The sequence below is a fragment of the Planctomycetota bacterium genome (genome assembly GCA_018242585.1).
Lineage (GTDB): Bacteria > Planctomycetota > Planctomycetia > Pirellulales > PNKZ01 > JAFEBQ01.
In genome coordinates this window covers 1-57,671 of sequence record JAFEBQ010000022.1, presented here as the reverse complement: position 1 = coordinate 57,671, position 57,671 = coordinate 1, and the positions used below count along the sequence as shown (strand labels likewise).

Annotated in this window: 49 protein-coding genes (1 of these 49 running past the window's edge); 18 read left to right on the top strand and 31 right to left on the bottom strand. The window is 62.8% G+C overall.

Annotated elements, in window-relative coordinates; translation table 11 throughout:
• Positions 1 to 419, bottom strand: the beginning of a protein-coding gene (locus JSS27_11470; protein MBS0209560.1) for a DUF1080 domain-containing protein. It extends 1,600 nt beyond the left edge of the window; the window shows 419 of its 2,019 coding nt (coding positions 1-419); it begins with the start codon at positions 417 to 419; its stop codon lies beyond the left edge, outside the window.
• 341 nt (positions 420 to 760) lie between these two features.
• Here JSS27_11470 and hflK point away from each other — a divergent pair, with 341 nt between their 5' ends.
• Positions 761 to 1,735 (top strand): FtsH protease activity modulator HflK, encoded by a 975-nt coding sequence (hflK, locus tag JSS27_11465; protein ID MBS0209559.1) that lies wholly within the window; start codon positions 761 to 763, stop codon positions 1,733 to 1,735.
• Between the two features lie 88 nt (positions 1,736 to 1,823).
• A complete protein-coding gene (hflC, locus tag JSS27_11460) occupies positions 1,824 to 2,894 on the top strand; it encodes a protease modulator HflC (protein MBS0209558.1) in 1,071 nt (356 codons plus the stop codon).
• A 234-nt stretch (positions 2,895 to 3,128) separates the two neighbouring features.
• Here hflC and JSS27_11455 read toward each other — a convergent pair whose 3' ends face one another.
• The 6 genes from JSS27_11455 to JSS27_11430 form a co-directional block, all read right to left on the bottom strand.
• Positions 3,129 to 4,628: a hypothetical protein gene (locus tag JSS27_11455; GenBank protein MBS0209557.1), complete on the bottom strand. Its 1,500-nt coding sequence runs from the start codon at positions 4,626 to 4,628 to the stop codon at positions 3,129 to 3,131.
• A gap of 20 nt (positions 4,629 to 4,648) precedes the next feature.
• Positions 4,649 to 5,428, bottom strand: a complete 780-nt coding sequence (locus JSS27_11450) for a host specificity protein (GenBank protein MBS0209556.1) — start codon at positions 5,426 to 5,428, stop codon at positions 4,649 to 4,651.
• Positions 5,429 to 5,574: 146 nt separating this feature from the next.
• Complete coding sequence (locus JSS27_11445) at positions 5,575 to 7,077, bottom strand: sulfatase (protein ID MBS0209555.1); 1,503 nt, start codon at positions 7,075 to 7,077, stop codon at positions 5,575 to 5,577.
• A 138-nt stretch (positions 7,078 to 7,215) separates the two neighbouring features.
• A complete protein-coding gene (locus tag JSS27_11440) occupies positions 7,216 to 7,962 on the bottom strand; it encodes a DUF1080 domain-containing protein (GenBank protein MBS0209554.1) in 747 nt (248 codons plus the stop codon).
• Positions 7,963 to 7,999: 37 nt separating this feature from the next.
• Complete coding sequence (locus JSS27_11435; GenBank protein MBS0209553.1) at positions 8,000 to 8,821, bottom strand: DUF4339 domain-containing protein; 822 nt, start codon at positions 8,819 to 8,821, stop codon at positions 8,000 to 8,002.
• 175 nt (positions 8,822 to 8,996) lie between these two features.
• Positions 8,997 to 10,001 (bottom strand): threonine/serine dehydratase, encoded by a 1,005-nt coding sequence (locus JSS27_11430; protein ID MBS0209552.1) that lies wholly within the window; start codon positions 9,999 to 10,001, stop codon positions 8,997 to 8,999.
• Positions 10,002 to 10,070: 69 nt separating this feature from the next.
• On the opposite strand from JSS27_11430, the gene JSS27_11425 reads away from it, so the two are divergent.
• The 5 genes from JSS27_11425 (at position 10,071) to JSS27_11405 (ending at position 18,645) form a co-directional block, all read left to right on the top strand.
• Positions 10,071 to 10,919 carry an IclR family transcriptional regulator gene (locus tag JSS27_11425; protein ID MBS0209551.1) on the top strand — a complete coding sequence of 283 codons (849 nt, stop codon included), beginning with the start codon at positions 10,071 to 10,073 and terminating at the stop codon, positions 10,917 to 10,919.
• Positions 10,920 to 10,987: 68 nt separating this feature from the next.
• Positions 10,988 to 13,807 carry a PSD1 domain-containing protein gene (locus JSS27_11420; GenBank protein ID MBS0209550.1) on the top strand — a complete coding sequence of 940 codons (2,820 nt, stop codon included), beginning with the start codon at positions 10,988 to 10,990 and terminating at the stop codon, positions 13,805 to 13,807.
• Between the two features lie 2 nt (positions 13,808 to 13,809).
• On the top strand, positions 13,810 to 15,255 hold the full coding sequence (locus JSS27_11415; GenBank protein ID MBS0209549.1) for a DUF1501 domain-containing protein: 1,446 nt from the start codon (positions 13,810 to 13,812) through the stop codon (positions 15,253 to 15,255).
• Between the two features lie 143 nt (positions 15,256 to 15,398).
• Entirely contained in the window at positions 15,399 to 18,146 is a 2,748-nt protein-coding gene (locus JSS27_11410) for a glucosidase (protein ID MBS0209548.1), read from the top strand.
• A 286-nt stretch (positions 18,147 to 18,432) separates the two neighbouring features.
• Positions 18,433 to 18,645: a hypothetical protein gene (locus JSS27_11405; protein MBS0209547.1), complete on the top strand. Its 213-nt coding sequence runs from the start codon at positions 18,433 to 18,435 to the stop codon at positions 18,643 to 18,645.
• A 37-nt stretch (positions 18,646 to 18,682) separates the two neighbouring features.
• Here the strand turns inward: JSS27_11405 and JSS27_11400 are convergent, their stop codons facing one another.
• The 12 genes from JSS27_11400 to JSS27_11345 form a co-directional block, all read right to left on the bottom strand.
• Positions 18,683 to 19,201, bottom strand: a complete 519-nt coding sequence (locus JSS27_11400) for a hypothetical protein (protein MBS0209546.1) — start codon at positions 19,199 to 19,201, stop codon at positions 18,683 to 18,685.
• Entirely contained in the window at positions 19,192 to 19,893 is a 702-nt protein-coding gene (locus JSS27_11395) for a sulfite exporter TauE/SafE family protein (GenBank protein MBS0209545.1), read from the bottom strand. Before JSS27_11395 ends, JSS27_11400 begins: the two co-directional genes overlap by 10 nt.
• On the bottom strand, positions 19,890 to 22,124 hold the full coding sequence (locus JSS27_11390) for a cation-translocating P-type ATPase (protein MBS0209544.1): 2,235 nt from the start codon (positions 22,122 to 22,124) through the stop codon (positions 19,890 to 19,892). Before JSS27_11390 ends, JSS27_11395 begins: the two co-directional genes overlap by 4 nt.
• Entirely contained in the window at positions 22,121 to 22,303 is a 183-nt protein-coding gene (locus tag JSS27_11385; protein ID MBS0209543.1) for a hypothetical protein, read from the bottom strand. Before JSS27_11385 ends, JSS27_11390 begins: the two co-directional genes overlap by 4 nt.
• Before the next feature lie 37 nt (positions 22,304 to 22,340).
• Complete coding sequence (locus JSS27_11380) at positions 22,341 to 22,664, bottom strand: hypothetical protein (GenBank protein MBS0209542.1); 324 nt, start codon at positions 22,662 to 22,664, stop codon at positions 22,341 to 22,343.
• Complete coding sequence (locus JSS27_11375; protein ID MBS0209541.1) at positions 22,664 to 23,368, bottom strand: cbb3-type cytochrome c oxidase subunit II; 705 nt, start codon at positions 23,366 to 23,368, stop codon at positions 22,664 to 22,666. The genes JSS27_11380 and JSS27_11375 overlap by 1 nt, the downstream gene beginning before the upstream one ends.
• 40 nt (positions 23,369 to 23,408) lie before the next feature.
• Positions 23,409 to 24,815, bottom strand: coding sequence for a cbb3-type cytochrome c oxidase subunit I (locus tag JSS27_11370; protein ID MBS0209540.1), 1,407 nt, complete (start codon positions 24,813 to 24,815; stop codon positions 23,409 to 23,411).
• Complete coding sequence (locus JSS27_11365; protein MBS0209539.1) at positions 24,812 to 25,468, bottom strand: hypothetical protein; 657 nt, start codon at positions 25,466 to 25,468, stop codon at positions 24,812 to 24,814. Before JSS27_11365 ends, JSS27_11370 begins: the two co-directional genes overlap by 4 nt.
• 73 nt (positions 25,469 to 25,541) lie before the next feature.
• Positions 25,542 to 26,591 carry a c-type cytochrome gene (locus tag JSS27_11360; GenBank protein ID MBS0209538.1) on the bottom strand — a complete coding sequence of 350 codons (1,050 nt, stop codon included), beginning with the start codon at positions 26,589 to 26,591 and terminating at the stop codon, positions 25,542 to 25,544.
• A gap of 102 nt (positions 26,592 to 26,693) precedes the next feature.
• Positions 26,694 to 27,083: a cytochrome c gene (locus JSS27_11355; protein ID MBS0209537.1), complete on the bottom strand. Its 390-nt coding sequence runs from the start codon at positions 27,081 to 27,083 to the stop codon at positions 26,694 to 26,696.
• 74 nt (positions 27,084 to 27,157) lie between these two features.
• Complete coding sequence (locus JSS27_11350) at positions 27,158 to 27,619, bottom strand: hemerythrin domain-containing protein (protein ID MBS0209536.1); 462 nt, start codon at positions 27,617 to 27,619, stop codon at positions 27,158 to 27,160.
• A gap of 52 nt (positions 27,620 to 27,671) precedes the next feature.
• On the bottom strand, positions 27,672 to 28,124 hold the full coding sequence (locus JSS27_11345; GenBank protein ID MBS0209535.1) for a universal stress protein: 453 nt from the start codon (positions 28,122 to 28,124) through the stop codon (positions 27,672 to 27,674).
• 394 nt (positions 28,125 to 28,518) lie between these two features.
• Here JSS27_11345 and JSS27_11340 point away from each other — a divergent pair, with 394 nt between their 5' ends.
• Entirely contained in the window at positions 28,519 to 29,916 is a 1,398-nt protein-coding gene (locus JSS27_11340; GenBank protein ID MBS0209534.1) for a sigma-54-dependent Fis family transcriptional regulator, read from the top strand.
• A 33-nt stretch (positions 29,917 to 29,949) separates the two neighbouring features.
• Here the strand turns inward: JSS27_11340 and JSS27_11335 are convergent, their stop codons facing one another.
• From JSS27_11335 to JSS27_11325, 3 genes are all read right to left on the bottom strand, one after another.
• A complete protein-coding gene (locus JSS27_11335) occupies positions 29,950 to 31,074 on the bottom strand; it encodes an ABC transporter permease (GenBank protein MBS0209533.1) in 1,125 nt (374 codons plus the stop codon).
• 2 nt (positions 31,075 to 31,076) lie between these two features.
• Positions 31,077 to 33,833, bottom strand: a complete 2,757-nt coding sequence (gene rbbA / locus JSS27_11330; protein MBS0209532.1) for a ribosome-associated ATPase/putative transporter RbbA — start codon at positions 33,831 to 33,833, stop codon at positions 31,077 to 31,079.
• Between the two features lie 94 nt (positions 33,834 to 33,927).
• Positions 33,928 to 34,902: an HlyD family efflux transporter periplasmic adaptor subunit gene (locus tag JSS27_11325; GenBank protein MBS0209531.1), complete on the bottom strand. Its 975-nt coding sequence runs from the start codon at positions 34,900 to 34,902 to the stop codon at positions 33,928 to 33,930.
• 262 nt (positions 34,903 to 35,164) lie between these two features.
• Between JSS27_11325 and JSS27_11320 the strand changes: the two genes are divergently transcribed.
• The 4 genes from JSS27_11320 to JSS27_11305 all read left to right on the top strand — a co-directional run bounded on the left by JSS27_11320 (position 35,165) and on the right by JSS27_11305 (position 38,974).
• On the top strand, positions 35,165 to 35,716 hold the full coding sequence (locus JSS27_11320; GenBank protein ID MBS0209530.1) for a hypothetical protein: 552 nt from the start codon (positions 35,165 to 35,167) through the stop codon (positions 35,714 to 35,716).
• Positions 35,717 to 35,781: 65 nt separating this feature from the next.
• Positions 35,782 to 37,173 carry a DUF2252 domain-containing protein gene (locus JSS27_11315; GenBank protein ID MBS0209529.1) on the top strand — a complete coding sequence of 464 codons (1,392 nt, stop codon included), beginning with the start codon at positions 35,782 to 35,784 and terminating at the stop codon, positions 37,171 to 37,173.
• A 48-nt stretch (positions 37,174 to 37,221) separates the two neighbouring features.
• Entirely contained in the window at positions 37,222 to 37,911 is a 690-nt protein-coding gene (locus JSS27_11310) for a hypothetical protein (GenBank protein ID MBS0209528.1), read from the top strand.
• 199 nt (positions 37,912 to 38,110) lie between these two features.
• Entirely contained in the window at positions 38,111 to 38,974 is an 864-nt protein-coding gene (locus JSS27_11305; protein MBS0209527.1) for a bile acid:sodium symporter, read from the top strand.
• A 213-nt stretch (positions 38,975 to 39,187) separates the two neighbouring features.
• Here the strand turns inward: JSS27_11305 and JSS27_11300 are convergent, their stop codons facing one another.
• The 4 genes from JSS27_11300 to JSS27_11285 are packed head-to-tail and all read right to left on the bottom strand — an operon-like array spanning position 39,188 to position 42,959.
• Positions 39,188 to 39,580, bottom strand: coding sequence for a response regulator (locus JSS27_11300; GenBank protein MBS0209526.1), 393 nt, complete (start codon positions 39,578 to 39,580; stop codon positions 39,188 to 39,190).
• Positions 39,577 to 41,013, bottom strand: coding sequence for a response regulator (locus tag JSS27_11295; GenBank protein ID MBS0209525.1), 1,437 nt, complete (start codon positions 41,011 to 41,013; stop codon positions 39,577 to 39,579). Before JSS27_11295 ends, JSS27_11300 begins: the two co-directional genes overlap by 4 nt.
• Positions 41,010 to 41,750 carry a response regulator gene (locus JSS27_11290; GenBank protein ID MBS0209524.1) on the bottom strand — a complete coding sequence of 247 codons (741 nt, stop codon included), beginning with the start codon at positions 41,748 to 41,750 and terminating at the stop codon, positions 41,010 to 41,012. The genes JSS27_11295 and JSS27_11290 overlap by 4 nt, the downstream gene beginning before the upstream one ends.
• Positions 41,751 to 41,792: 42 nt before the next feature.
• Positions 41,793 to 42,959 (bottom strand): PAS domain-containing sensor histidine kinase, encoded by a 1,167-nt coding sequence (locus JSS27_11285; protein MBS0209523.1) that lies wholly within the window; start codon positions 42,957 to 42,959, stop codon positions 41,793 to 41,795.
• A gap of 578 nt (positions 42,960 to 43,537) precedes the next feature.
• Here JSS27_11285 and JSS27_11280 point away from each other — a divergent pair.
• The 4 genes from JSS27_11280 (at position 43,538) to JSS27_11265 (ending at position 48,738) form a co-directional block, all read left to right on the top strand.
• A complete protein-coding gene (locus tag JSS27_11280; GenBank protein ID MBS0209522.1) occupies positions 43,538 to 44,722 on the top strand; it encodes a hypothetical protein in 1,185 nt (394 codons plus the stop codon).
• A gap of 27 nt (positions 44,723 to 44,749) precedes the next feature.
• On the top strand, positions 44,750 to 45,154 hold the full coding sequence (locus JSS27_11275; protein ID MBS0209521.1) for a hypothetical protein: 405 nt from the start codon (positions 44,750 to 44,752) through the stop codon (positions 45,152 to 45,154).
• Between the two features lie 145 nt (positions 45,155 to 45,299).
• Entirely contained in the window at positions 45,300 to 47,162 is a 1,863-nt protein-coding gene (locus tag JSS27_11270; protein MBS0209520.1) for a heavy metal translocating P-type ATPase, read from the top strand.
• Between the two features lie 25 nt (positions 47,163 to 47,187).
• On the top strand, positions 47,188 to 48,738 hold the full coding sequence (locus JSS27_11265) for an AAA family ATPase (GenBank protein ID MBS0209519.1): 1,551 nt from the start codon (positions 47,188 to 47,190) through the stop codon (positions 48,736 to 48,738).
• Positions 48,739 to 48,793: 55 nt separating this feature from the next.
• Here the strand turns inward: JSS27_11265 and JSS27_11260 are convergent, their stop codons facing one another.
• Positions 48,794 to 49,807, bottom strand: a complete 1,014-nt coding sequence (locus JSS27_11260) for a dihydroorotate dehydrogenase-like protein (protein MBS0209518.1) — start codon at positions 49,805 to 49,807, stop codon at positions 48,794 to 48,796.
• A gap of 61 nt (positions 49,808 to 49,868) precedes the next feature.
• On the bottom strand, positions 49,869 to 50,123 hold the full coding sequence (locus JSS27_11255) for a hypothetical protein (protein MBS0209517.1): 255 nt from the start codon (positions 50,121 to 50,123) through the stop codon (positions 49,869 to 49,871).
• Between the two features lie 268 nt (positions 50,124 to 50,391).
• Here JSS27_11255 and JSS27_11250 point away from each other — a divergent pair, with 268 nt between their 5' ends.
• On the top strand, positions 50,392 to 51,747 hold the full coding sequence (locus tag JSS27_11250) for a sigma-54-dependent Fis family transcriptional regulator (protein ID MBS0209516.1): 1,356 nt from the start codon (positions 50,392 to 50,394) through the stop codon (positions 51,745 to 51,747).
• Between the two features lie 30 nt (positions 51,748 to 51,777).
• Here JSS27_11250 and JSS27_11245 read toward each other — a convergent pair whose 3' ends face one another.
• The 3 genes from JSS27_11245 to JSS27_11235 all read right to left on the bottom strand — a co-directional run bounded on the left by JSS27_11245 (position 51,778) and on the right by JSS27_11235 (position 56,073).
• On the bottom strand, positions 51,778 to 52,485 hold the full coding sequence (locus tag JSS27_11245; GenBank protein ID MBS0209515.1) for a rhamnogalacturonan acetylesterase: 708 nt from the start codon (positions 52,483 to 52,485) through the stop codon (positions 51,778 to 51,780).
• A 71-nt stretch (positions 52,486 to 52,556) separates the two neighbouring features.
• Positions 52,557 to 53,831 carry a D-mannonate epimerase gene (locus JSS27_11240; protein ID MBS0209514.1) on the bottom strand — a complete coding sequence of 425 codons (1,275 nt, stop codon included), beginning with the start codon at positions 53,829 to 53,831 and terminating at the stop codon, positions 52,557 to 52,559.
• Between the two features lie 139 nt (positions 53,832 to 53,970).
• Positions 53,971 to 56,073, bottom strand: a complete 2,103-nt coding sequence (locus tag JSS27_11235) for an acetylxylan esterase (GenBank protein MBS0209513.1) — start codon at positions 56,071 to 56,073, stop codon at positions 53,971 to 53,973.
• A 163-nt stretch (positions 56,074 to 56,236) separates the two neighbouring features.
• Between JSS27_11235 and JSS27_11230 the strand changes: the two genes are divergently transcribed.
• Positions 56,237 to 57,628, top strand: a complete 1,392-nt coding sequence (locus tag JSS27_11230) for a hypothetical protein (GenBank protein MBS0209512.1) — start codon at positions 56,237 to 56,239, stop codon at positions 57,626 to 57,628.
• The last annotated feature ends 43 nt before the right edge of the window (positions 57,629 to 57,671 follow it).

Below are 57,671 nucleotides of genomic sequence, written 5' to 3'. Positions count from 1 at the left end.
TCGCCCGCCGCGGCAATCGCTTCGGCCCCACCGTCGGAGCTGCTCAGCGTCCAAGCCATGTTCGACTGCCCGCTGCAGATCCAAACTTCGCCCACGAGCACATCGGTGCGGGAGAGCGGCTTGGTTTCCCCCTCGGCCGTGGCGGTCAGCGTGCGTCCTTCGCTCGAAGCGGCGAGCGGATCGAGCCGCACTTCCCAGCGGCCGTTCTTGTCGGCGGTGGCGACCTTTTCCTGGTCAGCGAACTTGACCGTCACCTTGATTCCGGGCGCGGCCTGGCCCCAGACCGGCGCGGGCATGTCGCGCTGCAACACGGCATGGTTCGAGAACAGACTGCCCAGGATGAACGACTCGGCGGCGTGCAACCAACCGGCCGAGACCAGGACCAACAAGCACGACAAGGCGAACGATTTCGTTTTCATAAGCGCGATCACTTGAGCGGGAGGGTGGGATGATTCGCAACGGTAGGCGGGCACGACGATTAGAATCGGGCGACCGGCGACAATCAACCGCCGCCGCCACGAATCGCCTCGCTGGCCGCCACCCCCAGGGCGAACCCTTTGCCGCATGGTGCGTAGCTAAAACGCCAAGACATTGCCGCGATTTTGCGCAACCCGCTTAAGCGCGCCCGCGCGGCGAGTTATGATGACTCGCGCCGGCCGAGGGCAAAAGTCGCAATCGCGCGCAGGTATTGCACTCGTCCGGGACAGCTTCTTTACGACGGCGCAGCGATGCGCCGCCTATTTTGCGAGGGGAACCATCAATGGTCTTTCCGGAAAGCGCGAGCGGCCGCCGGCCGCCGCAGCAATCGTTGCCGATTGATCCGTTGTTGATGCTGGCCCCCTGGGCGATCCTGGGGCTGATGGCGTTGTACTTCTCGCTCGGCTGCTTCTACACGGTCGCGCCGTACGAGCAGGCCGTCGTGATGCGATTCGGCAAATACCAGTCGACGATGATGCCCGGCTTGCATTTCAAGCTGCCACTGGCCGACCAGGTGCTGAAGGTGAGCATCGAAGAGCGGAGCTTGCGGCTGCCGCTAACCACTGTCGACACTCGCAACAAGGCACACGAAGACGAAACGCTGATGCTGACCGGCGACCTGAACACGGCCAGCGTCGAGTGGACCGTGCAATGGAAAGTGACCGATCCGGCCCAGTACCTGTTCCGCTTTCCGGCAAACGATCCCGACGAGTTCGCGCAACAGTTGGTGACCACCGTGGCCCGCACGGTGATGAACCGGCTGGTGGGTGATTACTCGTTCGACGAGGTGATCGGGGCCGCGCGGAGCGAAATCTCGCACGAAGCGCGGAAGGCGACCCAGGAAATTCTCGACCACTATCAATGCGGCATCACGGTGCCGGCGCTGCAGATGCAGCGCGTCACGCCGCCAGAGCAAGTCAAACCAGCCTTCGATCGGGTGAACGCCGCGATTCAGGAAAAGCAGAAACTCGAAAACGAGGCCGAAGCCGAGCGGAATCGCTTGATCCCGCAGGCCTTGGCGGCCAAAGACAAGGCGATTCGCGAGGCGCAAGGCTACGCCGACCGGCGGCACGCCGAATCGCAAGGCGAGATCGACGCCCTGGTCACGAAGTATCGCGCCTATCAAAAGGCACCCGACATTACGCGCCAGCGGCTCTACCTGGAAGCGATGGAAGAAGTGCTCGAAGGAGTGCAGTCCAAAACGATCATGGACAGCGACCTGAAGCAAATCTACCCGCTGCTGCAACTCGACCGCTGACACGAATGCTCCCTGGGGGGTGAGACCCCTGGGCTTGGCGTACCGCATTTCACTAGCAACTCGCAACCAGCAACTAGCAACTTTTATCATGACCAACCAACGCCGCGTGCAACTGCTGCTGATCAGTATCGTCTTGCTGCTGTTGATTCCGCTGGGGAATTCGGTCCTCTATACCGTCGACGAGCGCGAGTTGGCGGTGATCCTACAGTTCGGCAACCCGGTGCAAAGCCGAACCGAGCCGGGCTTGTACTTCAAGCTGCCGGTCATACAGCAGGTGATGCGGTTGCCCAAGACGCTGCAAGTCTGGCACGGCTCGCGCCCCAACGATCAGTTGGTCGACGTGCCGACCAAGGACGGCAAGAAGATTGAAGTCACGGTCTGGGCCGCCTGGCGGATCAACGATCCGGTCTTGTTCGTCCAAACATTGCGCACCGAGTTGAACGCCGAATCGCGCGTGAAGGAGTTCGTCCGCAGTCACGCCCGCGACACGCTCACCAGCAACAATCTTTCGGAAGTGGTCCGCAGCAACAACCGCAAGCTGACCTACACGCTGGGCCTGCCCGAGCCGACCGGCGTCAAGAAAGGCCCGGCCGAGAAGGCGGCTGACAACGCGCTGATCGAGCAGATGGTGCCGCCCGAGGCCAAGGTGCCGGTGCTGTTGGGGCGGACCAAGATCGTGGAACAGATCATGAAAGACACGAAAGCCGCGCTCAACGAAGACGGCCAGAAGGACTCGAAAGGGCGCGGCATCGAGTTGGTTGACGTCGGCCTGACGCGCATCGAGTTCGTGCCCCAGGTGCGCGACGCCGCCTTCCGCCGCGCGACGGCCCTGATGGAATCGATTGCCATCAAGTCGATCAGCGAAGGGGAACAGCGCAAGCAGGAAATCATCAACCGCACCCAGGCCGAAGTGCAGAAGATCCAAGGCGAGGGAGCGCAGGAGTCGAGCAGCCTGCGCGGCAAGGTCGACGCCGAGGTGATCGAGGCTTATGCCAAGGCGATCCAGGAGACCGGCGACTTTTACAACTTCTTACGCGTGCTCGAGGCGTACAAGAAGTCGCTGGCCAAGAACACCCGGCTGATCCTGACCACCGACAATGAAATGTTCCGGATGCTCAAGCAAATGGACCCGGGCAAGCCGAAGCCGCCGGGGCGCTGATTTTTTGAACCACGGAGGCACGGAGGACACAGAGAGAAATGATGAGTGCGGAGTGATGATTGATGAGTGGGGAAGAAAGCGCGGGCCTATGCCCCTGCGGCTAAACCTCAAGCGTTGTTCCTTCCACATTTCTACTTTCTGTTCTCTCCTCTCTTTCCCTCTTACTCCCCCTCGCCCCTGTCCCCCTGCGGCTTTTCTCTGCGTCCTCTGCGTCTCTGCGGTGAACCTCCCGCGTTACTTCAACGGCAAGACCGCTTGCATCTGAGCCCGCATCTCGGGCGTATAGAAATCCCCTTCGTGCTTGCGCCGCGGCTGGCCTGACACCTGTTCCAGCAATTCCAGTACCGTGTCGACGATCTTGGGCTCGGCTTGCACTTCGAGCCCCGCCGTCCGCGCCGGCCAGGTCGTGTAGCCTCCCAAAGCGTGCTGCTCCGGTGGCGGAATATAGCCCGACGCGCCGTTCGCCAACTCGATGTTGAACGTCTTCAGCAGCGGGCTCTGGGCCTTGAGCTTCAGGCCGGTGATCGAGAAGACTTCGTTCGGGATCGCGGTGATGCCCACATCGCCGATCCGCGCCGCCTGCAACACCAGTGTCTCGGTCGGATGCTCGTGCAGATAGACCGCCTGCTCGGCATAGACCTCGGGCCGGTCCTTGGGCCGCCGCTCGCCACGGGCTTCGTTCAACGGACGCGCCCAGGCCAGGCGTTCGGGGCTCGGCAGCCTGCGCCCTAGCTCAATCGTCCGTTCGGCCATGGCCAGCGACACCTCGCGGCGATACTCTACGCGCTGGCGCGCTTCGAGCGTTAGTGCCGCCACCTGGCTGGCGTATTCGTCGATGGTGATCGCGCGCTTGGACTGGCTGTAATCCATCCAGTGCAAGTCGCCGCTCGTGCCCTGCGACATGATCGCCACGGGCGCTGGCGCGTTCTTGGCTCGCGCGGCAGCGTCCGCCCCATCGCGGGCTTCGACCAGATCGCAGAAGCGACCGAAGTAATCGGCCGAAAAGCCGCGACCGACGCCGAAGTAGTGCATCGAATAGTTCGCCAGCAAGGCGATCGGCGCGCCGTCGATCGAACGAATCGCCAGCAACGACAACTCGTCGTCGACCGGTCCCGACGGTCCAACATAGGCCGGGTTCTGATAGCCAGGGTGCATCATCGCCCGGACGGTGCGGTCACCGAACGGGTCGACATCGATTTTATCGGGCTGATGAATCCAGCGGCGGCAATGCGTGTGGTTCGGCGCGTGAAATGACGTGTGCCCCCACTCGGCAGGCACCAACCGACGGTCGGCTTCGACGATCGCCTCGGCAATCTTGCCGGGCAGGTATTCGGTGTAAGCTCGATCGGCACGAGCGCCCAGCGTAAAGTCCATCACGCTCGGCGCGCTGTGCGTGTGGGTGGCGGAAATCAATATCCGCTCGCGCCGCAGCTTGGTCCCCGCCGCGGCCAGCGCCTTGGCCTGGTCGCACAGCTCGCGCGGCATCATGCAACTGTCGACCACCACGATCGCCAGCCGCTCGCTGCCGTCGTCGAGCACCAAGGCCCGAGCGTGCAAGGGGTCGAGCACCTTGTCATCAACCACTTCGAGGAACCCGCCGTTGCGAATGGCCGGCAGCGTGCGCGGGCTGACGTCAGCCTTGGCCGCGCCGGCGCGTAGCACACCGGCCGTCGCGCTGCGCCCTGCGCCGAGCAAAATTAGCATCCCCAGGAAACAGATCGCCAATCGACGCACGGTTCGCTCCCCTGCGTGGACTACTTCTGGAACAACGACCCGTACGCCGTCTTGGCAGCGTCGATGCCCAGCCGCAGCGCGCGAACGTCGGGCGCGATGCTGACCATCCGGCAACCCAACTCGTAACATCGGTCGGCGAACTTGGGATCGGCCGGCACCGTGCCCCAGTGCTTGCCGTGGGCCTTGCACGCGCGTGCGATCCGCTCGATGCCTTCCCACAACTTGGGATGATCGAACTGGCCCAGCACGCCCAGGGCCTGCGACAAATCGCTCGGCCCGACGAACAGCAGGTCCACGTCGGCCAGCGCGGCAATCTGTTCCACCTCGTCGAGCGAGCCGAGCGTCTCGATCTGAATCGCCACGAAGTTCTCTCGATTGGCGTCGGCGGCGAACTGAATCGGCGGCTTGTGCGTGTAGTTGGCGTCGCGCCCCTGGGTGTTCAGTCCGCGCAAGCCGCGCGGCGCGAACTTGGCCCACTGCACGAATTGCTCGGCGTGCGCGGCCGACTGGATTTGCGCCGCCATCACGCCGCCAGCGCCGGCTTCCAGATTCTGGGTCACGGCCGCATAGTCGGTCGGGGCCATGCGGACGAAACAGTCGAGCCCGTTGGCCCGCGCCGCCACCGACAAGGTTTGCACTTCTTGCCAGGTGAGGCCGACGTGCTCCTGGTCGATCCAAAAGCCGGCAAACCCGCCGGCCAGCGCGAACAGATCGACCGTCACGGTCGTGGGCAAGCGTCCCACACAAAAGACGCGGGCCAGCTCCCCCGCGGCCAAAATCTCTTTGAAACGACGCGACATCAGATACCAATCCTTCGATCAGGAAAGGGGAATTCGGCGAGTAACGGGGCGGGAGCCTTCATCACAGCCGGGCCACCTGGAAGTTGGCCAGCGCGTGGCGATCGGCCGATCCGTTATAGCGTGGCCCAACCTCGTCGGCCAGAAACTTACTTCGTACCGCCGAAATCCGAGCCTGGGAAGGGATGATTCTCGTCGAGTTCAAGCGCCAGCCGAGCCGCCTCGTCGGCATACTTCGGGTTGTCAATCAGGTTCGTATTCTCGCCCGGGTCGGCGACCTCATCGTACAGCTCGCTGCCAAGAAGCTTCCCTTTCAGGTCGTGCCATTGGGTGTAGCGGAACTTATCGGAGCGAACCGAGACACCCCGCGCTTGTTTCGGGCGGGTGTACTCGCTGAGGGCGACCTTCTTGCCAGGCAACGAAGCGTCATTGAGCAGCGACGCGAAGCTCTTTCCTTCCAGTTGTGGCGGCGCTGGCAGCGCGCACAACTCGGCCAGCGTCGGGTACAGATCAAGCAACTCGACGATGCCGCGGGCGCGCTGACCCGCGGGCCGGCCCGGCACACGCACGATCAGGGGGACGCGCGTGGCCAACTCGAAGTTCGTCATCTTGGTCCAGATGTCGTGCTCGCCCAGGTGATAGCCATGATCTCCCCACAGGACGACGATCGTCGAATCGCGCAGCCCTTGTCGATCGAGTTCGTCGAGGACCAGCCCGATTTGCGCATCGACGAAACTCGTACAAGCGCGATACCCTTGGATCAACCGCCGGGCCATCTCGTCGCTGATCGGCCCACGGGGCGGCACCGAGGCATAAGTCCGCAACTCGTACCAATCGTGCCCCGCCACGGCTGGCACCCCGGCGGGAAGCGCCCGGTTCTGGGGCAACTCGATTGTGTCGAGCGGGTACAGGTCGAAGTATTTCTGGGGGCAGCAAAATGGCAGGTGCGGCTTTGAAAAACCAACGGCCAAAAAGAACGGCTTTCCCTTCACATGTTCAAGCGCTTGCACCGCCCGCTCGGCCAGGGCGTGATCGTTGTAAGCGCTGTCGGGCAGGTCGGCCGCCTCGAACGGCGGCCCGCGGCGCGCTGCCTTGTTGTCGGCGAGCTTGCTGGCCGTCTTCATCTCGGCGGGACGCTGGCGAATCAGGTCCAACGACTCGGGCGTGTACCAGGACTTGATGCCAGGCTTGTGCATGAACGACGGCTCGCTCCAGGCCTGCGCGTCGTCAGTCACCTTCTCTTCGATGTGAAATATCTTGCCGATCGAGACGGTGTGATACCCTTGGTCCTTGAACAATCGCGGTAGAGTCACCACGTTGGGCATGGCCGTCAACAGGTTGACGTTGTTGACCACGACTTTGGTGGTGGCCGGACGGCAACCCGACAGCAGACTGGCTCGCGACGGATTGCAGACCGACTGTTGGCAATAGGCCCGCTCGAACAAGGTGCCCGACGCGGCCAGCCGGTCCATCGCCGGCGTCTTGATATACGGCACGCCGTAGCAGCCCAGTTCTGGCCGCAGGTCGTCGATGGCAATGAACAGGACGTTCATCCGTGTTTCGGCGGCGGACTTGCTGGCCGGCTCTTGGGTCTCGGCGACTCCGAGACCAATTGCCCAACACGCGCACGCCACCACCAAGAAGCGCTTCATTGCCCGAGCCTCTGTCACGAAAAAAGAAAGAGGAACGGCGTCAATATAAACGGTCGGCAAGCGGCGTCAAAAAGCTGGGCCGATCGCGCTGGCAATTCAGCGCGATCCAGCCACGGGGGTAATTACCCCAGCGCGCCCCTACCCCTTGCTCTTGGCTTCGGCCTGGCGAATCAAATCGGCCGCTTCCTCCGCGCCGAGTTCGCGGACCATAATGTTCCGCCAGCGAATCTCGCCCCCGTGGGTTTGCAGCATGATCGGCCCACGTGCTGGAATCGGCTTGGTCCGGTCGTAATAGTTCTCCAATACCGCGCCGTCGACCACCAGCTTGTTATTCAGCCAAACCCACGTCCGTGAGCCGGCTTGCTTGATGCGAAACGCGTTCCACTCGCCGAACGGCTTGTCGGCCAGGACCAACGGGTCGCGCCCCGGCGTGCGCGGCGTGTTGTTGAACAAGCCCCCCGAGCCCAGGTTCGGATTCCGATCCGGCTTGTCGACCACGCTCGGTTGATGGGTGTCCCAGATTTGCACCTGGGGACAGCCGCGCAGATAGATGCCGCTGTCGGCCCCGGCAACCGTCCGGTATTCGATCAGTAGTTCGATGTCGCCGAACTCCTGGTCGGTCGTGGCGTACGGCCCGGTCCCATCATTCACCAGTTCGCCGTTCTCGACCCGCCAGTGGCTGGAAAACTCGTCGCGCATTTTTTTCAGCGCCGCGCCCAGCTTCTCGCCTTGCAACTTGGTGACCGAGTGAGGGTTCAAGCCGTGCCAACCCGCCAGATCGCGGCCATTGAAGATCGGTTGAAAGCCAGCAGGTGGTTCGGCGCCAAAGAGGATTCCTTGAGCGGCCAACAACACGAGCACTACGGAAGCAAAGCCACTTTGCATACGACGCCTATGATAAATCGCAACTGTCGCCGGAAAGTTATGCGTACTCGTTCCCCATGCCGGCGCCAATTATGCACAACAGATGAAGCACCAGTCCCGGGATGATTAAGAATGCGTAGCCGACCACCACAAAGAACATCCAGGCAAGTCCACCGAGAAGTTCGCCTTTATAAATTTGTCCCAAGCCTGGCCACAAGAAACTTAAGACCATCGCAGTGCCTTTGCTCCATCGCTTATAGTGGCGACCAACATTGGTCTGCACCGCGGTCGACATGTAATTGTCGTTACTCTGATTGACAACAACATTGATCGGCGCTGCCTGTTGCGGCGCCATCATCACGATTTGCGGCTGCTGAATAGCTTGGGGATACTGGGTCGCGGGATTGGGCCGCCCATCAAGGTATTCGTTACAATGTCGGCACTTGACGGCGGTGGCGGCAATCGACTCACCACAGATCGGGCACGGCACACGCTGGACATCAGGTACTTGTGCCGGGGCGATGGGTGCAGTCCGAACTGGCACCAATGCAGAAGGAAGGGTGCTCGGCAAATCCTGAATTGGGGGCGCGGAGGCATATTGCTCAGCTTGGGACACCTGACGAACTTGGGGCCGCTCGCTCCTCGGCATTACTTCCGGCACCAAAGGAGGCCGACTTGCAGCTACCAGCGGGACAGCAGCCGCGGGCACTCCATCGAAGAGCCCTTTTACTTTCTCCGCGGGAACCCATTGGCCCCCTTCACCTTTCCTGATCACATCCGACCGCTTTAGTCGCAGAGTCGTCGCCAACGCGCGCAGTTCCGAGGGCTCAAGCGGCCCGACTTGCGAACCATTGACTTTGGCATACCACTCTTTAGCCATCATGTGCCCTCTTGAATGCGGAATGAAACGCACATGTTCAGACTTTAACGACTACTTCTCTCGGGGGCAAACAAAATACCCCAACAGATGTGCCGTGCCGTCAATATGGCCACTTTTCAGAATACGTCTTCATTGCACGCCAACTCAGTAGGAGAGTCAGTAGGAGAGAGTGTTGCTACACCGCAATCCAATCTTGGAACGCTTGCTCGTCGGCGTTGCGGCCGCTGAGGACCAAAACCACGTCCCCTTCACCGCTCAGGTCGAACGTGCCGTTTAACGCCGCGGCCGTGGTGATCGCCCCCGAGGGTTCGCTGCGCAGGCCGTGACACTGGTAGAGCCAGCGCATCGCCCGGCGGGTCGACAGATCGTCCACGACCACGCTCTCGGCCACGCAGCGCGCCAGAATCGGCCAGTTCGTCTCACCCACGTCGTACGACAATAGCCCGTCACAGATGCTCTGCGGCCGCTCGACGCGCCGGCGTTCACGAGCCGCCAGCGATTGACGGAAATCGTCGGCCCCCTCGGGCTCGACGCCAATGATGCGTGCTCGAGGAAACCCGTCGGCAATCGCCAAGGCGTGGCCGGCCATCAGCCCGCCGCCGCTCACCTGGCAGACAAAGTGCGACACCTCGCGCCCCTGTCGTCGCAGCTCTTCGACAATCTCCCAGCCGCCGACGCCGTTGCCGGCGATTACGTGCGGGTCGTCGTAGGGGGACGCCTGGATCGCGCCGAGTTCGACGGCAATCTCGTGCGTCAGCCGGTCGCGCTCGCCGGTCTCGTGATCGCGGGCGATGTTGTACGTGCGAATGTCGGCGCCGAACGAGCGGGTTAACTCGGCCTTGGTCCGCGAGGCGGTGTCGGGCATGACCACGATCACGCGCTTGGCGTATTTCATTCCGGCGTACGAGATGCCCGCCGCGAAGTTGCCTGACGAGTGAGCCGCCACGGGTCGATCGCCGATCTCGGCCGCGTGCGCCGCCATCCAGTTGAGCGCCCCCAACAGCTTGAACGACCCAACCGGCGTCCAACCATAATCCTTCAGCCACACGCGGCGACCGCCCGACAGGCCGAGCGCTTGCTCCAGCGCGTACGAGCGAACCAGGGGCGCGGGCGAGAGATGCTGCTGGATGACGACTTGCGCTCGGCGGACGTCGTCGATCGTGGGAATATGTATTGGCATGGCTGCGGTTCCGCGTTTGGCCGTGAATTCGCTTGACGCACGCTAGTATCATATATAAAACTGTGTTTTATGAAAGCCGCCAGAAAGAAAAACCCCACCGCCAACGGTAACGTCGCCGAACGGGCTAACTCGGAGCGTAACGGCGCCGAACGCCCCGCGACCGGCGAGGCGAGCGCCTACCAGGTTCCCGCGGTCGACAAGGCCCTCGACATTCTCGAACTCTTGGCAGACGCCTCGCACGGCATGAGCCTGACCGGCATTGCCGACGCCCTGGGGCGCACCAAGCAAGAGTTGTTCCGCGTGCTGGTGCGATTGCAAGAGCGCGGCTACCTGGTCCGCGACGACGCCCAGTTCTATCGGTTGTCGACCAAGCTGTTCGAGATTGGCTCGCAGCACGCGAGCACCCAGTTTCTGATTGCGCACGCGACGCCCCACATGGAACACCTGGCGCGGCGGCTGCGCGAGTCGTGCCACCTGAACATCGTCACGCAAAATCGCATGCTCGTCGTCGCCCGGGCCGAAGGGGACGCCGACGTGTTGGTGGCGGTTCGCATCGGCGCGACGTTCGAGTTGCACCGTCGAATCAGCGGCCTGGCCGCGCTGGCCATGCTGCCCGATCATCGTCGTCAGGAGTATTGGAAGCACGCTGGCGAGCCGGCCGCCAAGGTCCGCGCGCTCGAAACCCAGTTCGAGACGATTCGTCAGCAAGGCTATGCCCACGACGACAGCCCGATCGTAATGGGCGTGAAGGACTGCGCGACCGCCATCCTGGGCAGCGGCAACAGCCTGCTCGGCGTGCTGTGTGTCTCGCACCTGTGCCGCAAGGACGATCCCGACGAGCAAGCCGAGGTCGTCCAGGCCGTGGTGGAGTGTGCCCAGCGGATTTCCGCCGAGTTCGGGCCGGCGCCAAAATCGTAATTGATCGATCGAACCGCACTGCGAGTTGACTCTCGATGCGAGCCAAACCACCGACATCACAATGCTGGATGAACGCCGGGTGCTGGTCCGCCTGGGCCGCGCTCGCGATCTGCTTTTACGGCACGTCACACGCCAGTGCCGCGGAGCCGACTGCCGCCGGCGTGGAGTTCTTCGAGAAGAGCGTTCGGCCGATCCTGGTTCAGCATTGCTATGAATGCCACGCGGGGCGCGAAGCCAACGGCGGTTTGCTGCTCGATTCGCGCGACGGCGTGATGAAGGGGGGCGACTCCGGGCCGGCGCTCGTGGCGGGTGATCCCGAGAAAAGCCGGCTGATCGAGGCCGTTCGGTACAAGAACCCCGACCTGCAAATGCCGCCCCAGAATCGTTTGTCCGCCGCCGAAGTGGCGACGCTCGAACGCTGGGTGAAAGAAGGCGCTCCGGACCCGCGGGTGGGGGCGGAGAGTTCTGGCCCCGCGCCGGTCGGTATGAGCATTGACGACGGCCGCAAGTTCTGGGCGTTTCAACCAGTTGGCAAGCCCGACCTGCCGGCGGTGCAAAACACCGCCTGGGTCCGCACACCGATTGACGCATTCGTGCTGGCCCGGCTGGAAGCGGCCAAGCTCTCCCCTGCCCCGCCGGCCGACAAACGGACGCTGATTCGCCGCGCGACGTTCGATCTGACCGGACTGCCCCCCACGCCGGCCGAAGTCGAGGCATTCTTGAACGATCAGGTTCCCGACGCGTTCGACCGCGTCGTCGAGCGGCTGCTTGCCTCGCCCGATTACGGCGTGCGTTGGGGACGCCACTGGCTCGACGTGGCCCGCTACGCCGATTCGAACGGGCTCGACGAGAACCTGGCGTTTGGCAATGCCTGGCGCTACCGCGACTGGGTCGTCGACGCCTTTAACCGGGACAAGCCGTACGATCGGTTCCTGGTCGAGCAATTGGCCGGCGACCTACTGGCCGACGCCAATCAAGAGTCGCGCACCGCGACGGGCTTTCTGGTGCTGGGGGCCAAGGTGCTGGCCGAGCCGGATCGCGACAAGCTCGACATGGACACGATCGACGAGCAGCTTGACACCATCGGCAAAGTGTTTTTGGGGATGACGCTCGGCTGTGTCCGCTGTCACGACCACAAGTTCGATCCGTTGAAGCAGACCGATTACTACTCGCTGGCGGCGATCCTCAAAAGCACCAAAACCTTTACCGACTCGAAGACCGGCGCGATCAAGCACTGGAACGAACACACCTTCGCCAGCGACGCCGAGACCGAGGAGAACAAAAAGGTCGAAGCCGCCATCACGGCCAAGAAAGCGGCGGCCGCGTCGTTCAAGTCGAAGGCGACCACCAAGCTGCGCGACGCCGCGCGTGCCAAGGCGACAGAGTATTTGATGGCGTCGGCCAAGTTCGCGCCCGACATGCCCCTGACCCAGGTGGCGGCCATTGCCGAGCCGCTGGGGCTGCACCCGCACATTTTGCATCACTGTCGGTTGCACCTGGAATATCATCGCGACGATCCGTTCTTTGGTCGCTGGCACGAGCTAGTAGCCGCCAAGGATTTCGACGGAATCGACTCGTACTACCGCCTCAAGTTCGCGGCGGCCGAAGCGGCGTGGGCCGAGGCCAAGAAGAAAGACGGCAAGGCGAAGAAGCTCGACGACGAAGCGCTCGAACTGGCTCGCGCGGCGCTGTACGACAACGCTGGTTTCTTGGCGGTGCCTCCGAAGCCTGAGTTCGCGTTCGATGATGAAACACTGGCCGAGTATCACCGGCTGAGCGAGGAAGCTCGCGTGTTGGAAAGCACCTCGCCCGACCTGCCAGCGGCAATGGGAGTGACCGACGGCAAGGTGGTGAACGAACTGCCGATTCACATCCGCGGCAGCCACCGCAACCTGGGCAAGGCCGTGCCCCGCGGTTTCCCACAAGTGATGCAGGTCTCGTTCGGTTCGTCGAGCGGGGCGGGCACTTCGGCCGCAGCGACGAACTCGTTCTCGGCCGAGCAGAGTGGTCGGCTGGAACTGGCCAACTGGATGGCCGACCTGGAACACCCGTTGACCGCGCGCGTGTACGTGAATCGGATCTGGCGGTGGCATTTTGGCGCTGGCATTGTCGGCTCGACCGACAACTTTGGCCAACTCGGCGACCGGCCGACCCATCCCGAGTTGCTCGATTGGCTGGCCCGGCACTTTGCCACCGCGGGCTGGTCGACCAAGGATTTGCACCGGCTGATCATGCGCTCGAATACGTATCAGATGGCCTCGCGTCATCCGCGCGAGGCCGAGTGCGCCGTGATCGATCCCGAGAACAAGCTGCTGTGGAAATGGCGGCAGCAACGGTTGGAAGCCGAGGAGATTCGCGACGCCATTCTGGCGGTCAGCGGCCGACTTGAACAACGGATCGGCGGCAAGACGGTGCCGCTGCGGAACCGGCAGTTCGTATTCGATCACACCTCGATCGATCGGACCAAGTACGACAGCTTGCGCCGAGCGGTTTACCTGCCCGTGATTCGCAACAACCTGTACACGTTGTTCGAGCAGTTCGACTTTCCTGACCCGACGGTCCCGACTGGCAACCGGAACTGCACGGTCGTCGCGCCGCAGGCGCTGTGGATGTTGAACGCCGAGCTGGTGATGGACTCGGCCGACGTCTGGGCCCGCCGACTGTTGGACACCGAGCACGATCCGGCCAGCCGCGTGCGCCGCGCCTATTACACGGCGTTTGGCCGGGCACCGACGCGCGGCGAGTTGGACCGGGCCTTGAAGTTTGTCGCCCAGTTGCGTGGTGCGTCGACCGACGACGCGCGGCGCGCCGCGGCCGCTGAACTGCACGCCTGGGCTTTGCTCTGCCACGGACTGTTGGCCAGCAACGAATTCATCTACGTGAGGTAGCAATGGCCCACGAACATTGTGGCTGCTCGCGCCGTACACTGCTGCGGACTTCGGCCGTCGGCTTTGGACACCTGGCCCTGGCCGCGATGCTGGGGGACGAAGCGTTCGCCGAGCAACAGGCCCGCGCGGCGGCCAAGCCGGCGGCACCGGGCGATCCGCTGGCCGCGAAGGCGCCCCACTTCCCCGCGCGAGCGAAGCGCGTCGTGTTTCTGTTCATGAAGGGGGGCCCGTCGCACGTCGATACGTTCGACCCCAAGCCGATGTTGGACCGCGATCATGGCAAGCCGCCCCCGTTCGAGCTGCCGCGGGTCACCTTCGCCAAGCAAGGCAATCTGCTCAAGTCGCCGTGGAAGTTTCACCAGTACGGCGAGAGCGGCCTGCCGGTGAGCGATTTGTTCCCGCACGTGGCCCAGCACGTGGACGACTTGTGCATCTTGCGCTCGGTCCACGGGACGAATCCCGCGCACGGCGGCGCGCTGTTGAAGCTGCACACCGGCAGCGACCAGTTCGTGCGCCCCAGCATGGGCTCGTGGATCACCTATGGCCTGGGGACCGAGAACAAGAACCTGCCGGCCTTCATCACCATTTGCCCCACCCTGGCCCACGGCGGCGTGAACAATTGGGGCGCGTCGTTCCTGCCGGCCTATTGTCAGGGGACGCCGATCGGCAACGCCTCGACGAGCGCGGCCCAGGCGATGGTCAAGCACATTCAAAACTCGCGACTCAGCGCCAAAGAGCAGCGCCAGCAACTCGACTTGATTGCCGCGATGAATCGCGAGCATCTGGCCACGAGTCCGACGGACCAGGCGCTCGAAGGGCGGATCAACTCCTTTGAGTTGGCCTATCGGATGCAGGGCGTGATGCCCGAGATTCAGAATCTGGCCAGCGAAAGCGACGCAACCCGATCGTTGTACGGCATCGACGACCCGATCACCGAGAACTTCGGCCGGCAATGCCTGATGGCGCGGCGGTTTCTGGAAAATGGCGTCCGCTTCGTGCAGGTCACGCATAGCGACAGCGAAGTCCAATGGGACCAACACGGCAACTTGTACCAGGGTCACACCAAGAACGCCTCGGAGGTCGACAAGCCAATCGCTGGTTTCTTGACCGACCTCAAGGCGCGCGGCTTGCTGAAAGACACGCTAGTCGTGTGGGGTGGCGAGTTCGGTCGCACCCCGACGGCCGAAGGCAACGACGGGCGCGATCACAACCCGTACGGGTTCACGATGTGGCTGGCGGGCGCCGGCGTGCGTGGCGGCATGGCCTACGGGGCGACGGACGACTATGGCTATTTCGCCGTCGAGAACAAGCTGCACATCCATGACTTGCACGCCACGATTCTGCACTTGCTGGGGCTCGACCACCTCAGGCTCACGTTCCGCTATGCCGGGCGTGACTTCCGGCTGACCGACGTGGCCGGCCACGTGGCGAAAGACATTTTGGCGTAGTTTTTCGCCGCGAGATGTCATTAACCCCCGGTCATTGACCGGGGGTTAATGTGAATCGCCCCTTGCCCACTCGCGGTTCGCGGCGCGGTACACTAGTGGTTGATTGCCATCGCGTCGATCCACGCTTTTCGCGCGTTCCGCCCATGACTCGACCGCTCGACTCGAAACTTGCCGAGCAAGCCCGACTGTTGCAATCCGATCAGGCTGACGCTCCCTGGCGCAAATGGGGGCCGTACCTGTCGGAGCGGCAATGGGGGACCGTGCGCGAGGACTACAGCGCCGACGGCAACGCCTGGGACTACCTGCCGCACGATCATGCCCGGAGTCGCGCGTACCGCTGGGGCGAGGACGGCCTGGCGGGTTTCTCGGACCTCGAGGCGCGGCTTTGCCTGGCGCTCGCCCTCTGGAACGGTCGCGATCCGATCTTGAAAGAGCGGCTGTTCGGGCTGACGAACGAAGAAGGGAATCATGGCGAGGACGTCAAGGAACTGTATTACTACCTCGACGCCACGCCGACTCATTCATACCTGAAGCTGTTGTACAAGTACCCGCAGGCCGCGTTTCCCTACGAGCGGCTGCTCGCCGAGAATCAGAAGCGCGATCGGACGGAACCCGAGTTCGAGTTGCTCGACACGGGTGTGTTTGACGAGGACCGGTACTTTGACGTGTTCGTCGAGTACGCCAAAACATCACCCGAAGACATCCTAATGCTCGTCACGGTCCACAATCGCGGGCCCGAGGCGGCGTCGATTCACGTGTTGCCCACGCTCTGGTTCCGCAACACGTGGAGTTGGTCGGGCAACACCGAGCAGAAGCCCAGCCTGGCCGCGGCCGACGACGCCGCCCCTGGCGAAAGCGCCATTGACGCGAGCCACCGCCGGTTGGGTGTGCGACGGTTGTGGTGCGAGGGCCAGCCGGAGTTGTTGTTTTGTGAGAACGAAACCAACGTGCGACGATTGTTCAATGCCGAAGCGCCGGGGCCGTTCAAGGACGCCTTTCACAACTACCTTATTGCTGGCCAGCGCGACGCGGTGAATCGCGAGCAAACCGGCACCAAGGCCGCCGCGCACTACACATTGAATCTCCCGGCGGGGGGTTCCGCGCAGGTGCGGGTGCGACTGGCCCCCGAGGACGTGGCGGGCGGGTTCGCCGACTTTGACGCCGTGATGACGGCGCGCCGCCGCGAAGCCGACGAGTTTTACGCCGACCTGCAGCGCGACGTGGCCGACGCCGACGCGCGTCTGGTCCAGCGGCAAGCCTTTGCCGGCATGATCTGGAACAAGCAGTTCTATTACTACGACGTGCCACAATGGCTGCGCGGCGATCCGGCCCAGCCGCCTCCACCGACCGGGCGACGCCAGGGACGCAATCACGATTGGCAACACCTGAACAACGCCGATGTGATTTCGATGCCCGACAAGTGGGAGTATCCCTGGTACGCGGCTTGGGATCTGGCGTTCCATTGCATTCCGTTGGCGCTGCTGGATCCCGAGTTCGCCAAGCACCAACTCGTGCTGCTGACGCGCGAGTGGTACATGCACCCCAACGGGCAATTGCCAGCCTACGAGTGGGCGTTTGGCGACGTGAACCCACCGGTCCACGCCTGGGCCGCGTGGCGCGTGTTTCAGATCGACCGCAAATGCCACGGCGGGCCGGGAGACTTGGCGTTCCTGGAACGCGTGTTCCACAAGCTGATGCTGAACTTCACCTGGTGGGTCAATCGCAAGGACTCCGGCGGGCGCAACATCTTCCAGGGTGGCTTCCTCGGGCTGGACAACATTGGCGTCTTCGATCGGAGCAAGCCGCTGCCGACGGGCGGCTACTTGAATCAGGCCGACGGCACCGCCTGGATGGGGATGTATTGCCTGAACCTGATGCGCATCGCGCTGGAACTGTCGCTGCACAATCCGGTGTACGAGGACATCGCGACCAAGTTCTTCGAGCACTTCCTGCACATCGCCGAGGCGCTGACCAACATTGGCGAGTGCGGTCGCGGGTTGTGGGACGAGGAGGACCAGTTCTTCTACGACGAATTGCAATTGCCCGACGGGCGGATGATCCCGCTGAAGGTTCACTCACTCGTCGGGCTGGTGCCGTTGTTCGCCGTCGAAACGCTCGAGCCCGAACTGCTGGACCGATTGCCCGAGTTCAATCGCCGGTTGAAATGGTACTTGAACTACCGGCCCGACCTGGCGGCGCTGGTTTCGCGCTGGCACGAGCCGGGGGTGGGCGAGCGCCGGCTGTTGTCGATGCTGCGCGGGCATCGGATGAAGGCCCTCTTGCGTCGGATGCTCGACGAGACGCGGTTTCTGTCCGATTACGGCGTGCGAGCTCTGTCGCGGCAGCACGCCGCCGAGCCCTACGAGTTCAACTGTGGTGGTCAGCAACTAAGCGTAACCTACGAGCCCGCCGAGTCAACGTCGTGGCTGTTCGGGGGGAACTCGAATTGGCGCGGGCCGATCTGGTTTCCGATGAACTACCTGATTGTCGAGTCGCTGCAAAAGTTTCACCATTACTATGGCGACGATTTCAAGATCGAGTGCCCGACCGGCTCGGGCCAGTACCTGACCATCAACGAAGTGGCCAGCGAGTTGTCACGCCGGCTGGATCGCATCTTCCTGCGCGACGAACAAGGACGGCGGGCCGTGTTTGGCCAGTGCGAGAAGCTGCAGCGCGATCCCCACTTCCGGGACTACTTGCTCTTCTACGAGTACTTCCACGGGGACAATGGGCGCGGCGTGGGAGCCGCGCACCAGTGCGGCTGGACGGGGCTGGTGGCCAAGCTGCTGCAGCCGCGGCAATGCGTGGTGCCCGAGCGGTCAGCAGCCACGACGAGCGACGGACAATCGGCGACGCCTGGCCCGGCGCTTTCACAGCCTCGGTCGCGGTGAACACCGCCGACGACGATCTGAACGAGGCTGGTGCGGGTATTGTGCCCGCTGGGCACAATCGATCGTGCTTGCCGGCGCGCTGGCACACCGGCCGTCCCGTGCGGGCGATGGGCCGCGCTTGATGATCGCCCCGCTTAAGTGCCGAGCGGTTAGCGACATCCGGCACTCGCACCGTCCGTTCCATTCGTTTGTTGTCTCGGCGGCATCGCGTTTGCGATTCCTTTCAGGGGAACGAGTGTGTCCCAGGCAAAGGCTCAACTTCATTCAACCGCGCCGAGGCAGGAAGATGGCCACCGTTACTCATCACGATTCGACGCCGCACGCCGATTACAACCCGTTTGGCAAGCATGGCTATTGGCGCGACCATTTCGATCGATCACAGCGCCACCGGATGATGACCGACGACCTGTTCGCCGGCCGCGTCGTGGTGGCGATTTTGACGGCGGTGCTGGCCGTCGGCTTCGTGCTGATGGCCTTCAGCGTGGCTGCTTGCATGTGAGTGGCCTTGCGGCACTGGTGATTGATTGAGTGACGTGTCAGGGTTGTGCCGACACGATCGTCAGCGCCGCCGCCGCGGTGATTAGGCCGACGATGTTGAACAACACGATCAGCAGCCCCACTCCCAACAGGGTCTGCGTACCTTCGTCGGCCTGGACGGAACGGCACCGCCATTTGGCCAGCCGGTGCGCCACCACCGAGCAGACCCAATTCCAGTGCAGCATCACGTGTACCAGGATGCCCAAGGCCAGCACGCACAACAGCAAGAACTCCGCGCGGTGCCAGTCGCTGAACGTGCCGCCCCACAATAGCCAGCCGGCGGCCTGAGGCCCTGGCGGAAAGATGAAGCGGACGATCACGGCCACGGTGGCCAGGGCGATAAATAAGATCAACAGCAGGGTGTCGAGCAGAAAGTTCACGCCGGTTCGCGTCCAGCGCGACGGCGAGCCGTTCTTGTCGTTAACCGCGGCGCTATCGGCCTTCGTTGCGGGGGTGCGCTTTGAGATCGACCGTTTGCGCGGCTCGTCGTCGATTGATTCAGCGGCGACTAGTGACATAGCGGGCACCCTGGCGCCGGCGCGCCGTTGAACAATGGCAGGTAACCCAGCCCGCGAGCAATCGAAACCACGCCGGTCAACAACACGCAACCGGCCGCCACGCGAAACATCAGCACGCGCCGGCTCATGGGAATCATCCCGGCCCCTGCTCCCAACATGACCATCGCCGGCGCGGTGCCTGCGCCGAACGCCGCCATGGTAAGCATTCCTTGCAGCAAGCCGCCTCGGCTACCGGCCAACGCCAGGAATCCATACACGAGGCCGCAAGGCAGAAACCCCGTGAAGACTCCGGCAATTAGCGCCGGGCGCAGGCCGCGACTTTTGAGCAGCGGTCGCAGCAAGCCCCCCGATGGGCAACCGCCTGACGCGACCGTGGCACGACGAAAGTTAAGTAAGCCAAACCCGTGCAGACCTTGCCACAGCAGAAGCGCGCCGGCCACCAAGGCCAACACCGCCTGGACATCGACCAGCGCCGAGAACTGCCGCATCAATCGCCAGCCGCTATAACCGGCCGCCGCGCCACCGACGGCGTAAACAAAGATTCGCCCCACGGTGTACGCCAACTGACGGCGGAAGTTCTCGCCGCGGCTTCGCGCTCCTGAGGCCAGCGCCAGCGCAAACGGCCCGCACATGCCCAAGCAGTGTGCCGAGCCCAACAAGCCGCCGATCCAGACCAACGCCAATTCGGTCATGTGCGCGCTCCCGCCGCGGCCGAGGCACTGTCACGCGGCCAGTCAGGGCGCGAAATGTCAGTGAGGCTGGCCGACGGATCGGTGAACTCGGGCGCTCGTCGCAAGCGGAGCGAGTTGCCGATGACCATTACGCTGCTGGCCACCATCGCGGCCGCGGCCCAGATCGGATTCAAATAACCAGCCGCCGCCAGCCCGATGCCAAGCACGTTGTAAAAAAATGCCCAGAACAGATTTTGGCGAATGACTCGCACTGTGCGACGGGACCATTGAATGGCCCACGTCACATGCCGCAAATCGTCACCCAGCAAGCAGACGTCAGCCGACTGCCTTGCGACGTCCGCGCCACAGGCCAGGGCGATTCCCACGTCGGCTGCGGCCAAGGCCGGCGCGTCATTGATGCCGTCCCCGACCATCACCACGCCACGGTCGCGGCGCAATTCGCGCACGCGCCGCGTCTTGTCGTCGGGCAGCAATTCGGCGGCCACCGCCACGCCCAGGCGACGCTCCAGGGCCGCGCCGTGGCCGCGATGATCGCCCGTCAGCACTTCGATGCGTAGTCCCAGGGCTTGGCATTCGCCAATTGCCACCACGGTCTCGGGGCGCAATGTCTCGTCAAAGCTGAACAAAGCAACGACCGCGTCACCGACACCCAGGCAAGCGATTGGGCGACCTTGCGCGCATTGTTCGGTCATCTGATCGCGGAGCTTCACTGGCCACTGCAGGCTCAACTCATTCATCCAGCGCGCGCTTCCCAGGACCAGCCGCTGGCCTGTCTCCGTTACCGTCGTTAGCAAGCCGCGGCCGGCCAGCGTGCGCACTTCACCGCTGTTGTTCGCTAGTTCGTCTGTCCCGGCCCAGTCGGCCAGCGACCGGGCCAAGGTATGATTCGATCTTACGACCAAAGACGCCAACAGCTTCTTCACCTGCCCCAGGTGCCAGCCTCCGTCGAGCGAAACGGTGGCCAGCGTGGCCTGCCCCGTGGTCAGAGTGCCAGTCTTGTCGAAGCACACGGACCCCACGCTGGCCAGCCGTTCCAGCGCGTCGCCGCGGGTAAACAACACTTGAGCGCCGGCTGCCGTCCCCAGTGCGCTCCACACGGCCAGCGGCGTCGCCATTCCCAACGCGCACGGGCAAGCGATCAAGACAACCGCCAGTCCCGATTGCCAGGCCCCTTCCACATCGCCTCGCGCCAGGTGAATTGCCAACGTCGCCAGCGCGATCGTCGCCACGGCCGGCAGGAACCAGGCGCTCACGCGCTCGGCCAGGCGTTGATAACGCCCCTTCTCAGCTCGCGCGCGCTCGACCGCTTCGATCAGTCGTTGCAGCGTGCCGTCATGCGGCGCAGCCGTGACGCGGACCATCAAGTCGCCGTCCAGATTTAATGTGCCGCCCAGGACCGACTCGCCAGGCTCCTTGACCAGCGGTTGATGCTCGCCGGTCAAGGTTTGTTGATCGATTGCCGCATAGCCACGAACAATGACTCCATCGGCGGCAATCCGCTCACCGGCCTTGACCAACAACAGATCGCCAACTTGCAACTCGTCGAGTGCGATGTCGACGGCTTTATGGCCGCGCTGCAAGTTGACTCGTGGGGGAAGCAAGCGCGCCAGGGCGTCGAGCGCGGCCGACGCGCGCTGACGTCCGGTGGCTTCGAGCCAACGCCCCAACGTGACGGCCAGCAGCACCACGCAACCGACTTCGAAGTAGACACGTCCCGTGCCGCGCAACACCGCCACGCAAGAGGCGACGTACGCGGCCACGACCCCCGCCAACAGCAACACATCGGTCGACGGCTGGGCTCGTCGAACGCTTCCCCAGGCATTCTCCAGCAGCGGCCGCCCCAGCAGCCACAACACCGGCAGCGAGAAGAGCATTCCCAGCCAGCGACAGAGGTCATCCATGGCCGCCACGGTCGGCGCTTCGCGCGAGTCGGCGTAGACCTCGGCCGACCAGAGGACCATGGTGAAGACCATCACGTTCAGAGTCAGAAACACGGCCATGCCCAGCCGTGCCAGCACGCCGACATTGAACTCGGCCCCTTCCTTGTCGCCGTTGATCGACGCGGCAAAGCGGCAGCCCGAGCAACAATACCGCGGCCCAGCAGCGACGTGCGGCGCATCCGTTGGCGGCATTGCTTGGTTCGATGCGCGACGCCACGACCACCGCCACGTTCGCCCCAGCGGCAGGCCGCAATAGCTGCAAATCTCGGTGGTGGCTTCGGAAGCACTCATTGGACAGGGCGCAACAGTTCGATTTGCAAAGCCGGGAACACGTAAACGATGACGTAGTAAACCGCGCCGATCCAAAACATCAGCCACAGCAACCGCACATACCAGGGAATGCGATTCCCGACGTAGCGGTGAAAGCTGTGCTCGGCGACGGGCGTTGATTCACGCGGGTCGGGTGACATGGCGTCTCGGGTTTCGGAAAGTGGTGCTTGGACTGTCTTAGCGATGAGGCTGATCATAGGCGTCCAGACGCGCTTCGTTGTCGAGCATCGTCTGTTTGGGCTGTTCGATGTTGCGGAACATGCCGTTCATGGCCGCCCAGGCAAACAGCATCAGGAAGCCGCAACTGGCCAGCAGATAGTTGATGATCGGGGCGATGGCGAACATGCCGCTGGGGTCGCCGCGGAAGACATGGACCAACTCGATGAACTTGGTCCCAAAGCCCAACATGCTGGGGACCAGGATCACCACGGCCATCAACAGTCCCAGCCGGCGTCGCGTCCGGCGCGACTTCGCCCCCTCGATTGTCGTTGACGTACTCATTACTTCTTCTCCTCCAGCGCGACCGGTTGATAGGCCTCGTAATACGGATAGCTTTCCAGCCACGAACCCAGCCATTGCACATAGGTCATCAAGGCCAGGCCGCGCTCGTTGGGCCTGCTGGCGTCGCCGTCGAACAGCCAGGGATACTCGGGCATCGGCGAGCCGGTCGAGACGGTTGTAGGTTTGAAGAAGTGGACCGCGTGCCAGTCGTTCGACCGCCGCCCCCCTTCGCGCGACAGATCGGGCCCCACGCGCCGCGTGCCAAACAACACCGGGCGTTGCAACTCGTTTTGGTATTCCTCGGCTTTCGACACCGGACCAAACCGGCGCGACTCATTCGACACGGGGCGGACGAACTGGCTGTGGCAATGCCAACAGCCTTCGCCCACGTAAACCTCGCGGCCCAGCAGCAGCGCTTGGGCGGCCTGCTTTTCGAGCCACTCGTTCTTGACCTCGGCTTTTTCTTCGGTCGTCGCCCCCGCCGGCACTGTAGGGGGCTTGCCGTAAGCGCGCTCGAACGCTTCGGGATAGCGGCGTTGCAAATCCTCGAATTGGTACATCACGTTGGCGTTCGTCAGCTCGCTGGCCTGTTGCTCGGGCAGATGCTTGTACATCAGCATCGGCACCAGCCCGTTGCTCAGGAACGCAAAGGCGAAAAAGCCCAGGCCACCGACAAACAGCACGCCCGCTCGACTCTCAAACATGTTCAGTTACTCGATCGCGAAAGAGATTGCACACCCAGGGTTACGACGCATAGGCTACTTGCTCGGCCGGCTTCGGCCCCGTGAACGTCTGGTACATGTTGTGGATCAGCGCGCATTGGCCGCCGAACATCATCAAGCCAGCCACCAATCGCACGATCCAGAAGGGTTGCGAGCCATCGACGCTCACTTCCCAGGGCTGCAGCGAAGACCAGTAGTAGCCTTGAAAGATGCCGGCCAGCGTCAGGTCCAAGAACATGATCACAATGCCCGACGCCGACAGCCAATAATGCCATTCGCACAGCGACTGGCTGTACCACGGGCGGCCGCTGAGGCGCGGCACCAGGTACGTGATCACGCCCAGGATCCACATACTGAACACGCCGAACATCACCAGATGGGCGTGGCCGACGACCCAATCGCTAAAGTGGATCAGCGCCTGGAAGGTTAACGTCACTTGCAACGCACACTGCAAGCAAGTGACGAAGTACAACACCATGCCGGTGTAGAACCAACGAATCGGCAAGTTGGTCACGAACGCGCGGCCATCTCCGCACAAGGTGCCGAAGAAGTTGATGATCACGGTCATCACCACGAACTCGACCGCGATGGTCGACACCACGGCGCCGTATTGCAGGAACATCGGAATCGGCGTGTAGAGGAAGTGGTGAATCCCTTGCAGCGGATAGAAAAACGCCAAGCCCCAAAAGCCGACCAGCGACAGGCCGTGGCTCCAAATCGGCTTGCGGAGCAAGATCGGCACAAAGTAGTACATCATTCCCCAGCCCAGCGGCGTGACGAACAAGCCGACCAGGTCGTGGATGAACAATCCGCCGATCGCGCCGCCGCTGACACCGCCGACGACGTATTGAGTGACGAAGTTTCCCATGGCGTAGGTCAGGAAGGTCCAGACGAACATCGCCATGAAGTACCACAGCGTGACGTACAACGGCCCTTTGGCGCGCGAGATGGGGACCATGAAATTGATGGCCACCAGCAACAGCCCGGCCAGCGCCAATGGGTCGATCCAGACGGGCGTTTCGCCCCATTCAACCGCCTGGGCCTGGCCAAGCAAAATGCCCGCGGCCGTCGACAGGACCACGACCTGCCAGGCGATGAAAATGAAGTACGACAATGCGCGACTGGCCACCGGACGCAACGTCAAGCGGGGCACCGCCCAGTGCAACACGCCCAAGAAGGCGTTGGCCAAAAAGCCGTAGGCCACGGCGTTGGTATGCACCATCCGCCAGCGTCCCGGCGAAAGCAGTTCAATGCCGCGCAGCGGGTTGGCGTTGATCAACTGGGTTGCCATCAACAGGCCACCGAGCATCGAGATCATCAGATACGTCAACGCCGCGATCAAGTACCAGAGAACCAGGCGTTGCTCGACCAGTCGCTCGTAGCTGATCTCGTCGCCAGCCGTCGTGGCGGTTGCATTCTGGGCGGTCATGCCTGCTCCGTTTCGACTTGATAAGGGACGTAGGTGCCCCACGGGTAGACCAACACCATGGTCCAACCAAAGACCAGGTGCGACAGCGCGGCCACCCACCAGGGAACCAACCGCACAATCCAGTCGCCACCGAACAACAACGGCTGTAACCAGGAAAGAATGCCGTAGAAGTTCACCAGCCAGACGGCCAGCGACAGCGCGCTGACGAACACCAGCCGCGCCATCAGCCCGCGATCCGCGGTCCAGCGTGTCAGCGCCAGGTGAAAGATGATGCCATAGAGCATGCCCGTGGCCAGGTACAAGCAGCAGCCAATGGCCAGCGTCAGCACGCTTTCGATGTGCAATGCCGATTCGCCCAGCGGAAAGGTCAAATAAACCTGAATCAACCGCAGCGGCGATTGTTCGACGCCACTGTACCGCGACCAGACCAGCGAGCCGATGATGTTGAAGATCAGGCTGACGGCGGCGCCGAAGATGCCCAGCATGAACCCGGTCGTGGCGTAATATGCGGTGTAATAGCCGCGTGGCGGCCAGCCGGACTCGTCGCTGGCGCCGAGTTCGCGCTCAAGATCGGTGATTCGCGTCCGCAGCTCTTCGAGCTCGGCCAGCTTTCGCAGGCGCTCGCTGCCAGTCGGGGGAGAAGCATCAGTCATCGCTTGTCTCGTCGTGAACTATTTCCGCAGTTGTGGGCTTGTTAACCGTGGAACGCGGCCCGCTTATGGTTCGCTAGGGCTTTGCTTTTGCCGCGGCTTGTGACGCCGCTTCCCGTGCGCGAGTTAGGTAAGCTTGCTGCTCGGCCTGGGTCTCGCGGCGTCGGGCGCTCGACACGTATTGCACGTAGTGGACCAGGTGCCAAAACATGTCGGGCTGATCGGCCAGCTTCAACGAAAACGACGGCATCGGCGTGCCGTTGATGCCGCCGTAGATGCGGCGGTAAATGTCCAGCGGCTCTTGCCCGCCGTGGAACATGCCGCTGGTCAGATCGGCCGCCCGAGTTTGCACGCCCCAGGCGTCGGTGAATCCCTTCTGATTGTCCGACGTTTCGGCGCGGCCGTCGGGCCCGTGACACTTGTAGCAGCCAGCCGTCTCGGACAAGAACGCTTGCTTGCCCAGTTCCACCGAGGCCATCGTGTACTTGGGCTTGAGGCTCAGCGGGTAAATCTGCTGGCCGTCCGACGCTTGCCACAGTTGTCGAATCGCCGCCACGTACTCTTCGCCGTTGGCTGGGTCGATCGCGTCTTCGTCCCGTGCTTCGTTGGCCAGCAAGGCTTCCAACTCGCCACGATGAGTTAGCAACAGGACGTAGTCGACCAACGCCTCGACGTCTTCGTCATCCAACAGCGCGAACGACGGCATCGACGTGCCTCTCGCGCCTTGCCGAATCGTCCGAGCCAGGTCACCTCGCAGCGGCTTGGTGCCGAACGGCGTGGAAATGAACTTGAAGATTCCCTTGCGATAATCGCGCGGTCGCGGGTTCAGATGCGCCGCGGCCGGGCCTTGACCATCGCCAGTGTCACCGTGACAGCCAGCGCACTTGGACTGATAGACCAGCATGCCGCGCACCAGTTGCAGCGTCGGCACGTCCGCCTGACCGAATTGCCTGGGTCGGCTGGGCGTGCCGCAATAGCGGGTCAACTGCTCGGTCACCTTGGCCTGCAAAGCCGGCGTCAGTTCGCGGACTTCGCTGCTGGGATTCCAGGCCACCTCGTGCGTCTGGCCGCAACCAGCAACTCCCCAGAGCGCGAACAAGACGAGCCATGAATATCGGATCGACAACAGACCTTCTCCCGCTAGGTGTTTCAGTCAACAGTTTCAGCCGCTGCGCCACGGTGCTACCGCCAGACATGGCGAGGTCGGGCATGGGGATCGCGGCGCGGTTTAGTTCCGCGCGTCGCGCACGTACTTGTGGCAATTGACGCACTTGAGCGTCATGTCCATGTAAGCCAGCGTCGCCTGGTCGGCATCCTTGTCACGAGCGGCGCGGCTCAAGGCATCGACGGCGCGGCGAAAGTCGACGCTGTGCGCGAGATACTCGGGGGTTTGCAAGACGTTCCAATTCGCTTCCTGGCTGAGCAGACCAAGTTGGCTCGCGCTTTTGGCAATCAGGTCATAGTCTTCCATGATGATGCCGTCCAACACGCGATGGGCGTGCGGGAGCTTGAGCTTCATGAAGACACTCACGTCGTTCGGATGCGGAGCGCCGTGGACCTGGAATCCCAGCCCGAAAAGCGTCAGGCAGCACAGTCCAATCGGCAATAGCCTGGTCATGATGTTCCTCGATTCTCGATTCGGCGCGGCCACGCGGGCCGTCGGGTTATTTGGATCGGGGCGTTACGCGGCCGTTAGTCAATCGAGCTCAAATCCACGTTGAACGCCTTGGCCAGCAGGGCGTTCTCGGCCCGTTCGTGCGCCAACAGCCGCTTGCAGAAGGCCGCGAACTCGCGTTGCGACTTCCGCCAGACGTCGGCCGGCGCGTCGACCACGTGGGGCGCCGCCAGCACGCGGTCGATCAACTCAAGCAGTTCTTGATGCTGCTTCTGGAGCGAGTCGGCTTTGGCCGCCACGGTGGGCGAGCGGCAAATCGCCTCTTCCAGATAGCCCCCTGCTTCCTCCTGGCGGAAATGCTTGCTGACGTTGTCGCGCAGCGACATCATCCGCGCGTGCAGCGCGCGCACCTCGTCGGGAGCGATTTCCCCAGGCGGCTGCTCGAACATCCGATTGATGTCATCCACCTGGTGGTGTAGCTCTCGATGCTCTTCGAGGGCCATCTGCAAAAACGGTTCCGCTTCGTGGACACTTCTCATGGGAAACCTGCCTGGCATCTTGCCGTTTGTGGTTGCTTGTTCCAGGCGGCGCCTAAGCGCCCGTCGCCGCGGCCGACTTGACCGCTGGCTTGAGCGTCAGGACAGGGCAGTCGGCGTTGCGCACGACTCCCTCGGCCACGCTTCCCATCAACAAATGCATCAGCCCGGTGCGGCCGTGGGTGGCCATCACAATCAGGTCGACCTGCTCGGCCGCGGCGAGCGCCACAATGGCGTCGGCTGGCGCGCCGTCCAGCACTTCACGCCGGACGCGCACCAGCGGATCTTTGGGGCGCACTTCGTTGAGCATCTGCTTCAACGCGGCATGATTCGGTTCTTCGACGCCACAATACATGCCTTCAGCAGTCGCGTAGATGGGCGTAATCTCGCGAACCGTCACGATCAACAACTCGCCGCCCCCCTCTCGCGCCAGCGCCGCCGCATAATCAACGGCCGCACGGCTCATTTCCGAGAAGTCGGTCGGTACCAGGATCTTCTTGGCGTTCATGATGGGCTCCCTTGCTGGGAACATTGGTCATCGTTAGTTCGTGCCAGAAGTAACTAATGCAAGTCGAATGCCACACTGCCGCGTCGCGTGGCGAATCTGACAATTGCCCGAGAATCATGGAGTTTTGTTGATGCCGTGGTGTTTCGGTTTGTCGCCATTCAGACGCCAACCCAGTGTGCGACCTCGCTCACCTGTGCCAGGCTGCACGCTTTTCATCCGCGAGTGACGCGCGCTGGCCCACTCGATTTGCTGCATTTCTTCCGCGATTTGGCCTGTCGCGCGGGCGGCACGTGAATTGCGACGAGGTGTCACTCCAAGGCACAACTGTGCGTAATTGCGATCGCACGGCGCACAAGCGCGCCACCGCATCTACCTTCATATAAGGGCGACTCCCGTGCTCAACCCACAGCATGTCGACCTGCTGGTCGTTGATGACGATGACGAGTTCCGCGGCATCTTGGCCCGACGTTTTGAACGCCGCGGCTACCAAGTGCAAGAAGCGCCCGGCGGCCTCGAAGCGCTCGACCTGGCCAATCGCCGCCAGTTCGACGTGGCCATCGTCGACTTGCTGATGCCGGGCATGTCGGGCGTTGAGCTGCTCGAGAAGCTCAAGGCTGGTCATTCCGAGTGCGAGGTGATTCTGCTCACGGGCCAGGGTTCGATCGAGTCGGCCGTGGCGGCGATGAAGCTGGGCGCCTATGACTACCTGACCAAACCGTGCGCGCTGGCCGACCTGGAGAAGTTGATCGAACGGGCGGCCGAGCGCGGCTATCTGGCCAAGGAGAACGACCAGCTGCGCGAGGTGCTGCACCGCGCCGCGCCGCGACAGCGGATGATCGGCCACTCGCCGGCGCTGCGAGAAGTGCTCCGGTTGATCGAACGCGCCGGCCCCACCGACAAGGCGATTCTGATCCAGGGAGAGAGCGGCACGGGCAAGGAGTTGGTCGCTCGCGCCTTGCACCAGCACAGCGCGCGTGCCGACAAGCCGCTGGTCGTGATCAATTGCGCCGCCCTGCCCGAGTCGCTGCTGGAAAGCGAACTGTTCGGCCATGAGAAAGGGGCGTTCACCGGCGCGGTGACGGCCAAGCCCGGTTTGTTCGAGTTGGCCGACGGCGGCACCCTGTTCATCGACGAGATCGGCGAGATGCCCGGCTCGCTGCAAGCCAAGCTGCTGCGCGTATTGGAAGATGGGTCGATGCGCCGCGTCGGCAGCGTGAAAGAGCGTCGCGTCAACGTCCGGCTACTCGCGGCGACCAATCGCAACATGGCCGAAGAGGTGAAGGCCGGGCGATTCCGCGAAGACCTATACTATCGTATCAACGTGATGGCGCTCAACCTGCCACCGTTGCGCGAGCGAATGTCCGATATCCCGCTGCTGGTCGAACACTTCTTGGGACGCGACTGGCGGATCGAGCCCGCCGCGATGACAGCCCTGGAACGATACCAGTGGCCGGGCAACATCCGGCAATTGGTCAACGCCGTCGAGCGGGCCAAAATCATGGGCAACGACCACATTGTGCGGTTGGCCGATTTGCCCGAGGAGATCACGCGATTGGGCGTGGCGCCGGATATCGACACGGTGTCGTGGAAGGTAGCCGGTGATTCGCTCGAAGCGATCCAGCGCTCGCACGTCATCGAAGTGCTGCGCCGCGAACGGGGGAACAAAGCCCGCGCCGCGCGCGCGCTGGGCATTAACCGGCGGAGCCTCTATCGGCTACTCGAGAAGTACAACCTGGAAGGGGCCGCGATGGCCAATCGCGTGCCGACCGAGCCGCGGCAATCGACCGCCTGAGGCTAAATCGCCCTGGCGCGGACACTGACTGGTTTATTGACTGACCGAAAGCGATTTGCGGAAGCGGCTAATGCTGTACGTGAAGAACGCCAGGCCGATTCCAGCCACGGTCAGGAACTCGGGCCAGACCAACTCGAAGCCTGCGCCGCGGTAGATAATCGCCTGGGCAAAGGCCACAAAGTGCCGCGACGGCAGAAAGATCGTCAGCCGTTGCAGCCACTCCGGCTGGCTTTCGATCGGCGTGTTGCCCCCCGAGAGCATCTGCAACACGATAATCAACAGCACGATCAGCAGAGCAAACTGGGCCATCGTCCGCGCAATCGTTCCCAGAAAGATCCCCAGCGCCGTCGCAAAGAACAGGTACAGCACCACGCCGCCGAGGAACAACACGGGCGAGCCGGCGATCGGCACTTGCAGGATCATTCGCACGACCAGGATCAGCGACAGGGTGGCGGCCACCAGGATCACCAGGCCGTTGGCCCAGACCTTGGCCAGGGCGATCTCGAACGCCGTCAGCGGCATCACCATCAGGTGCTCGATGGTGCCATGTTCACGCTCGCGAATCAGGGCCGCGCCCGTCAAGATGACCGTTAGCATCGTCACCTGGTTGATGATCGCCACGATGCTGTTGAACCAGGAGGTGTCGCCGTTGGGGTTGAAGTCCTTGCGCACTACCAGCTTGATCGGCAGGTCGGGTTTCTGGTCCTGACGGGTGATAAAACTGTTGAGCTGATCGGCGATGATGTTGCGGATGTACGACGCGCCAACGCTGGCTTGCATCATGGCCGTAGCGTCAATGTTGACTTGAATCTCGGCCTTGTTTCCCGCCCGGACGTTCAACTCGAAGCGCGGCGGAATCACCACCACGAACATGTACTTGCCGCGATCCATCGCGTCGTCTACGTCCTGCACGCGGATCAGCGCCGGCTTCTTGAACCGAGGTGGATAAAAGGCGTCGATCAGCTTGTGCGACAGCGCGCTATTATCCTCGTCGACAAAGGCGATCGAGGCGCGGTTCACCTCGGTCGACGTCCCCTTGGCCTGGCTATAGATGGCGAACGTGAACGAATAGATCACGAACACCACCAACACGGCGTCGCGCTGCAAGCTGCGCAGCTCCTTGGTCCCCAGCCAGAAGATGTTCGAGAGCATCTGCACGGCTATGCCTCCTGCCCGCGCAAGGCCGCGGCCGTCACCAACATCAACACCGGGACGAATATCGCCAAGGTTCCGGCCGTGCCGGCCAGGAAACTGAAGTCCAACCCTTTGGTAAACGCGCCGACGCTGGCCTGCATGAAATAAGTGGTCGGCCACAACGAGCCGATCACCCGGGCGCTCCCCTCCAACGTCGAGACTGGTTGCAACATGCCCGAGAATTGCGTCGTCGGCAGGATCGTCAGAATTGCCGTGACGAACACGGCTGCGACCTGGCTGGACGTGAATGTCGATACCAGCAGGCCGATGCCCGTCGTGGCAGTCACGTACAGCAGCGCGCAGAGCGTCAACCCCAACCCGCTCCCCTTGATCGGCACGCCGAACACGACGACGGCCATCAACACCAGGATCACGTAATTGGCCATGCCAATCGCGATGTATGGGAGTTGCTTGCCCAGCAGGAACTCGAACCGCGTCGTCGGCGTGACATAGAAATTGGTGATCGAGCCCAGTTCTTTTTCGCGGACCACGCTGACGGCCATCAGAATGGCGGGAATCAAAATCAGCAGAATCGGCGGCACGCTCGGCACAATGGCAAAAATGCTCTCGAACGTCGGGTTGTACATGAATCGCGATGCGATATCGATCTGGGTCGATGTCGCCACCGCCATGCTGACATCGCGCTTGGCACGATCTTTCAGGTACGCCTGGTGCGCGCCGATAACGTATTGCTTGATCGTCTCGCCGCGGAACGGGTTCGCCCCGTCGACCCAGGCCGACACCTCGGGCTGGGCGTCGCGCATCAGGTCGCGGCCAAACTTCGGCGGCACCTCGAACGCCAAGGAAATCTCGTCGCTCTTCAACCGCCGCTGGGTTTCCTCGGGACTGGTTGACGGCGACAATTGCCGAAAGAACCGGGGCGTGCCGGCGTAATACTCCAAATAGTCGCGGCTGTCGGGGGTGCGATCCATGTCGAGTGTCGCGTAGCGGATGTGCTCGACGTCGGTCGTGATGCCAAAGCCAAACACCAGCATCAGCAACGCCGAGCCAATGAACGCGAACGCCAGTCGAACCGGATCGCGCAGAATCTCGAGCGTCTCGCGATAGCTATAGGCCAGCATCCGGCCGATCACCAGCGGCGAGTTCGACGGCGCGTGGCCGGCCGAATCGGCGTCTGCTTCATACAGCAAGGGCTGGTCCGACGATTTGCCCATTTCCAGCGTGTCGCCCGCGGCGTCGGCGATGTAGCCGATGAACGCGGTCTCAAGATCGTCGGTCCCACGGGCTTCCATCAGCTTGCGCGGCGTGTCACAGGCCAGCACCGTGCCGGCATGCATCAGCGACATCCGGTCGCAGCGGAGCGCTTCGTTCATGAAGTGGGTCGAGATGAAGATCGTCACGTTCTGCTGGCGGGACAGGTCGACCAGCAGTTCCCAAAACTCGTCGCGCGCCACCGGGTCGACCCCCGAGGTCGGCTCGTCCAGGATCAACATCTCGGGCTCGTGAATCACGGCCACGGCCAGCGACAACCGCTGGCGCACGCCCAGCGGCAACGACTCGGACAACTGGTCCAAGTGAACCCCCAGTCCGAACCGCTCGACCAACTCGTCGATCCGCGGCCCCATTTTCTCGGGCGGCAAATGAAACAGCCGCGCGTGCAGCCACAGGTTTTGTCGCACCGTCAACTCGCTGTAGAGCGAGAACGCCTGTGACATGTAGCCGACGCGGCGCCGGGTATCGACGTCCGAGGCGTCGACCTTCTGGCCGAATAGTTCCGCTTCGCCCTCCGACGCCGGCAACAGCCCGGTCAGCATCTTCATCGTGGTCGATTTGCCACAGCCGTTCGAGCCGAGGAAGCCGAAGATTTCGCCCCGCTCGATCGTAAAGCTGACGTCGTTCACTGCCGTGAACTTGCCGAAACGCTTGGTCAAGTGGCGGGCTACGATGGCCGGCCCTGCGGTCGAAGGTTGCCGCGGCGGGATGACCAGCTTCTGGCCGCTGCCGCGTTTCTCGGGTGGCAGCAGCGCGACGAACGCCTCTTCGAGCGACGGCGTGTTGGTCCGCTCGAGCAGTTCCTGGGGCGTTCCAGTGGCCAGCACTTTGCCGGCGTCCATCGCCACCAGCCAATCGAACCGCTGGGCTTCGTCCATGTAAGCGGTCGACACGAGCACGCTCATTTGCGGTCGCTGGGCGCGGATGTTGTCGATCAGCGACCAGAACTGCTGACGTGAAAGAGGATCAACCCCGGTGGTTGGCTCGTCCAGGATCAACAGATCGGGGTCATGGACCAGCGAACTGCACAGGCCGACCTTCTGTTTCATGCCCCCCGAAAGCTTGCCGGCCGGGCGCTCGGGAAACGGGTCGAGCCCCGTGGCCCGCAACAGCGCGTTGATCCGCGCCAGTCGCTCGGCCTTCCCTTGTCCGAACAGCCGGGCGAAGAAATCGATGTTCTCGAAGACGCTCAGCTCTTTGTATAGGTTCTTGCCCAGCCCTTGCGGCATGTAGGCGATTTGCGGACAGACGTTGTTGCGGTGATGGGGGTCGCGCATATCGCCGCCGAGCACGACCACCTGGCCCGACTGAATTTTCTTGGCGCCGGAGATCAGGCCCAGCAATGTCGACTTGCCCACGCCGTCGGGACCGATCAGGCCGATCATGCAGCCGGCTGGCAGATCGATCGAAATATCCCGCAGCGCGGCCACACGCCCGTACAGGTGCGTGACCCCAGCGATTGAAGCGACATTGCTGCCCGACCCCACCACGACGTTACACCCCCGCGAGCAAACGATTGGCCAACTGACCGGTACCTCCGGCCACCATGCACCGCGCCCGACGTTCGTCGCGGCGCGTTCGACGTTACGACGCCGGTGGCGGTGGCAAGGGCTGTGACAGGTTGCTCGGCCACTCGACCGACTTGTCGATGCGCACGTAACCAACGCCGCGGATGCCCGTCTTGATGCGTTCGACGTACGGCGCGACGATTTCGGGAGGCACGCGCAGCTTGACGCGGAACATCAGCTTGTCGCGCTCGCTGCGGGTCTCGACTTGCTTGGGAGTGAACTGCGCCTCGGGCGAGACAAACGTCACCGTCGCCGGAGCCGCGGCACCGGGGCGCACATCGATCGTGATCTTGGCATCGGCCCCTACGATAACCTTGGCGGCGTCCATCGCCGGCAAGAAGATCTCCATGTAGAACTCGTTCAGGTTCACCAGAGTCAGCGCCTTGCCGCCGGCGGCCAGCACTTCACCTTCTTCAGCCAGCCGGTAGAGAACCTTGCCTTTGACCGGCGACTTCAGGGTCGAATCGTCGATCTTGGCTTGAATCCGCTTGGTCTCGGCGCGGGCGGCCTCGGCGCTTTGCGTGGTCGAGCGGAGCTTAGCTTTCGTCGACTCGAGCGCCGCCGTCGCTGACTTGGTGACGGTTTGCTTCTCGTCGAATTCTTCCTTCGAGATCGTCGCCTTCGCGAACAACGTCTTGGCCCGGTCGAGTTGTTGCTGAGAAAACAGCAACTCGGCTTCGGACTTGACGATGTCCGACTTGATCTGGGCTTCGGTCTCCTCGGCTTCCAGAGTCTTGGCCTTGGCGGTGGCGAGCTCGGCTTCCATCTCGGTGGTGTCGATGACGGCCACGGTCTGGCCCGCTTCGACCAGATCGCCTTCCTTGGCCAGCATCTTGCTCACGCGCCCGCCGTACTTGGCGGCCACATCAACCTGAATCGATTCGATCCGACCATTGCCCGAGACGATTCCCGCCGGCAACGTCGACTTTTGTTGCTCCTGATACCAGTAATAGCCATAGCCGACGCCGACGACGGCGATGACCAACCACATGGCGAGCTTGACGATCTTATTCATTCCCCTGAGTCCTTACTCTCATCGTTGACAAACTGGCTGCTCGGCACGCTCCTGGGAAGGCCACCGGCAGATCGTGCGTTTGAATGGAGATGCCATTTTAGCCAGGGGGTGCCAGAGCCGCACGCCGTCGAATCAAAAAATAATTCCCGCGCCCCGCGGGGGGCGCGCTTGGAATTGCCCCCCTCGGCTGCCTATGATGCAAAGATATGTAGCCCAGCTTGTTTCCGAGGGGTTTCTCATGGCATTTCGCACGCGGTTCTGGTTGTTCCTTTGTCTGGCGCTGGTCGCCGCGGCTTCGTCGGCGTTGGCCCAGGAAACTCCCGATGGCCCCCTGCCCGATGCCGCGCCGCCGAAGGAAGGGCACATCTATAATCTGGACTCGCGGCCGTTCCGCTTTCGACTGGCGCGCAAGACGGGCCGGCTGTGGACCGACGAAATTGTGGTGGCACCTGGTCAAGAATACGTGATCGCGCCGGGCAAGACCGGCGATCTGGCCGCGCTCGAGGGTATTACTGGCGACGGCAAGGGACACATCACGATTGATTATCCCGAACTGGGAGGCCGCATTCGCCTGATGCTGCCGGCAATGGACCGCAATCGCAACGTCTACGTCACGTCGTGGTATCACGTCAAAGACTCAAATGGCTTTAGCCGACTGGTCCAAGCCGCGAGCAAGGCCGAGGCCGAGGAAAAGCACCAGTCGTTGTTGGCCGAGCCGCCGCTGACGCCGACCGAGTTGCAACGGGTGAAGCAGATGTTGCGCGCGAACTACGTGCTGCACGACAAATAGACACCGCATGGCGCCGCGCCCTAGGAGGCGCAACCTGCGAGTTTCACAGGGTCTCACTTCTCATCATGTCCGAGCTTGAAACCAGCCCGCGGTTCGGCTTTCATCCCACCCGAGCGGAACTTTACGCCGAAGGTAAGGCTCTGCGCGACAAATGCCCTCGCACGTCGCATGCCAAATGGAAGCCGGCAATCGATCGGCCTGATCCGCTGATCATCCTCGAGCGCGCCAACGAAGGGCGCATTGCCGAGTTGATTCCGATCCGCTATGGCCGCATGCTCCAGTCGCCGTTCACGTTTTACCGAGGCTCGGCCCTGGCCATGGCGGCCGATCTGGCCACGACACCCGCGACCGGTTTACAGGTGCAAGCCTGCGGCGATTGCCACCTGACAAACTTTGGCGCGTATGCCACGCCCGAGCGGCGCGTGGTGTTTGACATCAACGACCTGGACGAGACGCTGCGCGCGCCGTGGGAGTGGGACGTCAAACGGCTGGCTACGAGTTTCGTGCTGGCCAGCCGAAACAACCACCACGGCGAAGCCGACGCCCGCGACGCGGCCCAGGCCTGCGTGACCAGCTATCGCGAGCACATGGCCGAATACAGCGAGATGACAGCGCTCGAGGTCTGGTACAATTCGCTGGACATGGAAGAGATCGTCGCCACGATTAAAGACGACGTCACGCGCCGGCGCGCCGAGAAGCGGCTGACCAAGGCCCGCGAACGATCGGCATTCGAGCACGACTTTCCCCAACTGGTTCACGCGGCGGCCTTGTCTCCCACGATCAAGGACGATCCTCCCCTGATCTATCACGCGCGCAACGTCAGCCAGGAAAAAATGATGGAGAACGTGCGCCGCGGCTTTGAGCAATACCGCGAAAGCCTGCCCGAGCACCGCCGTTTGCTCATCGATCGCTACAAGTTGATGGACATGGCGATGAAGGTGGTGGGCGTCGGCAGTGTTGGCACGCGCTGTGGCGTGCTGTTGCTGATGGCGGCCGAGGAAGACCCGTTGTTCCTGCAGGTCAAAGAAGCCCGACCCAGCGTGCTCGAAGCATTCGCGGGCCGGAGCCCCTACGCCAACAACGGTCAACGGGTGGTGACTGGCTATCAGGCCATGCAATCAGCCAGCGACATGTTTCTGGGCTGGACACAGGGCATCGCGGGGCATGACTTCTATATTCGCCAATTGCGCGACATGAAAATCAAGATGCTCGTCGAGATTTACACGCCGGCCAATATGCTCGGCTACGCGCGCATGTGCGGCTGGACGCTGGCGCGGGCCCACGCGCGCTCGGGCGAGCCGTGCAAGATCAGCGGTTACCTGGGCAAGTCGGACAAGTTTGACGAAGCGGTGGCCGACTTTGCCGTCGCCTATGCTGACCAGTCCGAGCAAGACTACGCGGCGCTGATGAACGCAGTCCGAGAAGGTAAGATCGACGTCTTTGTCGAGGAAGCCTGAGCGCGCCGCCGACGGCACGCGGCATGTTCAGGATTGCGGAGGGGCACGATGCCTGCCGATTTGAATTCGAATGAAAACACGGCTCTATTGCGCCGCATTCTGGCGGCCGTCGAAAAGGAAGAACGCAAGCGCTGGGTTGATATCGCCTCGGCGGTCCTGCTTTCGCTGGCCACCATGTTCTCGGCCTGGTGCGCTTACCAGGCGACCCTGTGGGGCGGGGTGCAAACATTCCGACTGGCCGACGCCGCCAAGGCGGGCCGAATCAGCACCGAAGCCACCCTGTCGGCCATGCAATTCCGCTCGGTCGACGCGGCCATGCTGATCTCGTACATCGAAGCCCAAAGCCGCGGGGACGCGCGAACCGAGCAAATCCTGGCCAAGCGGTTTCGTCCTGAAATGCGCGTGGCGCTGGACGCCTGGCTCAAGACTGATCCATTCAACAACCCCGATGCGCCGCTTAACCCGTTCAAGATGGCGGAGTACAAGCAGCCCGAAATCGAGGTGGTGCGCCAGGCAAACGAGAACTTTCAGGCCGAGTACGATCGCGCTCAGACGGCCAACCAAACCTCCGACCGTTACGTGCTGCTGACGGTGCTGTTCGCGTCGGTGTTGTTCTTTGCCGGTATGGGAAGCACGTTCGATTCACAACGCTTGCAGCTCAGCGCCCTGGTGATTTCGTTGGCATTGTTTGCGGTCACCTCGGTGGCGATGTTCGGCATGCCGATTTGTCGCGAGTAGCCGCCGCCTGGAGTAGTTCTCAAGAGCCTGTAGCGGGGGTGGCACGTCCCCAGCGCAGCGCAGGGCGTGGGAAATTGCCAATCAAAGATTGGGGTCGATACGTGCTTCCCCACGCCCGAAGGACGGGCGTGCCACCCAGACGCTAGATCGCGGCGATAAGCGATTTAGCAACTCATAGCAAAAGAGCGAAAGGCGCCACGTGCTCAAGTTGCTGAACATGGTGGCCTTGGTGACGTTGATGCTGTCGGTGGGCATGAGCGTCACCATCGGCGAATTGCTCGCGGCCGCGCGTCGCTGGGGCGTGATTCTCCTGGCCGCGCTCGCCAACTTTGTCGTCGTGCCGCTAGCGGTCGTGGTGTTGCTGTGGCTGTTCGGGGCGGCGCCGCTGGTGTCGGTGGGGTTTCTGATTCTGGCCGTTTGTCCCGGCGCGCCGATGGGGCCGTCATTCGTCGACACTGCGCGCGGGGACGTGCCGCTGGCCACCGCGCTGATGGTGTTGCTGGCGGCTTGTTCCGTCGTTGCCGCGCCGCTGCTACTTTCGGTCGCTCTGCCGTTGATGCTCGAAGGAAGCGACCTGCGCGTCGACTACGGCACGCTGACGACCACGCTGCTGGTCACCCAGGCGCTTCCGCTGGCCGCCGGGATCGCCTTTCGTCGCTGGTTGCCGCGTTGGAATGAGCGGTTGCGCGTTCCAGCGCGCGGACTCGCCAACTTGCTGCTACTGGTCGTGGTCGTGTTGATCTTGGCGACCCAGTACGCGGGACTGCTGTTGGTGCGCTGGCATGGCTGGTGCGGCATGCTCTTGTTGCTGGCGGTCAGCCTGCTGACGGGTTGGCTCGCTGCCGGCCGCGACGCGACGACGCGCCGCACGCTGGCCGTCACCACCGGACTGCGCAACGTCGCCGTGGGGTTGGTGATCGTTTCGGCCAGCTTTGCCGAGACGCTCGCCGCTACCGCCGTGTTGGCCTATGCGCTGGTTTCGATTGCCGGAACATTCGCCTTCGCGCGCGTCGTCGGCCACAAAGCGGCAGCGCCAAACAGTGTGTCACGCCCCCTGTCCTGATGTGCGACCACGCACGCACTGAGCGGCGTCACACATGGCGTTGTCAGCCTTGGCTATCGCATTGGTAACGAGTGACTTCCGCCAAACAGCGGCCAAATCGCTGGCTGGTCTTATGCCCTCCACCTTCTAGCGAGCTCGCGATTGTGGCGAATCACGTGTTCCGGGGCTGGGAGAATTGCCCTCGTCGGCTGCCTGCCGCAAGCCACTGGTTTCCTACCGGTGGGTCTGCAATTCCTGAAACCGGCGCATGGCCACGGCAATGGCCGGGGCCAGATCGACCAGCCCGATCGGCTTGACCAAATAGGCCAGCACATGGTCGTTTTCGGCCCGCGTGATCGGTTCGGGATCGTGATACGCCGAAACCAGAATCACCGCGGTGGGTCGCTCGCGACAGATTTGCAGCGAGGCTTCGATGCCGTCGATACCTGGCATTTTGAAATCGGTGATCACCAGGTCAGGTTTTACCTGTCGGCACAACTCGACCAGTTGCTCGCCCATCTCGGCCACGGCCACGACCTGGTGTCCGCAGCGTGGGAGCATCCGTTCAAAGAAGTCGCGCATGTCCGATTCGTCATCGGCCACGGCAACGCGCAAGCTATCGGTCATGGGACGGCTTTGGGCAAGGTGATGGCGATTTCGGCCCCCGGTCCGTCGCGGTCGGCTACTTCGATCGTGCCGGCATGCGACTGGATAATACGCTGGGCAATTGCCATGCCGAGGCCAGTCCCTTTTGACTTGGTCGTGAAAAACGGTTCGAAAATCCGCGTCCGCTGTTGCCGGTTCATGCCCGGTCCCTGGTCGACAATCCGACACTTTACCGCGGGTTTTCCGTCGAGCGAGACCTCTTGGCAATCAACCGAGATTCTTCCTGCGGGAGGGGAAACCTGAATCGCGTTTTCGAAAATGTTGCGGAACACCTGCCCGAGCTGAAAAAAATCCCCCTCGCAACACGGGTCGCCGGCCACTTCCTCGTGCAAACTCAGCACACTGGCGCTGCGCAGGTGTGTCACCTGGGCCCAGATTTCCCGCCACAGCCGGCGCAGGTCACAGTCCTCGCGCTGGAGCCGGATTGGCGCCGCGTACTGTCGCACTTCTTCGTACAACCGGTGTATGTCTTCCTGGGCGCGTTGTGCGCGAGCTACCAGATCGAGCGCGTCGGGCCGATCTTCCACCTCCATTGCCAGCATCTCCAGGCAAGCCTTGCTCCGCTGCAGCGCGTTGCGTCCTTCGTGAACCAGCCCGGCCATGGTCTCGCCGATCGCCGCCAGCCGTTCGGCTTGCAGCGCGCGCTCTTCGGCCTTTTTGCGCGAAGTGATGTCGCGAATCGACAACAAGTGCAAGCCGGTGAGAAAGTTCGCCACGGCCTGGTATTCGACATCGATCACCGCGCCGCCGCGTCGGACCATGTTGATCTCGACCACCTGCTTACCCAGCGTTGCCAGCCGCTCCCATTGCTGTTGGAACGCCGGCAACTCTTCCGACGGCGCCAGGTCATGGAGTGAACGGGCCAGCAACTCGGCGCGACTGAAACCCAGAATGGCGCACGCCGCCGGGTTGACATCGATCATCCGCCCCTTGGTATCGGCGATCACGATCCCGTCCAGCGCGTTCTCAAACACGGCCGCCAGTCGCTGCTCGGTCTCTTGCAGCGCCTCGGCCACGCGTTGTCGCTCGGCCAGTCGCCCCAGGCTGGCGCGCAGCGCATCGGGATTGACCGGCTTCAATATGTAGTCAGCCGCGCCGAGCCGCAACGCCGAGATCGCGCCGTCCAAATCGGTAAAGCCGGTGATCATGATGATCGCCGCGTCGGAGGCCAGCGCCTTCAAACGTGGCAGCAACTCGGCGCCATCGCCGTCGGGCAAGCGGCGGTCGAGCATGATGGCCGTGTAATCAGCCCAATGCCGGTCGGTTTGCGCCTCGCGGGCCGTGGCGGCGGTGTCGACTTGCCAGCCGTCGATTTCCAGAATGTCCGTCAGGTTGGCCCGCGCGTCGGCGTCGTCCTCGATGATCAGCACGCGCGGCGGACGAGACGCACTCATGACGAACTCGGACGAGAAAGTTGACGAACTGTTTCCAACAACCGTGACATTTCGAATGGTTTGTAGCAGACGGCGTCGGCCCCCTGCTGCAAGGCGTTTTGCACCCGTTCTTCCCACTCGCCTCGATGGCCCGTGATCAGAATGGTGCGGGCCCGGGGTGACTGCTTACGTACCAGACTCAACACATCGGCCCCCGTGCCGCGCGGCAGTTTCCAATCGATCAACACCACCTGATGACCGCAGCGTTCCAACTGCCGCGCCGCCGCATCGACATCGTGGGCCAGGCACACGCGGTAGCCCTGCTCGCGAAACAAATCCCACAGACTGTCGCACAATTCCGAGTCGTCGTCCACCAAGAGGACCAGCGGCTGATTCGCCGCTTCGCCGACCGCGGTCAACAACTGTTGAAAGTTCACCGGCTTCGATAGCATCCGCCAGGCGCCGGCCTCGAGAACCGAATCGGCGGTGCTACTGCTGGCATAGGCAGTCACCACGATGGCCACCGTGCCGGCCGAGACCTTGCGAATGCGCCGATAAAGTTCCAACCCGTCCATCCCGGGCATTTTCAGATCGAGCAGCGCCACGTCGTAGTGCTGCCTGGCCACCAATTCCATTGCATCCGATCCGTTGAACGCGATGTCAGCTTCGTATCCCATCTCGGTGAAAATGTCGCGGAGATTCTCACAGGTATCGGGTTCATCGTCGACGACGAGGATACGAGTTTTAGCGTCGGACATATGGGCCTCAGGCATGCGCGAGGGAGATTCTAGCAGGCGGGATCAGATTGCGACGGTTGACGGCAGCAGGACGGTCATTGTCGTTCCTCGACCGACCTCGCTTTCGATTTTGAGCCGGCCGCCGTGCTTGTCGAGAATGGCCACGGCCATGGCCAACCCTAACCCGATACCGCGCGCCTTGGTTGAGTAGAGCGGCTCGACCACGCGCGATAGATGCTCGGGGGCAATGCCGACGCCGTTGTCGGTGACCGCGATTTCGACCAGCTCGGGCAAGCTCCGAGCGCGAATCGTAAGCTGCCCGCCATCGGGCATGGCGTCGCAGGCATTGCGGATCAGGTTGCTGAATACGATCGCCAACTGACGCGCGTCCCCCATGATTACCCCCACGTCCTCGGGGCAGTCGATCGACGCTTGCACCACGGCCGGAATCGTCACTGAATCGATCACGTTCCGCAGGAACTCGCGCGTACCGATCGATTGCATTTCGGGCACGGGCAAGCGCGCGAAATTGTTCAACGCCGTGATCACCCCATCGGCCAGACCGACCTGGCGATTGATCCGCTCGAGGTGCGTGGCCACCTTGTCGGGCGACGCGTTTTTGGCGTTCAGCAAGAAATAGATCGATGTTTTGATGACGTTCAGCGGATTGCGCAGTTCGTGCGCGATGCCACCCGCCACCTGTCCGATCGTCGCCAGCCGTTCGACCTGCTGCTGCCGGCGTTGAAACGCCGTTTGATAAGCGTCTTCGATAATTGCCAGGTCCAGGTCCAACAGCAAGTTCAACGAGCGGTGCGCAGCGGCGAGCGCGGTGGCGTCGCCCGTCCAAGCCTGGTCCAGCGCGCGCGCCAATCCGCCCCGCAGCCGTGACAGGGCCGCGTTGGTGAACACCTGGTCCAGGCCGATTTCCACGTGACGGAAGCCGACTCGCCAACGGCGCGCGACATAGTCGCGGTCATACACGCCGGAAACCAGGTTTTCGAGCCAGCCGATCAACGTCCCCTTCAAACGCATGATCTGCTGTGCCCCCCCCGTGATCACGCGGCGCGTCGCCTCGTGCTTCTCGATTTCTTCGTAGAAGTCATCGATCAGCCGCGCGAACGCCGGACGCAGCGCCTCGGCCGCGGCCGCCACGCGCGCAGCATCGGTCGGCTGCCAGCCCACGTAGGTCTGCAACTCCTGATAGCGTTTGAAAAGCAAGTCTGCTTGCATGACGACAACCTGCTGGCAATACCACACGGTAGAACGCGAAACGCGGGTCACTCGTTCTCGTCCCCAGCGATTCGATGGCCCATTCCCATGGCCCGTAGTCGCTGCGGCAACTCGATTCTAATATCAAGCACGGGGACGGAAAGTATCTCCGCCTACGATCGGCCGGCGATCCCGAGCGGCATTGCCGTGTCTGCCAGCCGATCGCCCCTGGCGGCCGTTGCGTCAGTCTGGCGCGCCGGTGTGCCGGGCCGCTCATCTCGCGCGCCTTGACACATTCGAGCCCAGGCACGTTGCCTCAGCCAGCTTAATTTCGCGGCCTAAAACGCTGATTCCACTCTCCCCTCTGCTTGGCACAAAAGGTGCGTTCTAATCAGCCGAGGCGTGCTTACTTCCACCGTGGCCGGTGGAAGTAAGCCATGAAGGTCGAGTCGGCCAAGACCAGCAAGGCGGAAGTCAAGTCGTAATTGCCCTAGGGCGTCTGGCGCTGGCCGCCTGTGGGTCAGCGTCCGACGCCCACTTTTATCGCGCTAACTTGAACCGCTTGGCGGAACAATTACTAGCGTGACAGGGAACGCATCATGGACACCTTCACTCAACGCAACCTGCAAGACTGCCTCGAGACCACGAGTTGGCCTTGCGTCACGATCTATCTTCCCACCTCGCCGTCCGGCGCGGCTGGGCAGCAAGGTCCGATCCGCCTGAAGAACTTACTCAACCGGGCCGGGCAAAAGCTGCTGGCCGAAGGCATCGACGAGGAGGCGGCGGCCCGCTTGCTCAAGCCTGGGCGTGCGCTGGTGGATGACACCAAGTTCTGGCACGACCAAAGCCAGGGACTGATGGTGATTTTGACCACGGCGGGCATGAAGCGTTGGCAATTGCCGATGAGCGTGGTCGAGACCGTCGCGGTCGGGCACCGTGTTTGCATCAAGCCGGTGCTGCCGCTGCTAACTGACAACCACGCCTACTTCGTGCTGGCCGTCAGCCAGAACGGCGTCCGGCTCTATCGCGGCGACCGCTGGCAGCTCGAGCGATTGGCGGTCGACACCTTACCCGTCGGTTTGACCCAGGCGCTGAATTATCAGCCGCCGCAAGGCATGGTCCAAGTTCTGGGCGCCTCGGGCGGAGGTCGCGGCGACCAGGGAACCATGTACCACGGCCAAGGGGGCGAAGTCGATCGGCACAAGGACGAATTGCGGACCTGGTTCCGGATGATCAATGGCGCTCTGCACGATTACCTGGGAAGCGAGCGTGCTCCGCTATTGTTCGCAGGGGTCCAGTACCTGTTCCCGATCTATCAAGACGTCAACACCTATCCGCAACTGTTCGGCTTGCCAGTGCATGGCAGCCCCGAGCATTGGAGCGACGCCGAGTTGCATCGCCGGGTGGTCGAGATGCTCGCGCCCGTCTGGCGGCAGGCCGCCAAGAACGGTCGTGAGCGGATTGAGGAACATTTGGGCACGGCGCGCGTGTCGGCTTCGATCGAGAACATCTTGAGCGCGGCGTTTGCCGGAGCGGTTGATACCGTGTTTGTCGATCGCGATGACGCGCTGTGGGGCAAGTTCAATTCTGGGACTGGCTCGGTCGAGTTGACTGATGAAACGACGCCGGGCGCGGAAGATTTGTTCGACTTGGCGGCTTATCAGACCTTGAAGCACCGTGGCAGCGCTTTCGCCGTGGCCGGCGACACCATTCCGGCCGGCATCGGCGTCGCGGCCTTCTATCGCTACGAACTGCCAGCGGCCGCTCCCAGCAAATGCCCCTGATTACTCATCCACGTGAAGGAGCCGATCATGCCAGCCTCCACCCACCAACAGATGCACAGCGAACACCGGCAATGGATCGCCGAGAACAATGCTTGGCATGACAACCTGCGCGTCTGGCAACACGAACTCGCCGAGATCCTCGGGTCGCAAACCATATTCGCCAGCGCGCTCAAGGCCCACTTGGAAGCCTTGCAAAGCCACGCCGGCGCGATTCGTGCCTATGAGCAGGAACTCGACAAGCACGAGCACACCATCGCCTCGGAAGAGAAAAATGGCCAGGCCGCCAAGTGCAATGCGGGCTGCGCGAACCATACCGAGGAGCAGACTCGCCACCGACAACAGAGCGAAGCCCACCGACGCATCAAGCGGCATCATCAAGCGGTCGTCACTCACTGGAACAGTCTGTGGAAGCAGTTACAGCGGACGGATTAATCGCAATGAAGTTCTTGGTTATAATGCCTAGTTAAGTAAGTTTGATGATGGGAGAAGTTGTCACCGCCATCGAGGCCGTCGACGCGAAATGGTTCGGTCGACAGGGCGCGGCTTCCAGGCGAGCGGAACGAGTGACGCCGTGCCAATGACTGTTGACCAACCCGGGCGCAAATACATTGGCGTGGCCGTACTCGCGCTGGCGATGATTGCAGTCCATCTGGTGCTTCGCTTTGCCACCTCGGCGAGCGCTACCTGGGTGGACCTCCCCTTGTGGATGGCTCTGCTCGCGGGTGGCGCGCCAATCTTGTGGGATCTGGCCGTCAAGATTCGGGCCTTGGACTTCGGCGCCGATTTGCTGGCCGGTATCTCGATCGTCTCGGCGGCGATGTTGGGCGAGCACCTGGCCGGGGCGCTGGTCGTCCTGATGTTCTCGGGGGGCGAGTCGCTCGAAAGCTATGCCGTGTATAACGCATCGTCGGTGCTGGCGGCGCTGGCGCGGCGGATGCCTTCTCATGCCCACTGCCGCCGTGGCGAAGCCATCGCCGAGGTGCCGGTAGCCGAGGTGGCCGTCGGCGACCTGGTCGTCATCTTCCCGCACGAAGCCTGCCCGGCCGATGGCATCGTCGTCGAGGGGCACGGCACGATGGACGAGTCGTACCTGACTGGCGAACCTTACCAGATGTCCAAGGTTCCCGGCGCGGAGGTGCTTAGCGGGTCGATCAACGGTGCCTCGGCGCTGACGATTCGTACGACTCGCTTGGCCGTCGATTCGCGTTACGCGCGGATCATGCATGTCATGCAAGCCACGGCCCAGCATCAGCCGCGCATGCGCCGGCTGGGGGATCAACTCGGCACCTGGTACACGCCCCTGGCGCTGGCCTGGGCCGCAGTCGCCTGGCTGGCCAGCGGCGAGGCGAACCGGTTTCTGGCGGTGCTCGTCGTGGCGACCCCCTGCCCGTTGCTGATCGCGATTCCCGTGGCGATTCTCGGCGGGATTTCCCTGTCGGCTCGGCGGGGCATCATCATCAAGAACCCAGCGGCCTTTGAACAGCTTGGGCAATGCCGTACGGTGATCTTCGACAAGACGGGCACGCTCACCTATGGCCAGCCGCGACTGACTGAGCAACTTTGCCAGCCAGGTTTCGAGCCCCGGCAGGTTCTCGCACTGGCCGCGAGCCTGGAGCAGTATTCCAAGCATCCGCTGTCGGGCGCGATCCTGGCTGCTGCCGACAACGCTCATTTGCCCCGACATCCGGTGGCCGAGATCAGCGAACCGCCGGGGCGCGGTCTCACCGGCACAATCGCCGGCCAGCGCGTCGAGATCACCAGTCGCAAACACTTCCTCGCCAACCGTAACGACCAGACTCCCACGGAGCCATTGCCTCCCCAGATCGCCGGCATGGAATGCCTGGTCCTGGTCGATGGCCGATTGGCGGCCGCCTATCGCTTTCGCGACGAGCCGCGGGCCGACGGAGCGTCGTTCATTCATCACTTGGCCCCCAAGCATGGTATGACCCGCACGATGATCGTCTCCGGAGACCGCGATTCCGAGGTTCGTTACCTGGCCGAGCGGGTCGGCATCGACCATGTCTTCAGCAGCCAAAGTCCCGAAGACAAAGTGGCGATCGTCCGTCGCGAAACGGCGCAGGCCAAGACCTTGTTTCTGGGGGACGGCATCAACGACGCTCCGGCCTTGGTGGCCGCCACGGTGGGCATTGCGTTTGGCCAGTCGAATGAAGTGACCAGCGCCGCGGCCGATGCCGTCGTGCTGGACAGCTCGCTGTCGCGAGTCGACGAACTGCTGCACATTGCCGAGCGCATGCGGCGCATCGCCCTGCAAAGCGCCGTGGGAGGCATGGCCTTGAGTACGATTGGGATGGGCTTGGCCGCGGCGGGTGTGTTGGCTCCCGTTGCCGGCGCCGTGTTTCAAGAGCTGATTGATGTCTGGGCGGTGCTCAATGCGCTGCGCGCCGGCTGGTCCCCACGGGCGCTGATCGACTTTGAATGATCGATGGCGAGCAGAAGAGCGAATCATGAACCAAGACACTCTTGTCCGCTGGCTCAACACGCCGGCCGCCTATGCCGAGCGGCCGACATCGGTCGAGCATGTCGAGACGCACTTGTCCCACGTGTTCTTGACCGACCAGTTTGCGTACAAGCTGAAGAAGCCAGTCCGGTTTACGTTCGTCGACTTTAGCAACCCGGCCCGCCGCGAACAGGCTTGCCAGGACGAGGTGCGACTGAATCGCCGCCTGGCGCCGGACATCTATTTGGACGTGCTGCCGGTCACGCAACAGGCCGATGGCACGTATCAACTGGGGGGCGATGGACCACCGGTTGATTGGATCGTGCAGATGCGTCGCCTGCCGGCCGAGCGAATGCTCGACGTGGTGATTCGCGCCGGGCAGTTGACCGAGGCGCAGGTAACACAGCTCGCGCAATTCCTGACTCGGTTTTACCTGTCGGCCCCGCCAGTCGCGTTGCGGCCCAAGGATTATTTGACGCAGCTTGGCACGCACGTCGCGGGGAACTATCAAGCTTTGCTCGGCACTGGCCAGGAAGTCGGCGAAGCTTTGATTCGACGCGTTCACACGCCCCAGTACCGCCTGCTCCATAGTCGGCCGGAGCTATTCGCTGATCGCGTCCGCGCCGGTCGCGTGGTTGACGGGCATGGGGATCTGCGTCCCGAGCATATCTGCCTGCTCGATTCGCCGGTCGTGTTCGATTGCATCGAGTTCGACCCCCTGCTCCGCCAGGGAGACGTGGTCGACGAGCTTTGCTTTCTGGCGATGGAATGCGATCGACTTGGCGCATCACACGTTGGGAAAGCGGTCCTCGACAGCTACCTGACGCAAAGTCACGACGCGCCACCCGACAAGTTGACTGCGTTCCACAAAAGCTACCGCGCTTGTGTGCGCGCCAAAGTGGCGGCCTTGCGCGGCGCGCAGCTTGTCGGCGAATCGCGAGCGGCGGCTATCAGCGAAGCGCGTGAGTACCTGACGCTGGCCGATCGGTACCAGCGTGCGGCGGATGCAAGGCCGCTATTGCTACTGGTGACTGGCCTGATGGGCTCGGGCAAGTCGACGCTGGCCAAAACGCTGTCCGACCAACTGGCGGCGGTCATGTTGCGAACCGACGTGATTCGCGACCGCTGGACTGGCAAATCGTCGACGCCCGAGCCGTTCGACCAGGGGCGCTATCGACCCGATGCGCGCCAGCAAGTGTACGAGGAACTGCTCCGTGAGGCGGACACCTGGCTCGAGCAAGGGGTCTCGGTGGCGCTCGATGGGACATTTGGCCAGCAGGCGTGGCGCGAAGCCGCCAAAAAGCTAGGCCAACGCCGCGATGCCGATGTGCTGTTGATCGAGTGCCGCTGTCCGCGCGACGTGGCTTTGGCTCGAATTCATACCCGGCTACAGCAAGACGCGGCCGACGCCTCGGAAGCGCGTCCCGAACTCTACGAGCAGCAAAGCGCCGAGTACGAATCCCCCTCGGCCGCCGAGTCGCCCTGCCTCGTCAATACCGTCGAACCGTTGACTCAGCAGGCGGCGGCCGCCTATCAATCGCTCGCTTTGCTATCCTAACACTGACGAGGGAGCAATTATCGCGACGGCGACCTGCATTCTGGCCAACGGCCGGCTAGTGATTGCCGTTGCCGCTGACGAATTCGGTCATCGCCCGCATGTAGTTGGCCCGTTCAAAGACCGACGGGTCGGGGGCGTTGATCTGGCTGAGGCAGCCTTTTAACTGGGCGACCGAGTGGTATTCGCCGGCGTCGAGCCAGCACTCGAATTCCTTGAGCAACGTGGCGATCACATCGATCCCATTGCGATACAAGACCGAAGCGATCATCGCCACATCGGCGCCGGCCACCAGCGCCTTAATCAAGCCGTCGACGTAATGCACTCCACCGGTCGCGGCCAACGAGATGTCGAGTTGGCCACGCAGGATGGCGATCCACCGCAACGCCGGTCGCAACTCGTCGGGCGTGCTCAGGGTCAGGTGCGGCCAGACTCGCATCGCGTCGACGTTGACGTCGGGTTGCATGAAGCGGTTGAACATCACCATCCCCTTGGCGCCGGCCTGGGCAAAGCGATGCGCCAAGTTCGACAGCGCGGTGTAGTAAGGTCCGATCTTCACCGCGACCGGAATCTTAACCTTGCCGCACACTTCGGCCACCAGGTCGACATATTGATCTTCGATTTGCGCCGCGGTTACTTGAGGATCGCAGATCACCGAATACATGTTCATTTCCAGCGCGTCGGCCCCCGCTTCCTCCAGCAGTTGCGCATGGCGCAGCCAAGCTCCTTTGGTGGTTCCGTTCAAGCTGGCCATGACCGGAATCGACAGCCGGCTCTTGGCCTGCGTCAACAACTCAACCAGGGCCTTGGGGCCATGATTGTACTGGGACATCTGGTGAAAGGCCGTCAGCGCGTGCCCGGCGACGTGGGGCTGGAACGCCTCGGGATGCTTGGCCTTGAAGGCCGGCAAGTCGATCTGCTCCTCGAACAACGAGGGCAGGACCACCGCGGCCACGCCATTGGCTTCGAGCCGTCGCAGCACGTCCAACTCGCCGGTCAGCGGAGACGACGACGCGATCAACGGATTGCGCAGCTTCAGGCCCAAGTAATTGGTGCTGAGATCTCGTGTCATGGCGTTATCCCGTCCTTTTTTGGCGCCGATTGGCGCGATCCGACCCGCGGCGCCCGGCGACTCATGCCTTGATCGAGTACACCGGCTTCTGGTTCAAGCGGGCGTGCAGTTCGCTCAGCCGCGAGATGCATTCGGGCAGCTTGGTGGGCTTGAGCAGCGGGCGATTGTGCTGTTCGACGTGGGACGTCAGACGTTCCAGTTCCGTGGCCTGCAGCGCCAGCACTTCGAACAGATCGTTCAGCAACCCGGCCAGCGCGCGCGGATTGGCACATACACATTCCGCAGCTGCGGGTTTGACATCGGATGTCGTGCTCATGATTGCTTCCTTTTGGGGGTGTTGTTAACTCTCCTGGCAAACCCAAGGGAACCTAATGCAATTCAAGTGCCGCGCTCGCGCGCGCTGGTGGCACACCGACGAAGTGCGAGGATTCGTCCAGTTTTTGCGTCGCTGGCACCTTGCGAACCGCACGGCGATTAACCGAAAATGTGCGGAGCCGCACGCCGTGGGTCGCCAGAGCACGGACGCGCGGTTCGATCCAATCAAAATAAACTGACTGCCGCCAGGTAGGCGGACGTGGGGAGCAATGTCCGAAGCTATTGATCTGTTGGTTGTCGATGATGACGCCGAGTTCCGTTCGGTAATGGCCAAACGGCTGGCCAAACGCGGCTACCAGGTCCAGGAAGCCGGCGACGGCCTCGACGCCCTGGAACTGGCTCACCGCCGCGAGTTCGACGTGGCCATCGTCGATATGAACATGCCTCAACTCTCGGGGCTCGAACTGATAGGGCAGCTACGCGCTTTGCAGCCCGAGTGCGAAGTCATCGTGCTGACCGGCGAAGCCAGCGTCGAGAATTGCGTCCAGGCGATGAAAGCCGGCGCGTATTACTATCTGCGCAAGCCGTCGTCGCTGGCCGAACTTGAAGCACTGGTCGAGAAAGCGACCAACCGGCGCCACCTGGTCAAGGAGAACCAGCAGCTCAAGCACTTGCTGAACCAACGTCCCGGCAAGTGCGAGATGATCGGCGAATCGTCCGCGATCAAAGAGGTCTGGCGGCTGATCGAGCGCGCCGGCCCGACCGACAAGGCGATTCTGATTCAAGGAGAAAGCGGCACGGGCAAGGAGTTGGTCGCCGCCGCCCTGCACCGCACGAGCGCGCGGGCCGATCGGCCGCTGGTGACAATCAACTGTGCCGCCTTGCCCGAGACGTTGCTGGAAAGCGAACTCTTCGGCCACGAGAAGGGAGCCTTTACCGGCGCGGTCAACGCCAAGCCAGGGTTCTTCGAGGTAGCCGACGGGGGCACGTTGTTCATCGACGAGATCGGCGAGATGCCGCCGGCGCTGCAGGCCAAGCTGTTGCGCGTGCTGGAAGACGGCTCGATGCGCCGCATTGGCTCGGTCAAGGAACGTCGCGTCAGCGTGCGCCTGTTGGCTGCCACGAATCGCGACATGGCCGCCGAGGTAAAGGCTGGTCGGTTCCGCGAAGACCTGTACTACCGCATCAACGTCATGTCGTTGAACCTGCCGCCGCTGCGCCATCGGGTCGGCGACATCCCGTTGTTGGTCAAACACTTTGTCGGCGCCGACTGGACGATCGAGCCCGAGGCGCTGAAGGCCCTGGAGCGCCACCCTTGGCCGGGGAACATCCGCCAGTTGATCAACGCCATCGAACGAGCCAAGATCCTGGCCGACGACTGGCAGATCACACTCAAGGACTTGCCGGACGAAGTCGCCGACAACAAGGACAGCCCCTCGGTGACGGGCGTCGACGACCTGGGAGAAGTCGAGCGGTCGCACGTGCTCGAAGTGCTGAAACGCGAACGCGGTAACAAGGCTCGCACGGCCCGAGCGCTGAGGCTGAATCGTCGCAGCTTGTATCGGCTGTTGGAAAAGTACGGGCTGCACGTGACCGAGCAATTGCCCGTCGAGAAGAGCGGCTAACTCCGCGGCGCGCCGCCAATCAGCAGTGGACTACCGCGGCGGGAACCAGGCTTTCGCGGCTGGCTCGACCTTGACGAGCTCGCTAATCACCAACTCGGCAGTCCGCTCGGCGCCCATTTCGTTGAAGTGTGTGCCGTCAAACTTCCCAGGGCGCGTCGGGTGAGGCGGGCCAAACTTCTCGGCTTCGGCCGGCCCCAGCTGGTTCATCAATTCCAGGCTGCGCTGGTGCAGGTCGATCACCGGGACGTTCTTCTCGGCCGCGACGGCCTTCACGGCGTTGGCATAGGGGACGAGACTCGACTCGATCTTGCCCTCGGCATTGAACGTCCGCCGCACTACCGATGTGATCAGGATCGGCTTGGTGCCGATCGCTCGCGCTTCGTCGACATATTGCCGAAGGAAGTCGCGATAGGTCGTGGCTGGGTCGGTCTCGCGCTCGGGCCCCTTGCCGGGCTGGTCGTTGTGCCCGAATTGAATCAGCACGTAGTCGGGCTTTTGCTCGATGGCCTTCTTCCAAGTCCCCTCGTCGCGAAAGCTTTTCGAGCTGCGCCCGCCGCGGGCCAGGTTCACCCCTTCTGCCGACGGCCCCAAGTGTTTGATAAACGCGCCGCCCCAGCCAGCCGTGTCGGTCACGGTTGAATCGCCAACGAGAACGATATGCACCTTGCGCGCCGGCTCGTCCGCGATAACAGCGGTTGTGACGAGGATCGCGGGCAGGACCAACCAGGCAATTTTCATGAGCGTCTCCGCATCATTGAACGCAGGGAACTTACAACACCTTCAGTTCCCCCCACATCGAACTGGGAGGGTTACTTCAGCCGACCTTCACACGCCCACAGCCCGAGCGCCGGGTTGCTGATGTAATAGACGCGCTCACCATCGGGCAGGACGTTCCAACCATCGCGCAAGGTGCGAGGGTCGTAGCGGCGGCTCATCTCGGCCAGGTCGGCGTAGCGGTAGCCGACCCCTTCGATTTCCGCCGGCGTCAAATGGCCCGGACAATAGGTGATGGTGAAGCGCTGCTCGGACGAGCCATGAATCAGATGGGCCGCCGCCGACAGGTTCCCTTGCAGATCTTCGTTCTGTTCCATGAAGCTCAGGATTTCAGGCGTCGTTCGATAGCCGTACTTGCGGATCAGCTTGTCGATTTGCGGATCCTCGCCAAACGTCTTCACGCCCGGCGCCAGGACGATCAGTTCGCCCCGATCGGCGATCGCCATCCTGGTGCGATAGATCGACTTGTTTCCCAGCCAGGTGCTGTGGAACTCCTCCTCGTCCAGATAAACGACGACCTTGGGCAGCTCTTCCTGCAAGATGGTGAAGTTCACGCGGATCGACAGTTCGCTGGCCCGCTCAAAGCATTCATAGTCGTCGCCAATGAACAGGCCGCGCGTTACCAACTCCCCCCGGTCGTTCACCCCCACCACGGTCTGGACGAACAACAGCGGCAAGTGCCGGCAGAAATGATCCTGGGCATAGTTCAAGATGCGGCGGAGCGGCGTATCGGCCCGCCCCATCATCCGTTCCATGCCGTAGGCCGCGCCGAGGAAATGGCTTTCGTTAATTCCCGCCGAGCCCCCCGTGCCGACGAACAAGTTCTTGTTGTAATTGGCCATGCCAATCACTTCGTGCGGCACGACCTGACCGATGGAAAGAATCAGGTCATGCCCGCCGTGCCAGACCAGTTTGTTCAACTGGGCCGGCCACGACTTCTTCCAGATGCCGTCGGTCACCTCCGACACATACTCGGCCGGCACGGTGCCGACGGTCACCACGTCGTCGCGCCAGCGATGTTCGCGGAACAGCGACTTGGGGACGCCAGGAAACATCTTGTCGAGCTGCCAGTCGGGCATGGCAAAGTGCGTGCCCAAGGCCGGCATCACATCGACCAGCCGGTCGCCAAAGTATTCGTACGTCTGGCAGGTCAGCAGTCCGGCTCGGCTGTTGAAGCGAGTGAAATCGGGCGGAATCGCCAGCACCTTGCTCCGCGGCCCCAACTGCGTGAAGCAGTCGTGCAGCGCCTCGCGCAGCTGCTGCGGGCTGAGTTCGGTAGTCGGTGAGCCGGCGGCAAAGTAGAGTGCCATGCGACGATCGTCACGGGTGATGGATGGGCGGGCCGAGCTGGACCGGTCCATTATAGCAAACCGCCGGTGTCCGAAAGTCCTGGGCTATCGCACCGTCCTTACAGCCAGAATATTCGGACGAAACCAGCCCGGCTTGTCGTTACGGCTGGAGTAGCCAGTCAGTAGCCGCGGCTTGCTGCCGGGCAGGGTCGCCGGTGTACGGCGTCAGTTCGCTGAAATTGGCGTCGAATGTTTCCGGCGCGCTCCCCTCGCCAGCAATCCACAACGCGTGTGGCGCGTTCAACGCCATCAGGCCAGGCACGTCCAAGTACTTGGCCCCGCCGGGCAGGAACATCGGATCGCGATAATCGAGCAACTTGCCGAAGCGAAAGCCTTGGGTATCAACCGCGACTCGATCGACCGCCTTGTCGGCCAGCGCTCCCGCGGCCAGTGCGATCGGGCCGGTGCTTCCCCAGCCAGCGACTGCCACGCTGGTCGGCTGCGGGTGGTGCTCGAACTTGGCATTGCGCAAGAAGGTGACCAAGGTCAGCACGTCGTGCGTGCGCTGGGCGAACAGCGCGTGGTTGTAGCCATAGGTATAGCCGGCGAACTCGCGAGGATTGGCGACAACGCGATTCTGTTTGGCGGCGTCGCTCCCCTGGAACAACAGATCGGCCGTCAGGACGGTCGTTCCCGCTTGCACCAGCCGGGCAACTCGTTCGCTGCTGGCCGCACTCTGTCCCTGGTCGTCGAGCCAGACCACCACGCGACCATTCCACTGCTTGGGATAGAGCCATGTGACGCGGACTTCCTCGCCACAGGTCTTGTTGCGCAGCAGTCCCTTCATTTCCAGGTAACCGCCGCGGTCCTCTTTCTCCTGCAAATCCCAGGCAACGTCGCCGGCCTGGGCATAAGTGCGGCCGATCAACGCTTCGACCCCCGGACGAATCACTTTTTGCAAGCCACCGCCGGCCGCGACAGCCGCGCGGAGTTGCTGATCGGCATCGTTGGTAAGCCAGGCCAGCAGCTTGCGCTCGAACTCGGGATCGCCCGCCTTGGGGGCCGGATGGTCGGCATCCCAAACCGACAACTGCTCGCGCGACAACGGCTCGAAGTCGCGCTCGATCACCGGCGATGGCAGCCCCAGCCGGAAATACTTGTTCAAGAACGTGTAAAACGCCGAGCGCGTGACCGCGTTGTAGTTGTGCTGAAAGTGCTCGCCGCGCAGCAAGAATACGTCGCTCGGCTTGCCGTACAGCGCGTACAGCTTCTGCAAATCGGGAAAGCCCTTGGTGGCCATCTCCTTGGTCCAATCGTTGGCCGTGTTCATGCCCAGCGGCTTGGGCGCGAACAGGGCGGCGAACTCGACATTGCCGGTATTCACGCGCAGCAAGCTGGCATTCTCGCAAGTGCAACCACCCTGCATCGCGGTGCTGACCATCACGACGGGAAACGACAACTTGATCCGCTCGTCAACCGCCGACAGCAACATCGTCTGCGTGCCGCCGCCGCTTTCGCCGGTGACCGCCACGCGCTCGGGATCGACCTCGGGCAAGCTCAGCAAGAAGTCAACGCCGCGAACTGCATTCAGCAGTTGCAAACCCAGGATGTTCTGGCAATGCGCCTCGGCTTGCGGACTGTACAGGCCCCAGTTCTTGGTGGTATTCATCTCGGGGCGCTGCTTGGCGAAGGTGTGGACCACTTCGCGCGGCAACTGTACCGAGTCGGAATCGCTCAGCATGTCCCATTGCCAGACGACGCAGCCCATTCGCGCCAGCTGCACGCAGCGGGCCTGATAGATCGACAGCCCGCCGCTCTCGAACCGCTCGGCCCCTTCGGCAATTTGTTGGCGCGTCCGCTCGGGCGTGGCCGGTTGCAGCCGCGCATCTTTGGCGTGTCCGTGCGCCGACAGGACTCCCGGGACTTTCCCCTGGGCGTTCTTGGGGCGGTACAAGCTGCCGGTGACATAGAACCCAGGCACGCTCTCGAAGTAGACCTTCTCGACGGTGTACTCGCCGCGATCGATCTTACCGTGGATCACGGCGTTCAGCGGCGTCTTGGTCGGCATGGGCCACAGGCCGGCCGAGACCAGAATCTGGCGCCGAACGAAATCGCGACGGGTGTTCCACGCATCGAGCGAGGCCGGCGCCTGGAACGGAAAGTAACCGTTCAAATCCTTGGGCGCTTGCAGCCGAACGTCCTCGGCTCGCGCCGCCAGCGTGCCGACCAACAACACCGCCAGAATTGAAAGCGTGTACTTCATGATCGCCTGCTTGCCGTGAAAGGACATGGTGGGAGGGTAAGGTGGCGGGTACGCCGAGCAATTTGGTTGTTCGCATCGGGCTCACGCATTACGATAAGTGCATCCACTTCGCAGTGCAACGCAATTCCCGCCCCCTGCCCCACCACGACTTGGGACGCCATCGATGAGCACCAACCAGCTTTCCCGGCGACATTGGATTCAACAAACGGTCGGCGCTGGCGCGGCGCTGTGGCTGCCGGCCTGGGCCTATGGCGCCACCGACGGGCTGAAGATCGCCACCTTCCGGGCCGACGTTACGCCGCCGGAGGGTCATCCCTTGTGCGGCGGTTGGATCACGCCGGTCAAGACCGTGGCCGATGGCTTGGAGGCGATCGGCCTGGTGATTGTCGGCGCGGGAAGCCCGATCGTCCTCTGCGCGGTCGACTGGACCGGCATCTTGAACCGAGCCCACATCGAATGGCGCGCCGCGCTGGCCAAAGCGGCCGGCACCTCGCCCGAGCGCGTGGCGGTGCAATGCGTCCATCAACACGACGCGCCGTTTGTCTGCCTGGACACCGAGAAGTTGCTCGCGGCGCAACACGCCGGGTTGACCTGTGTGAACGTCCCTTACTTCCAGCAGTGCATTGAACGGCTGCAAGCGGCCATTCGCGAAGCACTCCTCAACGCCCGGCCGCTGACGCAGGTGGCCACCGGCCAAGCCCGTGTCGAGCGCGTGGCCGGAAACCGCCGCCTGGACCTGGGGCCCGATGGGCGTGTGCGCAAGATGCGCGGCAGCGCCTGTAAAGATCCCGAGCTGATTGCGCTGCCCGAAGGAGTGATCGATCCCATGTTGAAGACGGTGGCGTTCTATAGCGGTGACGAGAAGGTGGCTTGCTGCCACTACTATGCCACGCACCCGATGAGCTATTACGGACGTGGCGAAGTGAGCAGCGACTTTCCCGGCCTGGCCCGCAAGCGCCGGCAGAAAGAGTCGCCCAACTGCACGCAGATTTACTTTACCGGCGCGGCCGGCAACATTGCCGCCGGCAAGTACAACGACGGATCGCCCGAGGCCCGGGTGGCGCTGACCGAGCGGATGTACAACGCCATGGTCGCCGCCGAGCGCGGCTTGACGCCCCAGGCGATTCGTCAGATGTCCTGGACCACGCACGACATTCTTCCCGAAGTGAACCCGGCCTTCACCAAGGAAGGTGAGCTGGCCATGCTGGTGAACGGGAAGAACATTCCGGCCAATCGTATTCGGCCGGCCATGCGCGCCAGTTGGATCGAACGCCTGGCTGCGCGGACGCCGATCATTCTCAGCGCGCTGCATGTCAACGACGCCACGCTGCTCCACTTGCCGGCCGAGTCGTTCGTCGAGTACCAACTGCGCGCGCAAAGCCTCGCCCCCTCGCGCTTCGTCGCCACGGCGGCCTACGGAGACGGCGGCGCGTGGTACATTCCGACCAAGGAAGCCTATCCGCAAGGGGGCTACGAAGTGAGCGTGGCGAACTGCTCGCCCAATGTCGACGCGCTGCTGACCGCGGGCATCACGGCGCTGCTGAAGCAGACCTGACCTTGAATCGGGCGTGACAGCCTAGTGCTCTGTCAAACTAAGA

What these genes read in the sequence shown, in the direction of transcription:
- hflK (MBS0209559.1), top strand. Translation starts at nt 761, where the DNA reads ATGGTCTTTCCGGAAAGCGCGAGCGGCCGCCGGCCGCCGCAGCAATCG.
- hflC (MBS0209558.1), top strand. Translation starts at nt 1,824, where the DNA reads ATGACCAACCAACGCCGCGTGCAACTGCTGCTGATCAGTATCGTCTTG.
- JSS27_11450 (MBS0209556.1), bottom strand. Translation starts at nt 5,428, where the DNA reads ATGTCGCGTCGTTTCAAAGAGATTTTGGCCGCGGGGGAGCTGGCCCGC.
- JSS27_11445 (MBS0209555.1), bottom strand. Translation starts at nt 7,077, where the DNA reads ATGAAGCGCTTCTTGGTGGTGGCGTGCGCGTGTTGGGCAATTGGTCTC.
- JSS27_11440 (MBS0209554.1), bottom strand. Translation starts at nt 7,962, where the DNA reads ATGCAAAGTGGCTTTGCTTCCGTAGTGCTCGTGTTGTTGGCCGCTCAA.
- JSS27_11435 (MBS0209553.1), bottom strand. Translation starts at nt 8,821, where the DNA reads ATGGCTAAAGAGTGGTATGCCAAAGTCAATGGTTCGCAAGTCGGGCCG.
- JSS27_11430 (MBS0209552.1), bottom strand. Translation starts at nt 10,001, where the DNA reads ATGCCAATACATATTCCCACGATCGACGACGTCCGCCGAGCGCAAGTC.
- JSS27_11425 (MBS0209551.1), top strand. Translation starts at nt 10,071, where the DNA reads ATGAAAGCCGCCAGAAAGAAAAACCCCACCGCCAACGGTAACGTCGCC.
- JSS27_11420 (MBS0209550.1), top strand. Translation starts at nt 10,988, where the DNA reads ATGAACGCCGGGTGCTGGTCCGCCTGGGCCGCGCTCGCGATCTGCTTT.
- JSS27_11415 (MBS0209549.1), top strand. Translation starts at nt 13,810, where the DNA reads ATGGCCCACGAACATTGTGGCTGCTCGCGCCGTACACTGCTGCGGACT.
- JSS27_11410 (MBS0209548.1), top strand. Translation starts at nt 15,399, where the DNA reads ATGACTCGACCGCTCGACTCGAAACTTGCCGAGCAAGCCCGACTGTTG.
- JSS27_11405 (MBS0209547.1), top strand. Translation starts at nt 18,433, where the DNA reads ATGGCCACCGTTACTCATCACGATTCGACGCCGCACGCCGATTACAAC.
- JSS27_11400 (MBS0209546.1), bottom strand. Translation starts at nt 19,201, where the DNA reads ATGTCACTAGTCGCCGCTGAATCAATCGACGACGAGCCGCGCAAACGG.
- JSS27_11395 (MBS0209545.1), bottom strand. Translation starts at nt 19,893, where the DNA reads ATGACCGAATTGGCGTTGGTCTGGATCGGCGGCTTGTTGGGCTCGGCA.
- JSS27_11390 (MBS0209544.1), bottom strand. Translation starts at nt 22,124, where the DNA reads ATGAGTGCTTCCGAAGCCACCACCGAGATTTGCAGCTATTGCGGCCTG.
- JSS27_11385 (MBS0209543.1), bottom strand. Translation starts at nt 22,303, where the DNA reads ATGTCACCCGACCCGCGTGAATCAACGCCCGTCGCCGAGCACAGCTTT.
- JSS27_11380 (MBS0209542.1), bottom strand. Translation starts at nt 22,664, where the DNA reads ATGAGTACGTCAACGACAATCGAGGGGGCGAAGTCGCGCCGGACGCGA.
- JSS27_11375 (MBS0209541.1), bottom strand. Translation starts at nt 23,368, where the DNA reads ATGTTTGAGAGTCGAGCGGGCGTGCTGTTTGTCGGTGGCCTGGGCTTT.
- JSS27_11370 (MBS0209540.1), bottom strand. Translation starts at nt 24,815, where the DNA reads ATGACCGCCCAGAATGCAACCGCCACGACGGCTGGCGACGAGATCAGC.
- JSS27_11365 (MBS0209539.1), bottom strand. Translation starts at nt 25,468, where the DNA reads ATGACTGATGCTTCTCCCCCGACTGGCAGCGAGCGCCTGCGAAAGCTG.
- JSS27_11355 (MBS0209537.1), bottom strand. Translation starts at nt 27,083, where the DNA reads ATGACCAGGCTATTGCCGATTGGACTGTGCTGCCTGACGCTTTTCGGG.
- JSS27_11350 (MBS0209536.1), bottom strand. Translation starts at nt 27,619, where the DNA reads ATGAGAAGTGTCCACGAAGCGGAACCGTTTTTGCAGATGGCCCTCGAA.
- JSS27_11345 (MBS0209535.1), bottom strand. Translation starts at nt 28,124, where the DNA reads ATGAACGCCAAGAAGATCCTGGTACCGACCGACTTCTCGGAAATGAGC.
- JSS27_11325 (MBS0209531.1), bottom strand. Translation starts at nt 34,902, where the DNA reads ATGTGGTTGGTCATCGCCGTCGTCGGCGTCGGCTATGGCTATTACTGG.
- JSS27_11320 (MBS0209530.1), top strand. Translation starts at nt 35,165, where the DNA reads ATGGCATTTCGCACGCGGTTCTGGTTGTTCCTTTGTCTGGCGCTGGTC.
- JSS27_11315 (MBS0209529.1), top strand. Translation starts at nt 35,782, where the DNA reads ATGTCCGAGCTTGAAACCAGCCCGCGGTTCGGCTTTCATCCCACCCGA.
- JSS27_11310 (MBS0209528.1), top strand. Translation starts at nt 37,222, where the DNA reads ATGCCTGCCGATTTGAATTCGAATGAAAACACGGCTCTATTGCGCCGC.
- JSS27_11300 (MBS0209526.1), bottom strand. Translation starts at nt 39,580, where the DNA reads ATGACCGATAGCTTGCGCGTTGCCGTGGCCGATGACGAATCGGACATG.
- JSS27_11295 (MBS0209525.1), bottom strand. Translation starts at nt 41,013, where the DNA reads ATGAGTGCGTCTCGTCCGCCGCGCGTGCTGATCATCGAGGACGACGCC.
- JSS27_11290 (MBS0209524.1), bottom strand. Translation starts at nt 41,750, where the DNA reads ATGTCCGACGCTAAAACTCGTATCCTCGTCGTCGACGATGAACCCGAT.
- JSS27_11285 (MBS0209523.1), bottom strand. Translation starts at nt 42,959, where the DNA reads ATGCAAGCAGACTTGCTTTTCAAACGCTATCAGGAGTTGCAGACCTAC.
- JSS27_11280 (MBS0209522.1), top strand. Translation starts at nt 43,538, where the DNA reads ATGGACACCTTCACTCAACGCAACCTGCAAGACTGCCTCGAGACCACG.
- JSS27_11275 (MBS0209521.1), top strand. Translation starts at nt 44,750, where the DNA reads ATGCCAGCCTCCACCCACCAACAGATGCACAGCGAACACCGGCAATGG.
- JSS27_11270 (MBS0209520.1), top strand. Translation starts at nt 45,300, where the DNA reads ATGACTGTTGACCAACCCGGGCGCAAATACATTGGCGTGGCCGTACTC.
- JSS27_11265 (MBS0209519.1), top strand. Translation starts at nt 47,188, where the DNA reads ATGAACCAAGACACTCTTGTCCGCTGGCTCAACACGCCGGCCGCCTAT.
- JSS27_11260 (MBS0209518.1), bottom strand. Translation starts at nt 49,807, where the DNA reads ATGACACGAGATCTCAGCACCAATTACTTGGGCCTGAAGCTGCGCAAT.
- JSS27_11255 (MBS0209517.1), bottom strand. Translation starts at nt 50,123, where the DNA reads ATGAGCACGACATCCGATGTCAAACCCGCAGCTGCGGAATGTGTATGT.
- JSS27_11250 (MBS0209516.1), top strand. Translation starts at nt 50,392, where the DNA reads ATGTCCGAAGCTATTGATCTGTTGGTTGTCGATGATGACGCCGAGTTC.
- JSS27_11245 (MBS0209515.1), bottom strand. Translation starts at nt 52,485, where the DNA reads ATGAAAATTGCCTGGTTGGTCCTGCCCGCGATCCTCGTCACAACCGCT.
- JSS27_11240 (MBS0209514.1), bottom strand. Translation starts at nt 53,831, where the DNA reads ATGGCACTCTACTTTGCCGCCGGCTCACCGACTACCGAACTCAGCCCG.
- JSS27_11235 (MBS0209513.1), bottom strand. Translation starts at nt 56,073, where the DNA reads ATGAAGTACACGCTTTCAATTCTGGCGGTGTTGTTGGTCGGCACGCTG.
- JSS27_11230 (MBS0209512.1), top strand. Translation starts at nt 56,237, where the DNA reads ATGAGCACCAACCAGCTTTCCCGGCGACATTGGATTCAACAAACGGTC.